At 45.2% G+C, this 57,671-nt stretch carries 56 protein-coding genes (1 of these 56 only partly in view); 24 read left to right on the top strand and 32 right to left on the bottom strand.

From position 1 onward, the window contains the following. The 7 genes from ACN0QW_RS16560 to ACN0QW_RS16530 all read left to right on the top strand — a co-directional run. Positions 1 to 498, top strand: partial view of a 4Fe-4S binding protein gene (locus tag ACN0QW_RS16560; RefSeq protein WP_417432953.1) — the 3' portion only. The gene continues 1,896 nt to the left of window position 1, outside the view; only the last 498 of its 2,394 coding nucleotides appear in the window; the start codon falls outside the window, past its left edge; its stop codon occupies positions 496 to 498. 89 nt (positions 499 to 587) lie between these two features. Next, positions 588 to 2,489 carry a TAT-dependent nitrous-oxide reductase gene (gene nosZ / locus ACN0QW_RS16555; protein ID WP_299375576.1) on the top strand — a complete coding sequence of 634 codons (1,902 nt, stop codon included), beginning with the start codon at positions 588 to 590 and terminating at the stop codon, positions 2,487 to 2,489. Positions 2,490 to 2,507: 18 nt separating this feature from the next. Further along, on the top strand, positions 2,508 to 3,857 hold the full coding sequence (locus ACN0QW_RS16550; RefSeq protein ID WP_417432951.1) for a nitrous oxide reductase family maturation protein NosD: 1,350 nt from the start codon (positions 2,508 to 2,510) through the stop codon (positions 3,855 to 3,857). Continuing rightward, positions 3,854 to 4,777, top strand: a complete 924-nt coding sequence (locus tag ACN0QW_RS16545; RefSeq protein WP_417432949.1) for an ABC transporter ATP-binding protein — start codon at positions 3,854 to 3,856, stop codon at positions 4,775 to 4,777. Before ACN0QW_RS16550 ends, ACN0QW_RS16545 begins: the two co-directional genes overlap by 4 nt. 1 nt (position 4,778) lies before the next feature. Then, positions 4,779 to 5,609 (top strand): ABC transporter permease subunit, encoded by an 831-nt coding sequence (locus ACN0QW_RS16540; RefSeq protein ID WP_417432947.1) that lies wholly within the window; start codon positions 4,779 to 4,781, stop codon positions 5,607 to 5,609. After that, positions 5,606 to 6,139, top strand: a complete 534-nt coding sequence (locus ACN0QW_RS16535) for a nitrous oxide reductase accessory protein NosL (RefSeq protein ID WP_417432945.1) — start codon at positions 5,606 to 5,608, stop codon at positions 6,137 to 6,139. Before ACN0QW_RS16540 ends, ACN0QW_RS16535 begins: the two co-directional genes overlap by 4 nt. Positions 6,140 to 6,163: 24 nt before the next feature. Then, positions 6,164 to 7,144, top strand: a complete 981-nt coding sequence (locus tag ACN0QW_RS16530) for an FAD:protein FMN transferase (protein WP_417432943.1) — start codon at positions 6,164 to 6,166, stop codon at positions 7,142 to 7,144. A gap of 92 nt (positions 7,145 to 7,236) precedes the next feature. Here the strand turns inward: ACN0QW_RS16530 and ACN0QW_RS16525 are convergent, their stop codons facing one another. From ACN0QW_RS16525 to ACN0QW_RS16495, 7 genes are all read right to left on the bottom strand, one after another. Continuing rightward, positions 7,237 to 8,052 (bottom strand): ABC transporter permease, encoded by an 816-nt coding sequence (locus tag ACN0QW_RS16525; protein ID WP_299375587.1) that lies wholly within the window; start codon positions 8,050 to 8,052, stop codon positions 7,237 to 7,239. Next, complete coding sequence (locus tag ACN0QW_RS16520; RefSeq protein WP_417432940.1) at positions 8,049 to 8,951, bottom strand: ABC transporter permease subunit; 903 nt, start codon at positions 8,949 to 8,951, stop codon at positions 8,049 to 8,051. The genes ACN0QW_RS16525 and ACN0QW_RS16520 overlap by 4 nt, the downstream gene beginning before the upstream one ends. An 11-nt stretch (positions 8,952 to 8,962) precedes the next feature. After that, entirely contained in the window at positions 8,963 to 10,108 is a 1,146-nt protein-coding gene (locus ACN0QW_RS16515) for an ABC transporter ATP-binding protein (protein WP_417432938.1), read from the bottom strand. A gap of 69 nt (positions 10,109 to 10,177) precedes the next feature. Continuing rightward, the gene (locus tag ACN0QW_RS16510) at positions 10,178 to 11,275 is read right to left on the bottom strand and encodes a polyamine ABC transporter substrate-binding protein (protein ID WP_299375593.1); all 1,098 of its coding nucleotides are present in this window, start codon (positions 11,273 to 11,275) and stop codon (positions 10,178 to 10,180) included. Between the two features lie 88 nt (positions 11,276 to 11,363). Beyond that, positions 11,364 to 12,737 (bottom strand): aspartate aminotransferase family protein, encoded by a 1,374-nt coding sequence (locus ACN0QW_RS16505; protein ID WP_417432936.1) that lies wholly within the window; start codon positions 12,735 to 12,737, stop codon positions 11,364 to 11,366. 44 nt (positions 12,738 to 12,781) lie between these two features. Then, positions 12,782 to 14,128, bottom strand: a complete 1,347-nt coding sequence (locus ACN0QW_RS16500; RefSeq protein ID WP_417432934.1) for a glutamine synthetase family protein — start codon at positions 14,126 to 14,128, stop codon at positions 12,782 to 12,784. A gap of 78 nt (positions 14,129 to 14,206) precedes the next feature. Continuing rightward, complete coding sequence (locus tag ACN0QW_RS16495) at positions 14,207 to 14,962, bottom strand: gamma-glutamyl-gamma-aminobutyrate hydrolase family protein (protein WP_417432932.1); 756 nt, start codon at positions 14,960 to 14,962, stop codon at positions 14,207 to 14,209. A gap of 287 nt (positions 14,963 to 15,249) precedes the next feature. On the opposite strand from ACN0QW_RS16495, the gene ACN0QW_RS16490 reads away from it, so the two are divergent. From ACN0QW_RS16490 to speB, 4 genes are read left to right on the top strand one after another with little or no spacing between them, the layout of a single operon-like run. Then, positions 15,250 to 16,635 carry a glutamine synthetase family protein gene (locus tag ACN0QW_RS16490; protein WP_417432930.1) on the top strand — a complete coding sequence of 462 codons (1,386 nt, stop codon included), beginning with the start codon at positions 15,250 to 15,252 and terminating at the stop codon, positions 16,633 to 16,635. A gap of 2 nt (positions 16,636 to 16,637) precedes the next feature. Further along, on the top strand, positions 16,638 to 17,915 hold the full coding sequence (locus ACN0QW_RS16485) for an NAD(P)/FAD-dependent oxidoreductase (protein ID WP_417432928.1): 1,278 nt from the start codon (positions 16,638 to 16,640) through the stop codon (positions 17,913 to 17,915). A gap of 50 nt (positions 17,916 to 17,965) precedes the next feature. After that, positions 17,966 to 18,514 (top strand): cupin domain-containing protein, encoded by a 549-nt coding sequence (locus ACN0QW_RS16480; protein ID WP_299372897.1) that lies wholly within the window; start codon positions 17,966 to 17,968, stop codon positions 18,512 to 18,514. A gap of 52 nt (positions 18,515 to 18,566) precedes the next feature. Then, a complete protein-coding gene (gene speB / locus ACN0QW_RS16475; protein ID WP_417432926.1) occupies positions 18,567 to 19,535 on the top strand; it encodes an agmatinase in 969 nt (322 codons plus the stop codon). Between the two features lie 61 nt (positions 19,536 to 19,596). Here the strand turns inward: speB and ACN0QW_RS16470 are convergent, their stop codons facing one another. The 7 genes from ACN0QW_RS16470 to ACN0QW_RS16440 all read right to left on the bottom strand — a co-directional run bounded on the left by ACN0QW_RS16470 (position 19,597) and on the right by ACN0QW_RS16440 (position 24,772). Then, the gene (locus ACN0QW_RS16470; RefSeq protein WP_417432924.1) at positions 19,597 to 20,025 is read right to left on the bottom strand and encodes a GNAT family N-acetyltransferase; all 429 of its coding nucleotides are present in this window, start codon (positions 20,023 to 20,025) and stop codon (positions 19,597 to 19,599) included. A gap of 30 nt (positions 20,026 to 20,055) precedes the next feature. Further along, a complete protein-coding gene (locus tag ACN0QW_RS16465) occupies positions 20,056 to 20,313 on the bottom strand; it encodes a YjhX family toxin (protein WP_299372888.1) in 258 nt (85 codons plus the stop codon). 298 nt (positions 20,314 to 20,611) lie between these two features. Then, entirely contained in the window at positions 20,612 to 21,052 is a 441-nt protein-coding gene (locus ACN0QW_RS16460; RefSeq protein ID WP_417432922.1) for an Rrf2 family transcriptional regulator, read from the bottom strand. A gap of 140 nt (positions 21,053 to 21,192) precedes the next feature. Then, positions 21,193 to 21,981 carry a 2-oxo-tetronate isomerase gene (gene otnI / locus ACN0QW_RS16455; protein ID WP_417432920.1) on the bottom strand — a complete coding sequence of 263 codons (789 nt, stop codon included), beginning with the start codon at positions 21,979 to 21,981 and terminating at the stop codon, positions 21,193 to 21,195. 4 nt (positions 21,982 to 21,985) lie between these two features. Then, positions 21,986 to 22,906, bottom strand: a complete 921-nt coding sequence (locus ACN0QW_RS16450; protein ID WP_417432918.1) for an NAD(P)-dependent oxidoreductase — start codon at positions 22,904 to 22,906, stop codon at positions 21,986 to 21,988. A gap of 82 nt (positions 22,907 to 22,988) precedes the next feature. Next, complete coding sequence (locus ACN0QW_RS16445; RefSeq protein WP_417432916.1) at positions 22,989 to 23,990, bottom strand: GlxA family transcriptional regulator; 1,002 nt, start codon at positions 23,988 to 23,990, stop codon at positions 22,989 to 22,991. A 290-nt stretch (positions 23,991 to 24,280) separates the two neighbouring features. Continuing rightward, positions 24,281 to 24,772 (bottom strand): MEKHLA domain-containing protein, encoded by a 492-nt coding sequence (locus ACN0QW_RS16440; RefSeq protein WP_417432914.1) that lies wholly within the window; start codon positions 24,770 to 24,772, stop codon positions 24,281 to 24,283. Positions 24,773 to 25,184: 412 nt separating this feature from the next. Here ACN0QW_RS16440 and ACN0QW_RS16435 point away from each other — a divergent pair, with 412 nt between their 5' ends. Then, entirely contained in the window at positions 25,185 to 25,394 is a 210-nt protein-coding gene (locus ACN0QW_RS16435; protein ID WP_047765275.1) for a cold-shock protein, read from the top strand. A 302-nt stretch (positions 25,395 to 25,696) separates the two neighbouring features. Here ACN0QW_RS16435 and ACN0QW_RS16430 read toward each other — a convergent pair whose 3' ends face one another. The 3 genes from ACN0QW_RS16430 to ACN0QW_RS16420 all read right to left on the bottom strand — a co-directional run bounded on the left by ACN0QW_RS16430 (position 25,697) and on the right by ACN0QW_RS16420 (position 29,875). After that, positions 25,697 to 27,325, bottom strand: coding sequence for a thiamine pyrophosphate-binding protein (locus tag ACN0QW_RS16430; RefSeq protein ID WP_417432912.1), 1,629 nt, complete (start codon positions 27,323 to 27,325; stop codon positions 25,697 to 25,699). Positions 27,326 to 27,384: 59 nt separating this feature from the next. Continuing rightward, complete coding sequence (locus ACN0QW_RS16425) at positions 27,385 to 28,593, bottom strand: CaiB/BaiF CoA transferase family protein (RefSeq protein ID WP_417432972.1); 1,209 nt, start codon at positions 28,591 to 28,593, stop codon at positions 27,385 to 27,387. Positions 28,594 to 28,687: 94 nt separating this feature from the next. Continuing rightward, positions 28,688 to 29,875: an acyl-CoA dehydrogenase gene (locus tag ACN0QW_RS16420; protein ID WP_417432910.1), complete on the bottom strand. Its 1,188-nt coding sequence runs from the start codon at positions 29,873 to 29,875 to the stop codon at positions 28,688 to 28,690. Between the two features lie 322 nt (positions 29,876 to 30,197). Between ACN0QW_RS16420 and gcvA the strand changes: the two genes are divergently transcribed. Beyond that, the gene (gene gcvA, locus ACN0QW_RS16415) at positions 30,198 to 31,103 is read left to right on the top strand and encodes a transcriptional regulator GcvA (protein ID WP_299380299.1); all 906 of its coding nucleotides are present in this window, start codon (positions 30,198 to 30,200) and stop codon (positions 31,101 to 31,103) included. A gap of 30 nt (positions 31,104 to 31,133) precedes the next feature. Beyond that, on the top strand, positions 31,134 to 32,117 hold the full coding sequence (locus ACN0QW_RS16410; RefSeq protein ID WP_417432908.1) for a DUF2971 domain-containing protein: 984 nt from the start codon (positions 31,134 to 31,136) through the stop codon (positions 32,115 to 32,117). Positions 32,118 to 32,345: 228 nt separating this feature from the next. Here ACN0QW_RS16410 and ACN0QW_RS16405 read toward each other — a convergent pair whose 3' ends face one another. Then, positions 32,346 to 32,567 carry a hypothetical protein gene (locus tag ACN0QW_RS16405; protein WP_417432906.1) on the bottom strand — a complete coding sequence of 74 codons (222 nt, stop codon included), beginning with the start codon at positions 32,565 to 32,567 and terminating at the stop codon, positions 32,346 to 32,348. Between the two features lie 302 nt (positions 32,568 to 32,869). Here ACN0QW_RS16405 and ACN0QW_RS16400 point away from each other — a divergent pair, with 302 nt between their 5' ends. The 3 genes from ACN0QW_RS16400 to ACN0QW_RS16390 all read left to right on the top strand — a co-directional run bounded on the left by ACN0QW_RS16400 (position 32,870) and on the right by ACN0QW_RS16390 (position 36,112). After that, a complete protein-coding gene (locus ACN0QW_RS16400) occupies positions 32,870 to 33,301 on the top strand; it encodes a hypothetical protein (protein WP_417432904.1) in 432 nt (143 codons plus the stop codon). 153 nt (positions 33,302 to 33,454) lie between these two features. Then, entirely contained in the window at positions 33,455 to 34,795 is a 1,341-nt protein-coding gene (locus tag ACN0QW_RS16395) for an NAD(P)/FAD-dependent oxidoreductase (protein ID WP_417432903.1), read from the top strand. A 36-nt stretch (positions 34,796 to 34,831) separates the two neighbouring features. Beyond that, positions 34,832 to 36,112, top strand: a complete 1,281-nt coding sequence (locus ACN0QW_RS16390) for an NAD(P)/FAD-dependent oxidoreductase (protein ID WP_417432901.1) — start codon at positions 34,832 to 34,834, stop codon at positions 36,110 to 36,112. Positions 36,113 to 36,185: 73 nt separating this feature from the next. Here ACN0QW_RS16390 and ACN0QW_RS16385 read toward each other — a convergent pair whose 3' ends face one another. Continuing rightward, positions 36,186 to 36,944 carry a DeoR/GlpR family DNA-binding transcription regulator gene (locus ACN0QW_RS16385; protein ID WP_417432899.1) on the bottom strand — a complete coding sequence of 253 codons (759 nt, stop codon included), beginning with the start codon at positions 36,942 to 36,944 and terminating at the stop codon, positions 36,186 to 36,188. A 138-nt stretch (positions 36,945 to 37,082) separates the two neighbouring features. Then, complete coding sequence (locus ACN0QW_RS16380) at positions 37,083 to 39,542, bottom strand: DUF3772 domain-containing protein (RefSeq protein WP_417432897.1); 2,460 nt, start codon at positions 39,540 to 39,542, stop codon at positions 37,083 to 37,085. Between the two features lie 363 nt (positions 39,543 to 39,905). Here ACN0QW_RS16380 and ACN0QW_RS16375 point away from each other — a divergent pair, with 363 nt between their 5' ends. The 5 genes from ACN0QW_RS16375 (at position 39,906) to ACN0QW_RS16355 (ending at position 44,919) form a co-directional block, all read left to right on the top strand. Further along, complete coding sequence (locus ACN0QW_RS16375; RefSeq protein WP_417432895.1) at positions 39,906 to 41,210, top strand: extracellular solute-binding protein; 1,305 nt, start codon at positions 39,906 to 39,908, stop codon at positions 41,208 to 41,210. 87 nt (positions 41,211 to 41,297) lie between these two features. Beyond that, positions 41,298 to 42,176, top strand: coding sequence for an ABC transporter permease subunit (locus ACN0QW_RS16370; protein WP_417432893.1), 879 nt, complete (start codon positions 41,298 to 41,300; stop codon positions 42,174 to 42,176). Positions 42,177 to 42,187: 11 nt separating this feature from the next. After that, complete coding sequence (ugpE, locus tag ACN0QW_RS16365; RefSeq protein ID WP_417432891.1) at positions 42,188 to 43,042, top strand: sn-glycerol-3-phosphate ABC transporter permease UgpE; 855 nt, start codon at positions 42,188 to 42,190, stop codon at positions 43,040 to 43,042. Continuing rightward, positions 43,042 to 44,118, top strand: a complete 1,077-nt coding sequence (gene ugpC / locus ACN0QW_RS16360; protein ID WP_417432889.1) for a sn-glycerol-3-phosphate ABC transporter ATP-binding protein UgpC — start codon at positions 43,042 to 43,044, stop codon at positions 44,116 to 44,118. Before ugpE ends, ugpC begins: the two co-directional genes overlap by 1 nt. Positions 44,119 to 44,154: 36 nt before the next feature. Continuing rightward, entirely contained in the window at positions 44,155 to 44,919 is a 765-nt protein-coding gene (locus ACN0QW_RS16355) for a DeoR/GlpR family DNA-binding transcription regulator (protein WP_417432887.1), read from the top strand. A 35-nt stretch (positions 44,920 to 44,954) separates the two neighbouring features. Here the strand turns inward: ACN0QW_RS16355 and ACN0QW_RS16350 are convergent, their stop codons facing one another. From ACN0QW_RS16350 to ACN0QW_RS16340, 3 genes are all read right to left on the bottom strand, one after another. Next, positions 44,955 to 45,656, bottom strand: coding sequence for a substrate-binding periplasmic protein (locus ACN0QW_RS16350; protein ID WP_417432886.1), 702 nt, complete (start codon positions 45,654 to 45,656; stop codon positions 44,955 to 44,957). Between the two features lie 204 nt (positions 45,657 to 45,860). Beyond that, on the bottom strand, positions 45,861 to 46,214 hold the full coding sequence (locus ACN0QW_RS16345) for a VOC family protein (protein WP_417432884.1): 354 nt from the start codon (positions 46,212 to 46,214) through the stop codon (positions 45,861 to 45,863). A gap of 157 nt (positions 46,215 to 46,371) precedes the next feature. Then, the gene (locus ACN0QW_RS16340; protein ID WP_417432882.1) at positions 46,372 to 47,742 is read right to left on the bottom strand and encodes a PLP-dependent aminotransferase family protein; all 1,371 of its coding nucleotides are present in this window, start codon (positions 47,740 to 47,742) and stop codon (positions 46,372 to 46,374) included. Between the two features lie 109 nt (positions 47,743 to 47,851). On the opposite strand from ACN0QW_RS16340, the gene ACN0QW_RS16335 reads away from it, so the two are divergent. Continuing rightward, the gene (locus ACN0QW_RS16335; protein WP_417432880.1) at positions 47,852 to 48,592 is read left to right on the top strand and encodes a pyridoxine 5'-phosphate synthase; all 741 of its coding nucleotides are present in this window, start codon (positions 47,852 to 47,854) and stop codon (positions 48,590 to 48,592) included. Between the two features lie 134 nt (positions 48,593 to 48,726). After that, complete coding sequence (locus ACN0QW_RS16330; RefSeq protein WP_417432878.1) at positions 48,727 to 49,140, top strand: DUF1801 domain-containing protein; 414 nt, start codon at positions 48,727 to 48,729, stop codon at positions 49,138 to 49,140. Between the two features lie 4 nt (positions 49,141 to 49,144). Here the strand turns inward: ACN0QW_RS16330 and ACN0QW_RS16325 are convergent, their stop codons facing one another. The 9 genes from ACN0QW_RS16325 to ACN0QW_RS16285 all read right to left on the bottom strand — a co-directional run bounded on the left by ACN0QW_RS16325 (position 49,145) and on the right by ACN0QW_RS16285 (position 57,643). Continuing rightward, complete coding sequence (locus tag ACN0QW_RS16325; protein ID WP_417432876.1) at positions 49,145 to 49,411, bottom strand: metal-sensing transcriptional repressor; 267 nt, start codon at positions 49,409 to 49,411, stop codon at positions 49,145 to 49,147. Between the two features lie 117 nt (positions 49,412 to 49,528). Then, entirely contained in the window at positions 49,529 to 50,299 is a 771-nt protein-coding gene (locus ACN0QW_RS16320) for a hypothetical protein (protein ID WP_417432874.1), read from the bottom strand. 76 nt (positions 50,300 to 50,375) lie between these two features. Then, positions 50,376 to 51,437: an RDD family protein gene (locus tag ACN0QW_RS16315; protein WP_417432872.1), complete on the bottom strand. Its 1,062-nt coding sequence runs from the start codon at positions 51,435 to 51,437 to the stop codon at positions 50,376 to 50,378. Beyond that, positions 51,422 to 52,429 (bottom strand): stage II sporulation protein M, encoded by a 1,008-nt coding sequence (locus tag ACN0QW_RS16310; protein WP_417432870.1) that lies wholly within the window; start codon positions 52,427 to 52,429, stop codon positions 51,422 to 51,424. The genes ACN0QW_RS16315 and ACN0QW_RS16310 overlap by 16 nt, the downstream gene beginning before the upstream one ends. Positions 52,430 to 52,447: 18 nt before the next feature. Further along, entirely contained in the window at positions 52,448 to 53,764 is a 1,317-nt protein-coding gene (locus ACN0QW_RS16305; RefSeq protein ID WP_417432869.1) for a DUF58 domain-containing protein, read from the bottom strand. Further along, positions 53,764 to 54,720 carry an AAA family ATPase gene (locus ACN0QW_RS16300; RefSeq protein ID WP_417432867.1) on the bottom strand — a complete coding sequence of 319 codons (957 nt, stop codon included), beginning with the start codon at positions 54,718 to 54,720 and terminating at the stop codon, positions 53,764 to 53,766. The genes ACN0QW_RS16305 and ACN0QW_RS16300 overlap by 1 nt, the downstream gene beginning before the upstream one ends. Continuing rightward, positions 54,707 to 55,963, bottom strand: coding sequence for a hypothetical protein (locus ACN0QW_RS16295; RefSeq protein WP_417432865.1), 1,257 nt, complete (start codon positions 55,961 to 55,963; stop codon positions 54,707 to 54,709). The genes ACN0QW_RS16300 and ACN0QW_RS16295 overlap by 14 nt, the downstream gene beginning before the upstream one ends. Next, positions 55,960 to 56,742 carry a hypothetical protein gene (locus ACN0QW_RS16290; protein WP_417432864.1) on the bottom strand — a complete coding sequence of 261 codons (783 nt, stop codon included), beginning with the start codon at positions 56,740 to 56,742 and terminating at the stop codon, positions 55,960 to 55,962. The genes ACN0QW_RS16295 and ACN0QW_RS16290 overlap by 4 nt, the downstream gene beginning before the upstream one ends. A gap of 337 nt (positions 56,743 to 57,079) precedes the next feature. After that, positions 57,080 to 57,643 carry a TetR/AcrR family transcriptional regulator gene (locus ACN0QW_RS16285; protein WP_417432862.1) on the bottom strand — a complete coding sequence of 188 codons (564 nt, stop codon included), beginning with the start codon at positions 57,641 to 57,643 and terminating at the stop codon, positions 57,080 to 57,082. Positions 57,644 to 57,671 lie beyond the last annotated feature (28 nt).

Raw genomic sequence — 57,671 nt, 5'->3', positions numbered from 1 at the left:
ATCATCCTGAAATTTGTTCGCGACTGGCCTTGGGTTCTCTATGCGGTTGCCCTGTTGGCTGCGGGCCTGTTTGTTGAGCGTTTTTATTGCCGATACATTTGTCCTTTGGGTGCTGCCTTGGCCATTCCCGGACGTATGCGTATGTTTGAATGGCTCAAACGCCACCCAAAAGACTGTGGCAGTCCCTGCCAGACTTGTGCCAAGGAATGTATGGTTCAAGCAATCCATCCCACGGGCGAGATCAACCCGAACGAATGTCTCTATTGTCTGCATTGTCAGGTTGTTTATCACGATGAACATCGCTGTCCGCCAATGGTACAAAAACGCAAGCGTAGAGAACGCCTACAGGATCTTCAAAGTAAAAGCGCTGCTGTTGTAAAAGCAAGTTGCTCAGCGACTGAAGTTCCGGATTTTATAGGTGATGATAAGAACAACCCCGGACCTTCTGCAAAAGCCAGAGGGAAAGGCGCTAGCCCGGGGAAAGGAACCCCGGGCTAGCAAAACCGTCGCCCCAAGGGCGACAGCACGCCCAGCCTGTTGAATGGTGAGACACGCGACAGGTTGGGCACTTAAAGAGGAGCATATAAATGTCAAAAGATAAAGGTCTGTCCAGACGTGATCTGCTTGGGGGTTCAGCAAAATTAGCGACTATCGCTGGTGTCGGTGCTGCCTCTGGTATTGCTGGATTAGGGGGTGTTTCAACAGCATCTGCGGCTGGCGCTAATAACCCCGCCGCCGTTGAGCCGGGTCAATTGGACGAATACTACGGTTTTTGGTCATCAGGACAAGCGGGTGAACTCCGTATTCTTGGTCTTCCTTCTATGCGTGAGCTTATGCGCGTACCGGTATTCAATAGATGTTCTGCGACAGGTTGGGGACAAACCAACGAAAGTAAGAAAATTCTTACTGAAAACCTGTTGCCACAAACCAAGAAATTTCTTGAAACACGCGGCGGCGACTATATGAACGGTGATTTACACCACCCTCATATGTCCTTTACCGAAGGTGCCTATGACGGCCGTTATCTCTTCATGAATGACAAGGCCAATACACGTGTCGCACGTGTTCGCTGTGATATCATGAAGGTCGATAAAATTATCGAAATTCCGAATGCGTCAGATATTCATGGTCTGCGGCCACAAAGATATCCACGTACTGGCTATATCTTTGCCAATGGTGAGCACCGTGTTCCCTTGCCAAACGATGGTTCTGTTCTAGACGATCCAAGCAAATACTTTGCGGTTTTCTCTGCCATTGATGGCGACACCATGGAAGTTAAGTGGCAGGTTAAAGTCAGCGGCAATCTGGATAACGTCGATGCCGATTATCAGGGTAAATACGCGATATCTTCCTCTTACAACTCTGAAGAAGGCGTTAACTTAGCTGAAATGACATCATCAGAGCAGGATCATGTCGTTGTTTTCAATATTAAACGTATCGAAGAAGCCGTAGCCAAAGGTGAATACGAAGTATTTGACGGCGGTGTTCCAGTTGTTGATGGAACCAAAGGTTCTTCCCTTACCACCTATATTCCAATTTCTAACAGCCCGCACGGTGTCAATGCTGCGCCGGATAAGCGCCACATTGTGGTGAACGGTAAACTGTCACCAACAGCATCTGTTATTGACGTTGACCGTCTTGATGATGTGTTTGACGGCAAGATCAAACCTCGTGATGCGATTGTAGCAGAACCACAGCTTGGCCTTGGTCCGCTCCACACAGCATTTGATGGACGCGGCAACGCCTATACCACCCTATTCCTGGATAGCCAGGTTGTTAAATGGGACATTGAAAAAGCCATTCGCGCCTACAAAGGTGAAGATATCGATCCGATTATTCAGAAGATTGATGTTCATTACCAACCTGGTCACAACCATACGTCTATGGGGGAAACCTCTGAAGCCGATGGTAAATGGCTGATCTCTATGAACAAGTTCTCTAAAGATCGCTACATCAATGTTGGACCTCTTAAACCAGAGAACGAACAGTTGATCGATATTTCTGGCGACGAGATGAAAATTGTTCATGACGGCCCGACCTTTGCCGAACCACATGACTGTATCATTGTCCACAGATCAGTTGTTAATCCGGTTCATGTTTATGATCGTAACGAACCAACCTTTGCCGATACCGTTGCAATGGCAAAAGCAGATGGCATTGATCTGGAAGATTGTCAGGATGTTATCAGAGACGGTAACAAGGTCCGGGTTTACATGAACTCTGTTGCTCCAGAATTCAGTCTGGAAAAGTTCACTGTCAAACAAGGGGACGAAGTCACCGTCGTGATTACCAACCTTGATGATGTTGAAGATCTGACCCACGGGTTTACCTTGGCAAACTATGGCGTTTGCTTCGAAGTAAGTCCTCAACAAACAGCTTCCGTAACCTTCATTGCTGATCGTCCCGGTGTTCACTGGTTCTATTGTCAGTGGTTCTGTCACGCGCTTCACATGGAAATGCGTGGCCGTATGCTGGTTGAGCCAGCTTAGGGAAAGTTGAGTAGATCGATGGCTTGGTTTTTAAAAAAATTGATCATGAAACAATATGTTTTGGCGTTTCTTTTTAGCACCGTCGTCTTGATGACGATGTTTGAGAGCCAAGCCGTCGTTTTACAAGTAACACCAGAAACACTAACAACCTCACTAATCAATGCACAGAACGGCGATGTTCTTGTACTGAACAAAGGCATTTATACAGGTCCGATTGTCTTAAAAAAATCACTGACCCTTAAAGGCCAACAAGGTGCTGTCATTGATGGTAATCGCACAGGTAATACCATTGAAGTTATTGCACCTGACAGTGTTGTTTCCGGTTTAAAGATCATAAATTCCGGACAGGATCTTTCACAACAAAACAGTGGCGTTTTTGTCAATAAGACAGCTCACAATACTGTTGTTGAAAATAATATCTTACAAAACAACCTCATCGGAGTTTATCTCTGGGGACCTAAAAATGCTGTTGTCAGGAATAATCGCATTGAGGGTTTACAGGTTCTGCAAGTCAATGATCGTGGGAATGGTGTCCAGCTTTGGAATACGCCGGGATCAATTGTCGAAGGCAATACAATCCTTTTTGGTCGTGACGGTATTTTCACCACCACGAGTAAAAAGAACATCTTCAGAAACAATACTTTCGAAAAAACGCGCTTTGCCATTCACTACATGTATACAAACAACAGTGAAGTCAGTGGCAATATTTCCCGCGGCAACGATGTTGGTTACGCCCTCATGTTTTCCAAAAAATTGAAGATAACCAACAACCAGTCAATCAATGACAAGGAACATGGTTTTGCGCTCAACTATGCAAACTCATCCCTTTTCAAAGGAAATTTGGTCGAGAACGGTGGCGTAAAATGCGTTTTCATCTACAATTCCAACAAAAATCGTTTTGTGCAAAATCATTTTGAAGGATGCCAAATTGGTATCCACTTCACAGCGGGATCTGAAAAGAACACCGTTAGTGAAAACGCCTTTATCAACAATCAACACCAAGTCAAATATGTTGGTACTCGTCATCTGGATTGGTCAGAGAACAATAGAGGTAATTACTGGAGCGATAACCCTGCGTTCGATCTAAACGGTGATAATATCGCCGATAGCGTCTATCGCCCAAATGATGTTCTGGATCAGGTCATTTGGGCTTATCCCGCTGCGAAGTTGTTGATTAACTCACCAGCCATGGAAATCTTACGTTGGTCGCAGTCGCAGTTTCCTTCACTACAGCCCGGCGGCGTTTTTGACAGTGCACCCTTGATGACACCCCCGAAAATTGATCGTATTTCAATGAACTCTGACACATTAAATTCTGGTCCGTCAAATTTTGGCCCGTCAAATTCTAGCATGGAGACAAATCCATGATTAAAAACAGCATTATTTTAAAGAATGTAAGTAAGCATTATCCTTCCCACAAAGCTGTGACGGACATTAACTTCTCTGTACCTGAAGGCTGTCTTATGGCTTTGGTCGGACATAACGGTGCCGGAAAAACAACACTGATGAAACTAATTCTTGGGCTGGTACAACCGACAGCGGGATCACTTTCGATCCTCGGCCATAACCCCAAAGACAAGACAGCTTTCCATTACCGTAATGCCATTGGATTTTTACCTGAAAATGTCGCGTTTGATGCGAATATGACAGGTAAAGAGCTGATTTCTTTCTATGCAAGCCTGAAAGGGGAGACCAAGTTTCGAAGCTTGGAGTTGATGGATATAGTTGGTCTGTCCGATGCCCTTAATCGTCGTTATAAAACCTACTCTAAAGGCATGAAACAACGTTTGGGACTGGCACAGGCACTTTTAGGTAAACCACGGTTGCTGCTACTTGACGAACCGACATCAGGTCTTGATCCCGCTGCCAGACAACACTTTTACGATATTATCCGTGACCTCAGAAAAGACGGTGTTACGATCTTGCTTTGTTCTCATGTTTTAACCGAACTCGAAGCCCAGACAGATGCCGTAACCGTTATGAACTCTGGCAGGATCGTTGCCTCTGGCTCTTTAGAAGACCTTCGCACACAAGCAGACTTACCACTTAGCCTGCGGATCACTGTGAAAGAAGGTATGACGAAACAAATTGCTCAACCACTTCAAAATCAGAATGCAACGATAACCTTTATGAACGGCAAACATCTGGAAATCGAATGCGCCCCCAGCTCAAAAATGGCAATGCTTCGTCACTTAGGAGAACTAGGCTCACTTATTGAAGACGTCGAACTACAGAATACATCGCTAGACCAGCTGTATGCCGTCTTTAGTGATCAGAGAGGACAATGAGATGAAAACAATCTGGATCATTGCCCTAAAGGAACTAAAAGACGCCCTACGTAACCGCTGGATCATCGCGGCATCCTGTCTGCTTGCTGTGCTTGCCCTCAGCTTGGCATTTGTGGGGACAGCACCTGTAGGCGGCGCAAAGATTAGTACCATGCAAGTCACTGTAGTTAGCCTTTCAAGTTTGTCTGTTTTTCTTGTCCCTTTGATATCCCTGATGCTTTCTTATGACAGTATTGTCGGCGAGGTCGAACGCGGCTCTATGCTATTATTGCTCACCTACCCCATCAATCGGTGGCAAATCATTTTAGGAAAATTTCTTGGGCACACTCTTATTCTGTCCATCGCGACACTTCTCGGTTATGGCGCCGCAGGTTTCCTAATCGGATTTAGTTCCAATGGGGCTGGTTTTCAGGACTGGCTCGTATTTGGGAGCTTAATTGCCTCTACCGTTTTATTAGGTAGTGCTTTCTTGTCGATCGGTTATCTACTAAGCGTTTGCGTGAAAGAACGGGCAACAGCAATGGGTTTGGCTGTCGCAGTTTGGTTGTTGTTTGTACTTCTGTTTGATATGGCCGTTTTAGGGGCTTTGGTCGTCGATCAAGGTGAAAATATAAAATCAGATTTTGTAAATTTCCTGCTGCTATTTAACCCGGCTGATTCCTTCAGATTATTAAATCTTACCGGCTTTGACAGTACAGCAGCTCTTTCTGGAATGTCGTCCATTGCCGGACGAGCAGTACTTCCCGTCCAATATGCCATCGTTGCATTAGTAGGCTGGATCACTCTTCCACTATTGCTTTCCGGATACCTCTTTTCAAGGAGAGAGATATGAACAAGCTCTGCACATTACTGCTTGTATCAGGTAGCTTACTTCTTAATGGTTGTTTTGGTTCAGACGACACACCAAGACCAGATCCGGTAACACTTACATCTGATGACCAAAGTTATTTTTGTGGCATGACTGCTGCGGGTCACCCCGGCCCTAAAGCGCAAATCCACATCTTGGGACAAGCAGTCCCAATCTGGTTCGCAGCAACCAGAGATGCCGTCGGTTATATGAAGCTGCCAGACGAAAGTAATGAAATAACAGCCGTTTATGTTACCGACATGGGAAAAGCGAATTGGAAATCACCAGAGGCAGGTCCCTGGATTGATATAAAAGAAGCGACTTTGGTAATTGAAAGCAACCGTCGCGGGGGTATGGGCGCACCTGCTGTCGTACCGTTTAAAGAAGCCTCAACAGCAGAAAATTTTATATCTCAGTACGGGGGAAGAATGATTTCGTTAGATGAAATCCCGATTGATTATGTACTTGGAATGGTCGAGATCCCCGACAATCCTGCGTTATCAACATTAGAATAAAGCCATTATATTCAGGTAAATAACATGCTTAAAAATAAAACCAGACGGCGTTTTCTACAAATTATCGGAACAGCCTCTCTTCTATCCCCCGCTTTAATCAAGCAATCTCTTGCTCTCGGGACACAAAAAGACGCCGTGTTTTTTAAATGGCAAGGTGTCGCACTTGGCGGGCAAGCTGAAATACTGTTGCCCAAAGAAAAGGGATCAGAAGACCTCGCGCGAAAAATTCAAAACGAAATTAGCCGTTTGGAAAAAATATTTAGCCTTTACCTTCCCTCTTCAGAAATTAATCACTTAAATTCACAGGGCGAGCTAAAAAACCCTTCGCCAGAGCTTTATCAAGTTGTCTCCATGGCACATGAAATCTCATCACTGACCAAGGGGGCTTTCGATATAACGATACAGCCCCTATGGCTCGTCCATAGTGAAATGCCAAACCTAACAGATCATAAGCGCAAGAAGGCCATACAATCAGTCCAAGAATTGATTAATTATAGAAACATAACAGTTTCCCCCGAACATATATCGTTCAAAAAACGCGGGATGGCCATTACCCTTAACGGTATCGCCCAAGGCTTTATTACCGACCGAATTTATCAGCTATTGATAAGCCATGGACTGACCAATAGCTTGGTTAACGTTGGCGAAATTAAAGCGTTGGGAAATCATCCATCAGGACGTGAATGGGTGGTGTCGATTAAGGGCCAAGAAGAAAAAATGCCCGAAAAGGCTGTAAACCTTCATGCTGGTAAAGCAATTGCCACATCATCCCCGACAGGTACGATCCTGAAGGATGGTCATTCGCATTTACTTCAAGTTAAGAACACAGATGCCCTAGCTCTTTACAAAACGATGAGTGTTATCGCTGATAACGCCACAACGGCTGATGCTCTATCAACGGGACTATCTTTCATCCCCCCCCAAGAATTGAAAAACATAATTTCAACCAAGCGCAACATAGAAATTATAGCACATACAGTTACAGGAGAGACAATCAAGATCTAGTCACTAAATGGTCAGGACATAGTTAGGGACAAGGCTAGGACTGAATTTCTTACGTAATTTCGTCTTAAGCCTTAACACCCCTTACCTCTTGCTTAAGATTCAGCCATCCGTTCATCTTCTTTACGCCGCGCCTCTGTTCGTTTCGTAAGTATTGATGCTGTGATGACACCCATTGTGACAATCAAAATTAAAATCGTCGAAAGCGCATTAATCTTTGGCGTCACACCAAGTCTTACCTGACTATATATTTTCATTGGCAGAGTTGTCGCCCCCGGACCCGACGTAAAGGATGCGATCACTAGATCATCCAACGACAAGGTAAAAGATAACAGCCAGGCAGAAATAATCGCCGGTGCCATGATTGGCAACGTCACCTTTATAAATGATTGAAACGGCGTGCAGCCCAAATCAGTCGCGGCTTCTTCTAATGAACTGTCAAAGGTAACCATTCGCGAAGAGACAACAACAGCGGCATAACACATTGAAAAGGTAATATGGGCCATTGTTATGGTCCAAAAACCCCGGTCAATTCCCATAGAAACAAAAAGTAGAAGCAGAGAAAGCCCGGTTATCACCTCTGGCATTACCAACGGCGCATAGATCATACCAGAAAAAAGGGTTCGGCCGCGAAAACGCCCTGCCCGTACCATGACAACTGCGGCCAGAGTCCCCAGAATGGTGGCCATAGTCGCCGATACTAAAGCAACTCGTAACGTAACCAGTGCTGCGTCCAGAAAGGCTTCATCTTTGAAAAGCTCGGCATACCATTTTGTCGAAAATCCACCCCAAACAGTTACAAGTCTGGACTCGTTAAAGCTAAAAAATACCAGAATAAGAATGGGCAAATACAGAAAGACAAATCCCAAGGTCAGGGACGTGGTGTTAAACCATGTAAAACGATTACTCATTGTTCTGCCTCCTGCGCGCGTTCTTGCTGTTTCTGGAACAGAACGATCGGGACAATTAACAATAACAAGAGTAATACAGCAACAGCCGAAGCAACGGGCCAGTCTCTATTACTAAAAAATTCAACCCAAAGGGTTTTCCCAATCATCTTGGTATCAGATCCCCCAAGCAGATCAGGAATAACGAACTCGCCAATCGCCGGGATAAATACAAGGAAAGATCCTGCGATAATCCCCGGAATTGAAAGAGGTAACGTCACCTTCCAAAAAGCAGATATCGCCGTACAGCCGAGGTCTTGAGCTGCCTCAAGTAACGAACCATCCATTTTTTCAAGTGCAGAATAAAGTGGTAGCACCATAAAGGGCAGATATGAATAGACAATACCGATATAAACAGCTGTGTCTGTATTCAGTATGTGTAATGGATCGTCCACAACCCCTACGAACATTAGAAGCTGATTGAGCAGCCCTTCAGTCTTCAAGATACCAATCCACGCATAAACCCGGATCAAAAAGCTCGTCCAAAAAGGCAAAATAATCAGCATTAACAAAGTTGGACGCCATTCAGATGGTGCCTTGGCCATAGAATACGCCAAGGGATAGCCAATCAAAAGAGACAAAACCGTGGACACAAACGCAATTTTCAAGCTGGATAGATAACTCGACCAATAGAGATCATCTTCGGTGAGCCAGATATAATTCTCAAAATCCAGTTCCCCAAATAATGATTTTAAGCTTTCCCACCCATTCTCAAGATCAAAAGTTGGTGTGTAAGGTGGAATCGCAACCGCGACATCTGAAAGCGAGATTTTGAACACAATCCCGAAAGGAACAAGAAAAAGCAGGAACAACCAGAAATAGGGTATTCCAATAAGTAAAAAGCGTCCGAGTTTTCTATCCATGATCCCCGCCCTTAATCCAATAGGACGCCGGCGGTGCTACGCCAAGACAACCAGACATGATCTTCCCAGGTAAACTCCCGATTTGCTAAACGACGTATGTTTGATTCCTGCGCCTTAAAAATCATCCCATTACTTAACCTGACGTGATAGGTGGAAAGATTGCCAACATAAGCAATGTCATCAATCTGCCCTTTTATTTTGTTATCTACGCCTTGAGGTTCATCACGGGTGACATGCACCTTTTCGGGACGAATGGCGAAACAAGCATTTTCATTTTCTGATCGGCTAGCATTGTTCGCAATTTTTATTTCCGATTCTCCTTCGGCCCAGGCCAATTGAATTCCTTCTTCGGTCTTATGATCAAGCCGACCTTCGATTATGTTCACATCCCCGATAAAATCAGCCACATAACGACTGTTGGGATATTCATAAATGACTTCAGGTGTTGCCACCTGCATGATTTTACCGTCATCCATCACCGCGATACGGCTGGCAACAGTCATGGCTTCTTCCTGATCATGGGTCACAATAACAAAGGTCATGCCCAGTTTTTCTTGAATATCCATCAGCTCAAACTGGGTCTGTTCCCGTAACTTTTTATCAAGCGCTCCAAGAGGTTCATCAAGTAAAAGAAGTTTAGGCTTTTTGGCAAGCGAACGGGCAAGTGCAACTCTCTGTCGCTGCCCCCCCGAAAGCTGGTGAGGCTTCCGTTTGGCAAACTTTCGTAACTGAACCAGTGACAGCATTTCCTCTACGCGTTCTGCGATAAGATTTTTTGGCCATTTATCCTGTTTCAGACCAAAAGCGATATTCGCCTCAACCGTCATATGCGGGAAAAGTGCGTAAGATTGAAACATCATATTCACAGGGCGCTTATAGGGTGGCACCGCCCCAATATCATCATCACCAAGGGAAATAATACCTTCGCTGGGTGTTTCAAACCCCGCAAGCATGCGCATCATCGTTGTCTTGCCACAACCGGATGGGCCGAGCAGGGCAAAAAATTCACGCTCATAGATATCGAGACTGATATCATCGATCGCGGTAAATGACCCGAAACGCTTGGTAACATTCTTAAATCGTACCAACGGCTTTTCATCGGGATTATCCCAAGGCGCAAAGCGAGCCGATGGTTTCTTGGCTGATGAAGTATTCATAGCACCCTCAAACAATACTCTACATAAAAAAGCATCGTCTCTAAATTGAGACGATGCTTTTATCTGGATTTAGCTGCCGCTTTTGACCTTGGTCCACAAGCGAGTTATCACACGCTGTGTTTTGGGATCATAAGGCATAATTGTGTAGAGCCGCTCCATCGTTCCTGAATCAGGATAGATCGCCGGATCGCCAATGACATCCTCTGCCAATAGCTTTTGGGATGCAAGATTACCATTTGCATAATAGACGTAGTTAGAAGCTTTAGCCATCACGTCATCACGCATGATATAATTAATAAACTTGTGTGCATTATCAGCGTTTGATGCATCGGCAGGTACGGCCATCTGGTCGAACCACATCAAAGCGCCTTCTTTCGGAATAGCGTAGTCAACGGTAACACCGTTATCTGCCTCAGCAGCACGATCACGGGCCTGTAGAATATCACCTGACCAACCAACTGTCAGACAGATATCACCATTGGCAAGGGTTGAAATATATTCAGAAGAATGGAATTTCCGCACAAAGGGACGAATTGACATCAATAGATCTTCCGCGGCCTTCAAGTCACCCTTGTCACGGCTATCCGGATTTTTTCCCAGATAATTCAAAGCCGCGGGTATCAATTCTGTTGGAGCATCCAGTAAATACACGCCACAGTCTTTTAGCTTAGCCAATTTTTCTGGGTCAAAAACAACATCCCAACTATCAATACGCTCAACGCCAAGGCGTTCTTTGATCATATCGACATTATAGCCGATACCTGTGGTGCCCCACATGTAGTTCACAGAATAAGCATTACCCGGATCATATTTGTCAACGCGCTCGCTCACGACATTCCAAAGGTTGCCATTATTCGTCAATTTCGACTGATCAAGTTTCTGGAAAACACCAGCTTGAATTTGACGCGCCAAAAAAGTCCCCGTCGGAACAACCACATCGTAACCGGAACTACCGGCAAGAAGTTTTGTTTCAAGCACTTCATTAGAATCGAAAACATCATAAACCACTTTGATGCCCGTTTCGGCCTCAAATTCCGCAAGGATTTCTTCGTCGATATAGTCGGACCAGTTAAAGACATTAACCACTTCTTCCGCACTGGCTTGGGTACTTACTGCTAGACCTAATGCCAGAACACTGGTCAGCAAACTATTTCCAATTTTTTTCACGATGTAGCCTCCGTTGAGTAAATGTACCCGGTAAAGTTATGTGGATATCGGCCTCTTTTATGAGTGAGTTATCAATATCCACTCCCAGTTATAACTTTCCAAGATCTTTAGCTGTTAAATCAAGACAATATTTTACTTTTTCCAACAACTCGTCAATTTCCGCCTTTGTCATGACCAATGGCGGCGAAAGAACCATCCGGTCCCCACAGGCCCGCATTATCAGGCCGTTGTTAAAACAGTGATCACGGCAAATGTTACCGACTTCTGATCCATTTTCAAAAAGCTCACGAGTCTCTTTGTTTTCAACCATCAACATGCCAGCGACCATACCATAACCAACAACCTCACCAATCAGTGGGTGGTCTTCGAGTTCACGCAGGCGTTTTTGAAAATAGGGTCCGGTTTCATCCCGTACCCTGTCAACAATACCTTCCTCGCGCAGCAACCGAATATTTTCAAGCGCCACAGCACAGGCCGCAGGATGACCGGAATATGTATAGCCGTGATAAAACTCACCACTTTTTTCAATAAGACTATTAGCAACCCGATCCCCAACCATCACCGCAGAAATAGGTAGATAACCAGATGACATGCCCTTTGCCATAGACATAAGGTCGGGCTTGATGTCAAAGGTCTCACTGCCAAACCAGTTTCCGGTACGACCAAATCCACAGATCACTTCATCAGCAACCAAAAGGATGCCGTACTTTTCACAGATACGTTGAATTTCAGGCCAATAGGTCTCTGGCGGAACAATCACCCCACCAGCACCCTGGATTGGTTCGCCGATAAAAGCAGCAACTTTTTCTGGGCCAACGTCCAGAATACGTTCTTCCAATGCTTGCGCTGCTTTCAACCCAAATTCATCTGGAGTCAGATCGCCGCCATCCTTGTACCAGTATGGTTGCATTATATGCTCAATCCCCGGCATCATAAGACCGCTTTGCTCGTGCATAGGATCCATACCACCAAGGGATGCACCAGCAACAGTACTTCCATGATAAGCATTATTTCGGCTAATGATCACATTTCTTTCAGGTTGCCCTTCGACCTGCCAATAGCGACGAACAAGTCGTATAACAGTATCAACTGCTTCTGACCCGGAATTGGCAAAAAAGACCCGGTTAAGTCCTTCGGGCGTAATTTCAGCCAGAACCTGTGACAGTTCTGTCGCAGGGGCATTGGTCGTTTGAAAGAAGGTATTGTAATAGGGAAGTTCCATCATCTGACGTTGCGCGGCATCGACCAGTTCTTTTCGGCCATAACCAATATTTACACACCAAAGCCCAGCCATCCCGTCAAGAACACGATTACCGTCGGAATCCCAAAGGTAAATACCGTCAGCTTTCGTAATAACACGGGTGCCTTTTTCGTTCAGGCTCTTGGTATCAGTAAAGGGGTGCAAATGGTGCGCCCGATCCAATTCCTGCCAATATTCAGTACTTTTATTTATATGGTTCATAACACCCTCTTAACTGCAGACCTTAAAAGTAAGATCACGAGCTTCTAAACATTAAGCAACAGATGTTCGCGTTCCCACGAACTAATTACTTGATGATAATTATTATATTCGACTTCTTTGGTTGCACAGTGAGCTTCGACGAAGCGATTACCCAGTACATCCTTGATCGGCTTGCAATCCATCAATTCAGTAATTGCATCGGATAGATACAGCGGTAACCCGCGCGGTAGAACATAAGCATTATCTTCGATTTTTGCGTCAGGCTTAAGTCCTTGTGTCATCCCTAAGTACCCGCAAAGTAAACTTCCTGCGATTGCCAGATAAGGGTTAACATCAGATCCACACAAACGGTTCTCGACGCGCCTGCTCTGTGGGCTGGAATTTGGAACTCGGAACCCACAACTTCTATTATCAATTCCCCAATGAATATTAATCGGAGATTCATCGTACCCAAACCGACGATAAGAATTCACATTTGGCGCAAAGAATGGCATTGCCGCACTAGAATAGCGCTGTAGGCCAGCAATAAAGTTGCCAAACACTTCAGTTGCATTGCCATCAGCATCACTAAAGATATTCTCGCCCGTTTTGGCATCGACCACAGAATGGTGAATGTGCATTGAACTACCAGGTTCATCCTTCATCGGCTTAGCCATGAAAGTTGCATAGATATCATGAGACAAAGCAGTTTGACGAACTGTGCGCTTAAACAGAAAAACCTGATCAGCAAGAGACAAAGGATCACCATGCAAAAAGTTAATCTCGATCTGTGCGGCACCGGCTTCATGGTTCAGGGTATCAATGTCCAACCCCATCGCTTCGCAATAATCGTAAACATCTTCGAACACAGGGTCGAATTCATTCACAGCATCAATACCGTAGCACTGGCGAGCAGTTTCAGGTCGGCCATTTTTACCAATGGGTGGTACCAAGGGCATATCTGGATCGGTATTTTTTTGGACCAGATAAAATTCCAGCTCAGGCGCGATTATAGGCTCCCAACCTTTTTTCTCATAAAGTTCCAGCACAGTACGAAGGATTTGACGTGCATAGAGGTCTACTGGTTTTCCATCTGGATAAATACAATCACAAATGACCTGGGCTGTTGGTTCTTTATACCAAGGAACAGGACGTATGGTGCTTGTATCAACTTCGAGAATCACATCGTGATCAGCAATATCAACCCAAGTATCTTCTTCGGGCCATTCCCCTGTTATTGTTTGTGTAAAAATACTTTCAGGAAGACGATGCCCGTTACTTCCAATTCCACGTAAGAATTTTTCAGTAGGCAGGATCTTACCGCGTGGCACGCCTGAAATATCAGGTATCATGCACTCAACCTCAGTAATTTTTCGTTCTTTGCACCACTGTTCTAATTCTTCAAACGTCATAAATCACCTGTTCTATTGGATATCAACTTCCGATACCGCCCTTGTTCTACTCACCGTCGGTTGGTTACCGTCTTCTGGCTAGCGTCTTCTGGCGCGCTCGCGGCAAGCATCTCCAAAAGCCTTGAAAATCTTATTGGAAAATTCATTATCACTGGCGTTCCACTCCGGGTGCCACTGCACAGCCAGCGCAAATGCAGAAGCCCCGGAAACACTGACGGCCTCGACCAGCCCATCTGGTGCGTAAGCTTCTATTGTCAGCCCCTCTCCCAAACGATCAATGCCTTGTGCGTGAACAGAATTAACTTTAACAACGGGATCATTATTTAACCCCAATAAAATTCCACCAAAAACCAATTCAATGTCATGAGCAAGAGCAAAGCGGTCTTCTATTGCACCCGTCATGTCAGCTCGATGATCCATTTTTTCTGGTTGGTCCTGAACTTTCTGAAAAAGCGTGCCGCCAAAAACCACATTAAGTTCCTGATACCCGCGGCAGATAGCCAGCATTGGAATTCCTTTTTCCAAGACCTTCTTGATTAGTGGTAATGTCGTTGCATCCCGTGCCGGATCATGAAGTGTTCCTTCGTCACTTTGCTCACCAGCATAATGCTTGGGATCAACGTTAGAGGGACTTCCCGTAAAAAGAACACCATCCAGATGATCCAATAACGCATCGCTGTCCAACTTTCCCCCTAAGGCAGGAATCCCCAATGGAATTGCCTCAGAGACGTTTGCGACAGCCTCTGAATAATATCGGCTCACACTATCGTATTCATTTCCATTCTTCGGCATACGACAGGTGGAAACACCCACAAAGGCCTTACCAATACTCATTTTTGAACTACCTTAACGCAAATGATGATCGTTATTCTGAACAGAATGATAGATATCATTTTCTAAAATGCATACAAAAAAATTTATATTTTCAAAATATTTTTACTTAAACATCATTATTTATTATTAATTACAGATAATTATAGCATGATCAATATAACGAACACACTTTAACGTGAATCCTAAGCCAACAAGAAAAGAGTTCTTTTTATTGGACATCTCTTGACAAATATAAGCTTCCGATGCGCATAATTGCCTAAAATGTGTTAGAACAGGCGACAAATAAAATGAACAGCACACCCGATCATTATTCTGAACAGGCGGACTTTCTAAAAGCCCACCCTGAAATTGGTTTGATTGAACTTCTTATCGCTGATGGCAATGGTATTTTACGTGGCAAGCGCATTACCAGGGATAAATTGGCATCCGTTTACAAAGAAGGAATTCTTTTACCGGGCTCCATTTTTTGCCTTGACACATCAGGGGCAAATGTAGAAGGCGCAGGGTTGGTCTGGGCGAATGGCGATGCTGATCGGGTTTGCCATGTTGTTCCTGGAACGCTTAAACCAGCCCCATGGCACAGAAAGGGTTTGGCGCAAATTCTTCTGACAATGCACGAAGAAGATGGCTCCCCCTTCTTTGCTGATCCCCGTCATGTTTTAAAAGGCATCATTGATCGCTTTACAAAAATGGGGCTAAAGCCCGTGACAGCTGTCGAATTGGAATTCTACCTTATTGACAAAGACAGAACCATGGCGGGCTACCCGCAACCTCCGGTATCACCAATATCGGGGCTACGCCACGCACGACCAGCCGTTTACGGCATTGATGAGCTTTATGATTTTGATGATTTTTTAGACGAAGTTGCAGCCACCGCGAAGGCGCAAGGCATCCCCGCCGATACAATGGTCGCGGAATATGCCCCAGGACAGTACGAAGTCAACCTACATCATGTTGATGACCCGCTTCTGGCATGCGACCAAGCTGTTCTCCTTAAGCGCCTGATCAAACATGTTGCCCAACGTCATGGGATGGAAGCCACCTTTATGGCAAAGCCTTATACACAAGAATCTGGAAACGGTACCCACATCCATGTCAGTTTACTTGATGATGATGGAAAGAATATTTTTCAAGGTAAAGGCACGCAAGATGAAGAACGCCTGAGCGACGAAATAAAATGGGCAATGGGTGGCCTTTGCGCTTCCATGGCTGAATCAATGGCGCTTGTTGCCCCGAACGCAAATTCTTATCGGCGCTTTCAACTAGGATCTTATGCACCACACACACCGTGCTGGGGTATTAATAATAGAACGGTTGCCCTGCGCATTCCTGCGGGACATCCGGCTGCGACACGCATTGAACACAGGCTAGCAGGCGCAGACGCCAGCCCGCACCTTGTGATGTCTGCCGTTTTATCTGGCATCCTTCATGGACTGGAAAATAAAATTGACCCCGGCCCACGGATAACAGGTAACGCTTATGAAGAAAAAGAAGCGACCCTGCCAAACATCTGGCCCGATGCTATTGACGCCTTTGAGAAAGCCGAAATTTTGCCGAAATACATGGGCGAAGAATTCTGCAACGTCTTTTCTACTTGCCGAAAAACCGAACGAGAACGTTTTAACAGCCATATTTCCACAGTCGAATTTGATTGGTACCTAAGGAGCGTTTAGAAATGAACGATCAGGATTACACAAATTCATATTATACGGCGAGCATAAACCCAAGCCGTGATCACCCCCCGATTAACGGGGAACACAGCTGTGATGTATGCGTCATCGGCGGTGGTATGACCGGCACATCAGCCGCGCTTCACCTCGCTGAACGCGGTTATAAGGTTATCTTACTCGAGGCCAGTAAAATTTCCTGGGGTGCTTCTGGGCGCAGCGGCGGCCAGATGATTATAGGATACAACCAGTCCTATCAAGATATCAAAAAAATGGTTGGTAAGGACGACGCCCACAAGCTTTGGAAAATGGGCGAAGAGGCAATGTCGCTCGCCAGAAACCAGATAAAGAAACACAACATAAATTGCGACCTGGCTGCTGGCCACTACCACGTCAGCACCAAACAACGTCACATGGGTGAATTGGAAGAATACCTGGAAGATTTGGAATTAGCTGGATACAAAGGCTGTCAGCTTTTAGATCAAAACGAAATTCGCCAAAAGATTGGCAGCGACAAGTACCTGTCTGGCATGTATGACCCCAATGGCGGTCACCTACATCCGCTCAATTACACACTGGGTCTGGCAGATGCCGCGGAAAAAGCAGGCGTAAAGCTTTATGAGCATAGTCGTGTTACAAACATTGACCACGGTAAGTCGCCCAAAGTCCATACTGACCAAGCCACAATCAACTGTAAGCATGTCGCGCTTTGTACCAATGCCTATCTCGACGGTCTCGACAAAAAGCTAGATAAAAAAATTATGCCCGTCGGCACTTATATTCTAGCAACAGAACCACTATCAGATGATGAAGCAAGTAAACTCATCGCTGACAATGCGGCTGTGGCCGATATTCTTTTTGTCCTCAACTACTATCGATTATCTGGCGACAAACGCATGCTTTTTGGTGGCGAGGTTAATTATTCGGGTAAAGATCCGTCCGATATCAGTAAAATCATGCAAAAAACCATGCTTGAATACTTCCCCCAACTTGCATCAAAAAAAATAGACTATGCATGGGGCGGAAATGTTGCCATTACCGTCAACCGCCTTCCACATTTCGGTAAATTCGCAGAAAACACCTATTTTGCCCATGGCTTTTCCGGACACGGGGTTGTCCTTACGGGATTGGCCGGAAAATTAATCGCCGAAGCCATTGCAGGTTCCGCAGAACGTTTTGATGTATTCAGCCGTATCCCGCACCAATCATTCCCGGGGGGCAGCCTGTTGCGCACCCCTGCCCTGGTTTTGGCTATGGCTTATTATCGCCTTAGAGACTTACTATAGAGAAAAATCCATTGAACGAGATCATTATTGAACGAGGCGAAACAAAACAGATGTCAGCCAGTGTTGGTAAACGCTTAAAAGCACTACGCGCCATGCATGGTCTTTCACAACGGGAACTTGCCCGACGCGCTGGCGTTACCAACAGCGCAATCTCTATGATTGAACAGGATCGCGTTAGTCCTTCTATTGACTCACTAACCAAAGTTCTGGCTGGCTTTCCGGTTACAATGATCGAATTTTTCTCTATGGAACCCGAACAGGAAGAGAAAATCTTCTATGCCAAGGACGAACTAGTCGAAATGTCTGACGGCACCATGTCTGTCCGCTTGGTAGGTGCCGCCAAGAAAGATCGTAAAATGCGGGTTTTGCATGAAAAATACCCGCCCCATGGCGATACTGGCGACAAGATGATTGTGCAAGAAGGCGAAGAAGCCGGGGTTATTATTCGTGGGCAACTTGAAATCACCGTCGGCAATGAAATAAAAGTGCTGAATGCAGGAGAAGCCTATTACTTTAATACAGAAATCCCGCACCGCTTTCGCAACCCCGGCGACGAAGAGTGTGAAGTGGTAAGTTCGGCAACACCACCATCTTTCTAACAATAAACTTATAAGCTTAACAACAAGACCAAGATCGTTCTGGAGATACAGCATGACCGATATATCCGGTATTAATTCCGAAGGCGACAACGCCTTTATGGCAAAAAGCCTTCTAGGGACAGATGTTGAACCTATGTATTCCGGTGCAAATTCTTTTATGCGCCGTAAATACACACGAGATCTTCACGACGCAGATGTGGCCATATCCGGCATTCCTTATGATTGCGCAACCACGGGCAGATCGGGCACTCGATTGGGGCCACAGGCTATCAGGAAAGCCTCTGCCAATCTTGCTTGGGCACCACACTTCCCTTCTGGTCTTGACGTTTTTGAAGTTTTGGCCGTGGCAGATTACGGCGACCTTGTTTTTGATCCCGGCGAACCAATGTCCATTCCCGGTGCCATCGAAGCCCGTGCAAAAGCAATTCTGGACACAGACACTGCAATGCTGACACTCGGCGGTGACCATTTTGTCACCTACCCCATTCTTAAGGCACACGCAGAAAAGCATGGCCAACTCGCCTTAATCCAGATAGATGCCCATTCCGACACTTGGGAAGAAGACCAACAACGCATAGACCATGGCACTATGTTTTATCATGCTGCTAAACAGGGGATTATTGACCCCACATCTTCCGCACAGGTCGGCATCCGCACACACAACGACAAAACTCACGGCTTTAACATTATTCATGCCCCCTGGGTTCACGACAAAGGCCCTGAAGCAGTGGTAGCAGAGATCAAGCGCATTGTTGGCGATCGAAAAGCTTACCTCACTTTCGATATTGATAGCTTGGACCCTGCCTTTGCCCCGGGCACAGGAACACCTGTAAGTGGGGGCTTAACCCCGCATCAGGCCCTGACAATACTTAGAGGCCTAGAGGGTATTAACATTGTCGGTGCCGATGTCGTCGAAGTATCCCCCGCCTACGATGTTAGCGACATTACCGCCCTTGCTGGCGCGACGATGGCCTTTGAAATGCTCTATCTTATGGCCGTACAAAAAAAGAAAAAGGGATAACAACGCCACAAAGAAAGCCAACTGAACAAGGGCACTCCATGCGAAGTGCCCTTGTTTTTGATCAATCTTTCGCCAATGTCAGTTTCAGCGAAATCTCATTTGTCGACTCATGACAATAACGGCCAACTTCGACAAAGCCATAGAGATCGTAGAACCGTCGACCCACTTTGTTTTTCTCAAAGACCTCTACACTCAGAGAGCCTTTCAAGTTCACCACATGATCAACCAAAGCCCGACCAAACCCCTTGCCATGAAATACCGGATCAAGGAACAACGCCCCGATTTTATCATTGATGAGGGAAATGAAACCAACAGGATTTTGATCAAAAACCAAAACCCAAGTTTCAGCATTGGGAAGGTAAATATTCGGCATATCATTGGCGACCTGGGCGACAAATTCATCGCTCAGGAATGGATGACCAACCTTGTTTGCTTCGAACCAAATTTTAATTAGTGCTGCCGTATCGGCAATTTCGTACTTTCTAATCATAACAACTAACTTCTTTCTAGCTTTACTGATTTATCTGTTATCCAGTTGAGATCTAACGGACCGTATACCCAATCGTGTAATTCGATAGGGTTGTCCCTGTTGAGACTTCACAAAGGACCGCTTCCTCAGACGCTGAAAAACGCGATAGTTACAATCAGCAAGCACATGACCATCACGGGTATAACAAGTTACCTTCGTAACCTTGCCATTCTCACCCCGCTCATAGTGAATAGAACCACCCTGAGCGAGAACGTGTAAAACACGCTGTTCATACTTTGAAATATTCAATGGATTTTCGTTTTATGTGAGCACAGAAAAGGTATCGCTCAGCACACAGCTTGAACGTTACAACAGTTTCAAATGTTCCCGAGGTTCAGGAACTAGCGGATTACCGCAATCTCTAACATAAAATCTCCGTAGAACCTGTGCGGACAATAGAATTGCACAGGCAAATATAGATCTAACAAAATCTGTATTTACGAACAAGGCAGAAAATTTCACACATGCTCATCCCAGAAAAACAAAAATAGGCGATTATGAAACAAATCATATCCGCCCTATAATAGTGCACGTCTACAAATAGATATTACATAAACGAGATGTTTAATGCCTTTTGAAGGCCTTGCCTATTAGACATTAAGTCTTCAAGCGTATACCGGGATAGAACATCAAAAAAGGCAATGACAGCCTCGCCCAGAATTCCCTGTAACCGACAATAACCATCGATTTGGCAGCAACCTTTTTTCTTGTCGAAACATTCGACAATATCCAGATTGTCTTCCATATCCCTAACCACATCCCCCAGATTTATTTCTGCCGGAGAACGAGCAAGGAGCATACCGCCCTTTTTACCGCGAATAGTTTTGAGATATCCATCCTGAGACAGCTGATTAACAACTTTCATCAAATGGTTACGTGAAATATTATAACGCTCTGAAATCTCAGTGATCGTCGTTAATTCATCACCTTTTAGTCCGACAAAAATCAGGACACGTAATGAATAGTCAGTATAGGTCGTAAGTCTCATTTCAGGCCAAACATCTCAAACAACAAATATCACAATAAGCATTTATTCAATGTAAAATAGGATCACACCACACGAAAAACAATAGGACAGGTTGACGCTATAAAAATTCAGTCGATCTCCTGCTCTCCAGGCCCAAGTAATCAGGTAAAGATTTTTCGAGCCGTATCGAGCCAACCAAGACCCGATTTCGTATCAGCTTTAGGCGTATACTCACAACCGACCCACCCTTCATATTCAGCCTTTAACAATTCAGAGAATATCCAACCATAGTTAATTTCTCCTTCAGATGGTTCATGTCGATCCGGCACCCCAGCAATCTGAATATGCCCAACATAATCCATTTGATGACGGATCAGCACCGAAAGGTCGCCCTCCATGATTTGGGCGTGATACAGATCCATCTGTAATTTCAGGTTTGGTGCGGCAATATGATCAATAATTTTACGTGCTTGAGCTTGATGAGACAGCAAATACCCTGGAGAAGCCCGCGTATTCAATGGCTCAATCAGCACCATAACATCTGCGGCCTTCGCCTGCTCGCAAACATAAGCCAGATTGGCGAGATAAACTTCAAAACAGGATTCCAGTGTTTCATCTTCCGGACAAATACCAGCCATCACATGTAACTTGCGACAATTTAAATGCTCGGCATATTCCAACGCTAACTCAACACTATGCTGAAATTCACCTTCTCTCCCTGGTAAAGCTGCAATCCCACGTTCTCCCTTTTCCCAGTTTCCCGCAGGAAGGTTGAACAGCACTTGCTCTAGCCCTGTATCATCCAACCTTGCTTTAAGGTCCTGCTTTGACCATTCATAAGGAAAAAGAAACTCCACCCCTTCAAAACCTGCATCCTGCGCAGCCTTAAAACGATCAAGAAAAGGAACTTCGGTAAAAAGCATGCTTAAATTGGCAGCGAAACGGTACATTATATCAACCTTTAGTTTGATTTTTTTCCTCAACAGCACGAATAAAACCAGCTTGGTCCAGCTCCCCAAGCCCGTCATCAACCATACCTTGCCAGAGATCCATCGCGGTTTCCAAGCCGGATAAACGAAGACTATAATGTTCAGCCAATTCCATGGCTTGCTTCACATCCTTTAACTGAACGGTCGCCCTAGCCCCCGGTTCAAAATTGCGATCGACCATACGCTGACCATGTAGTTCAAGGATACGACTATCTGCAAAACCGCCCAACAAAGCATTTCGAACCTTCGCGGGGTCAGCACCAGCTTTTGATGCCAAAGTCAGAGCTTCAGCAACGGCATCTATAGTCATTGCGACAATCATCTGATTTGCGGTCTTTGCAATCTGTCCTGCACCAAGGGGACCAACATGGTTAATATTTTCACCCAGAACTTTAAAAAGCGGCATCGCACGATGAAAATCGCTTTCATCACCCCCAACCATAATAGAGAGCGACCCCTGCTCTGCGCCGATAGCCCCGCCACTTACCGGTGCATCAAGGTAGCCAGCCCCCACATGATCGACCCTTCCGGCAAGGACTCGTGTATTCATAACCTGTGTCGTTCCCATATCAATGACCAGTGTATCAGTGTGCATTGCCAGTAACAGCCCCTGATCACCGCAAATCACCTGCTCAATGGCTGGGGTATCGGTTACACAGATAACAATAAATCCACTATTGATGTTTCGCGCAAGATCCTGTGGTGTTTTACAGTATGTAAGGCCGATCGCTTCTAGATCAGAGGCCTTATCACGGGTTCGGGAATGGATGAACACCTCTGCCCCGGCATTGTGCAAACGCATCGCGAAATGCCAACCCATTTTGCCTAGGCCGACAACACCCACTTTCGTTCCCGGAACAAATGAAAATTCAGAAGACCCACTCATAGGATAAGACAATCTAACAGCTGTTAATTTCGAAACATTCTGAAAGAGTTACCGAATAAGGTCAAAGTAAATAAGCTAATTTCTAGCTGACACGTGCCAGACGATCTTCCCGCGGCGTTGACCCAAAATACCCTCTGTAAGCACGTGAGAAATAAGAAAAGGATGTAAAGCCACAAGCAATGGCTACTTCACTGACAGGCAAAGCCGTTTGCCGTAGAAGTGCACGAGCTCGTTTCAATCTCAAACGCTTATAATAGCGCTTTGGGCTGCACCCGAGATGGCGGGCGAATAGACGTTCTATCTGTCGCTTTGAGCTACCGATTTCTTTCGCAATTTCCTCTGCAGTCAACAAAACTTCAAGGTTTTCTTCCATAATGCGAACGGCCTCGGCAAGTTTGCCTGAAAGCTTTTGCAAGGTAAGATTACGTTGGCGCAAAGGGATAGATGCCCCGCCCCTGACTTCATAGTTGAAAGCCTCTGCAACCTGTCCGGCAACATCCGTACCGCATTGATGTTCAATAATATTCAGAATTAAATCCAGACATGCCGCTTTACCTGTACAGGTAATACGCTTTCTATCCCAGGAAAATAGCGCGTCCTGTATTTCAACAGAGGGATATAGCTCTTTAAAGCTATCATGATATGCCCACGGCACAGCACACCTATAACCACTCAGTAACCCCGCGCTAGCAAGTTCATTGCAGGCACCGCCAACAGCACCAACATAAACACTCTGTCGATCCAGTCGCTTTAGCCAGTTTATAAAGTGATCAGACTTTCCTGTCCGAACACCCCATTCGCCAAACACAAGTGCGAGGTCGATAGCTTCGTCATCCCCCACAGCCATATCAGGCTTGAGAATAAAACCATCTTCAAGATCAATGTCCTGACCGTCCATCGTTGCAATGCGCCAATGGAAAGCCGCATAACCAGCAACCGCATTCGCGGTCTTTAACGCCTGAATAGTTAAACTGGTATCTAAAGAAGCTGTACCGGGAAGAACGACAATAACAACACGCTGCAGGTCTCTGCGTGGTGCTTTTCTTTTTATATGTGGTTCTGCACTATACACTTTTAAATGCATAAATGCCTTCCTTTCCAGACTGACAATCCGTTTCAAGATTGGGCTCCAGCCATCTACCCGTAGTTATTTCAAAAATTATGCAGCATTCTTTGTTATTCGCAAAATGAACATATAAAGAATTCTTTATTTAGTCAACAAGATAAAGAATTCCTTATGTCGACAGTTGTTTTGTTATTATTTATTATAATTCAACACCTTAAGAAATTTAATCAACATATCTAGTTAAATGAATATGATTTTTTTTCTTTGTTTGCGACTTTTTATTACGTAAATGCGCCACACCTTCAGGCTTATAAATATTTCCAATAGCTAAAGGTTGCCGCCTGTCCGGGTTTTTGTAAACGAGGATCATCGCTACCTTCGACAGAAGGAACAGTCCATATAATAGCCTTTTCAATCAAGAACCTCTTACCTGAACTTGAAATTCTGATACCCGTATAGTTATCAAAATATCCCTTATCCTTGGCCTGCTGTAACATGGCGGCACGATCATTCCGAAATTCAGGCTCTGCTGTTTTACGCGAAGGTGTTTGCGTAAAATCATCCCACGACATTTCCCAAAGGTTTAAAGCTATCGAATTCCCATAATTTAGCACTGGGTCATCCGCACCGTTATGAGATACCACAACAAATGGAGCTTCGAATAGCTGTTGCCCGATACCTTTTTCCTTATTCAACTCAATTAAATCTGTACCAGTTACAGCCTTAAAGCTGTCAACCAGTCGCTTGGCATGCTGTTCTTGAAATTCACTTATCTCTGAGAATTCATTTATCTTAGGCACTGAATATCTTCCCCTTTTAAATACTTTCCTGAAATTTAAATTTTAAAGAACAATTCCTCGGGCTTTTCTCCCTGACAGGTTGTCAAAACATATAGAAACCAAATTAACCCTTGCTTTAAATCATAATATTTCAAATAATATATGCATACGATTATTATCTTATTTGTGAAATGGGCCACCAGCTCTCAAGAGAATGCCGTATCTAGGCATTACTCAAAACTTTAATGTGCCTAAATCTCAATAACACTTGACTTTTCCTAAAATTCGTAGATAAAGCTATTATGGTTTTAAAAGTCCCGGCTCCTCTGCCTGCCCTACACTGGTCACTAAAGAAGATTCCCGGCCTTGCCGAACCCTTTACCAACGGCTGATTTTGGCTGTCACACAAGTTAAGTAATTAGGAGTCTCTTTAATGGCGACTGGCGTAGTAAAATGGTTTAACTCCACTAAAGGTTTTGGCTTTATCGAGCCTGATGCTGGTGGGGATGATGCTTTCGTTCACATTTCTGCTGTAGAACGTGCAGGCCTACAAGGTTTGAACGAAGGCCAACGTGTTGAGTTCGAACTAGAACGCGGCCGTAACGGCAAAATGGCTGTCTCATCAATCGCGGTTGCTGAGTAAGTCATTTAACGATCATTAATTTGATTGTTATGCAAAAGATTGAAGGGTACCGACTAGGTACCCTTTTTTCTTGCCTGATTTTTGACTTTTATGATTTTCCGTAAAAACGAGATCTCTACAGATCCAGTCACAAAATCTAAAGAATCCAATAAAAGCGGGTAATAAAAATCACAGCCCCAAATTATTAGGGATTCGCCATTTTTAGAAATTCTCTACTTAAGAGATTCGAGACTTTTATAGAATCTCCGCCTTTATAGATTCTCTATTTTAAAAATCTTGTTTAGAGCTTCTGGATCAACGCCCTACTCCCACACATTTGGCACCTTCATATGAATAAGCGCTGGCTTGCCACTATTCCTTGCCTGTTCAAATGCTTCGGGAAACTGATCTGCATTATCGACAGTAATTCCGAATCCCCCATAAGCCCGCGCAAGAGCGGCAAAATCAGGGTTATTCAAGCGGGTTGAAATAACGCGGTCAGGATATTCTCGCTCTTGATGCATACGGATTGTGCCAAAACATCCATTATCCACCACGATAATGATCACATTCGCCTTGTACTGAACCGCAGTCGCAATTTCTTGCCCGTTCATCATAAAGCAGCCGTCCCCGGCCAATGTCACAACAACTCTCTCGGGTTCGGTAATTTTAGCGCTAATACCTGCCGGAACGCCATACCCCATAGCACCAGAGGTCGGGGCCAACTGGCTTGGATAAGATGAAAACTGATAAAACCGCTGTCCCCAAATCGTATAGTTCCCCGCACCATTGGTAATGATGGCATCCTCGGGTAAATTTCCCCTCAGATAGCTACTGATTTTGTGCATCGGGAAGTCTTTGATGCCAGCTTCTTCAGCAATAAATGCCTCATACTCAGCGCGTGCCTCAGCAACCGTTGCCTTCCAAACTGGTGCGTCGATTGATTCCAGCCCTAAAGCGGCTTTGGTAAAGGCTGTCAAATCGCTGAGGATCGCCAGCTCCGCATTAAACACGCGATTGAGCTCTTCAGCACCGGGCAAAACATGCACAAGCTTTTGCTTGGTATTTGGACTATCCAGCAAGCTATATCCGCTGGTTGTCATTTCCCCCAGACGCGGCCCAACAACGATAAGAAGATCACTTTCCTTTACCCGCGCAGCAAGGTTGGGGTTCGGCGCAATACCAACCTCGCCAATATATTGAGCGTGGTGGTTGTCAAAAGCATCCTGCCTGCGGAAAGCACAGGCAACGGGCAGATGATTTTTTTCGGCAAAGGCCGTTATATTCTGGCTGGCTTCTTTTGACCAACCGCCACCGCCAATAAGCAACAAAGGTTTCTGCGCCTCACTCAACAGCGCCCTGAAATCAGACATATCCTCGGGACGGGGGGCCGATGCGACCTTTTTGTAGGGCGGGGTATCAGCAACAGTTGCCAGTTCTGTCAACATATCTTCAGGCAAGGCCAATACCACAGGCCCCGGTCGACCAGATGTTGCGGTATGGAAAGCACGATTAAGATATTCAGGAATACGATCAGCGGTTTCAATCTGGGCGACCCATTTCGCCATTTCGCCGAACATGCGGCGATAATCAATTTCCTGAAAAGCTTCGCGATCTTCCTGATCTCGCGCCACCTGACCAATAAATAAGATCATCGGCGTGGAATCTTGATAGGCGGTATGAACACCGATAGAGGCATTGGTTGCTCCCGGCCCTCGCGTCACAAAACAGATACCCGGCGTTCCTTTCAGCTTGCCATAGGCTTCGGCCATATAGGCCGCGCCACCTTCTTGCCGACAGGTCACAACGTTGATGTCTTTTGTTAAATCATAAAGACCGTCCAGAACAGCCAGATAGCTTTCGCCCGGCACACAGAACACCGTATCGACACCATGTGCTTGCAGGCCCTGAGCCAGAATTTCCCCGCCTGAACGCTCTTTTAGATTTACCATCAATTTTTCCTGTTCAACTTTTTGATTTTATTTTGTTAATTCGTTTTTAGACCACTTGGTTATGCAATCGCCCCAATGCTTCGCAGCTTTTCAATATCATCCTTTTCCGTACCAAGAATATCACTGAGCACTTCGTCTGTGTGTTGACCGAGCATCGGCGGCGGAAGTTCCGCACCAGACTTTGCCTGTCCATATTTGATCGGCGTTGAAACCAACTGCTGCTGTGCACCGTCCGGATGCCTATATTCCTTGATAATGCCGCGCTGCTGAATGTGGGGATCGGCAAAAACCTGAGAAAGGTCATTAATCGGTCCACAGGGCACCTTCACGGTTTCAAGCGCTGAAATCCAATGTTCTGTTGATTTTCCCCTCAAAATCTCCTGAACAAAAGGAACTAGTTCCTCTCTGTTTTCAACTCTTGCTGTGTTTGTCTGGTACTTAGGGCTTTCTGCAAGCTCTGCACACCCGGCCACACCACAGAAAGCTTCGAACTGGCGGTCATTCCCAACGGCCAAAATCATATAACCGTCCGACGTTTCAAAAACTTCGTAGGGGGAAATATTTGGGTGCGCGTTCCCTCTGCGATGCGGCACCTTGCCCGAAACCAGATAGTTCGTAGCCTGATTGGCAAGCATCGCGGCCTGACAATCCATCAAAGCAATATCGATATGATCGCCACGCCCAGTTCGTTCTCGTTTAAACAACGCCGCAAGAATACCCGTAACCCCGTACATCCCACTGAACAAATCAACGACAGCAACGCCAACCTTCATAGGCTGTCGCTCGGCCTCCCCCGTAATGCTCATCAAGCCGCCCATGCCCTGTATCATCAGATCATAGCCAGCCTTGTCGGCATAGGGACCTTCCTGACCAAAGCCTGTGATCGAACAGTAAATGAGCTTGGGATTTATCTTTGACAGGCTTTGATAATCAAGGCCGAACTTTTTAAGTCCACCGACCTTAAAGTTTTCAATAACGATATCGCAGTGAAGAGCAAGATCCTGAAGAATTTTTTGCCCTTCTGGCTTTGTCATATCCACAGCCAGAGATCGCTTTCCCCGATTGGCGGACATGTAATAGGCAGATTCTTGCGTATTCTCGCCCGTAGGGGTTTTCACGAAAGGAGGCCCCCAGGCGCGGGTATCATCCCCGCGACCCGGGCGCTCTACCTTGATCACATCACATCCCAAATCAGCCAAAGTCTGACCAACCCAGGGACCGGCTAGTACACGTGACAGATCAAGAACCCTATTCCCCTCCAAGGGCATGTCATCATGAGGCATATCTTCATGAGATACGTCATTTTGGGGCATAACATCTTTCTGATTATCAGAAGGCTTTGTCACCGTTATGAATCCGATCTTACATAAATGCCTGTAAACCCGTTTGTGCCCGTCCAAGAATGAGCGCGTGTACGTCATGGGTGCCTTCGTAAGTATTCACGGCCTCTAAATTCATCACATGCCGGATGACATGAAATTCATCTGAGACGCCGTTACCGCCATGCATATCACGGGCTGTTCGGGCAATTTCCAGTGACTTGCCACAGGAATTGCGCTTGATCATGGAAATAAGTTCCGGGGCAATCTTTCCTTCGTCAAACAACTGACCAGCACGCACACACCCCTGTAACCCCAAAGAGATTTCGGTCTGCATATCCGCAAGCTTTTTCTGTACCAATTGGGTCTGCGCCAGAGGCCGACCAAATTGCTTACGATCCAGCGTATATTGACGCGCCGCATGCCAACAGAATTCAGCGGCCCCCAAAGCCCCCCATGCAATGCCGTAACGCGCACGGTTAAGACATCCAAAAGGCCCTTTAAGGCCCGTAACTTCCGGGAACATATTTTCTTCTGGCACAAACACATTATCCATAACGATTTCACCCGTTACAGAAGCCCGCAGACTAAACTTGCCTTCGATCTTTGGTGTGGAAAGCCCTTCCATGCCCCGCTCAAGAACAAAACCGCGAATAATACCTTCGTCGTTTTTCGCCCAGACCACCATAACATCAGCGATGGGTGAGTTCGTGATCCACATCTTCGCGCCAGACAGCTCGTACCCGCCGTCAACTTTGCGCGCACGGGTTTTCATGCCGCCGGGATCGGACCCGGCATCTGGTTCCGTCAAACCGAAACAACCGACATATTCACCCGTCGCCAATTTCGGCAGATACTTTTGCTTTTGCTCTTCAGAACCGTAAGCATAGATCGGGTGCATCACCAAAGAAGACTGAACCGACATGGCCGAGCGATAGCCACTGTCGACACGTTCGATCTCGCGCGCAATCAGGCCATAGCTGGTATAGCTAACCCCTGCACAACCATAGCCGTCAATCGTCGCGCCCAAAAAGCCAAGCTCGCCCATTTCACGCATAATATCGCGGTCAAAGTTTTCGTGGCGGTTTGCCTCTAGAATACGCGGCATCAGCTTGTCTTGCGCATAATCGCGCGCACTGTCCCTGACCATGCGCTCTTCTTCATTCAACTGAACGTCTAACAGGAACGGGTCTTCCCAATCGAATTTTCCAAGTTTAGCAGATGCAGACATGTTCTTCTTTCCGAGCTATGCGTGGCACAGAAGTGCCTCAAGATTTTTAGGCGTCTTAATAATATTATAGTTGCTTAACTTAATTCTGGCTCAAGGCGTAAAGAGAGAAATGTAGGTTTTACGACATGAACGATGAAATGCCCCATGAAACAACGACAGAGAAAGAGTTGAGTTAAACAACTAGAGTTTATTGTCCTCTTATCTGACTTTAAAGGCCAACGATTATTTTTCCAAACATCATTCATTAAACTCATGACTTACGTATAAAACAACTGTACTGTCGCATGAATAATTCTTTGTTAGATATCTGAGCTTTAATACCGTGATATACCGATACGTTCCCTCCCTCACCGCGCTACGTACTTTTGAATCTTCCGCTAGGCACATGAGCTTTACGAAAGCCGCCGAAGAATTAAATGTAACGCAAAGTGCCGTCAGCCGACAGATCAGACAATTGGAAGACGAACTGGGTATCCGGCTTTTTGAACGGGTCCGACAAAGATTAGTCCTCACCGAAGCGGGCGCCAGTTACGTTCAGGAAGTCAGGAAGGGCCTTGATCAACTTAAATCTGCCACCCTTAACCTGCTGGCTTATCAGGGTGTTGGCGGTGAGTTATTACTGGCGTGCCTGCCCACCTTTGGCAGTCGATGGTTGATCCCGCGTTTGGGGCGTTTTACGTCGCAACACCCGGAAATCAACGTGAACCTTGTCACGCGCATCGAAGCGTTTAATTTTGAGAGCGAAGATATTGATGCTGCCATCTATTTTGGGGACAGCAACTGGCCCGGCACAATATCAGACAAACTTATGGGCGAAGAGATGATCCCGGTCTGTAGTCCGTCCCTGTTAGAAGATGTCGGCCAAATAAAAACACCCGCGGATCTCAGCCACCATACCCTATTGCAACTTCGCTCCAGACCCTACGCCTGGCAAGAATGGCTTAGGGGTAAGGAAACACAGGATATCAACCCCGCTGCTGGCCCCAAGTTCGAACAATTTCATATGATTATCAATGCCGCGCTCACGGGCCTTGGGGTTGCTCTGTTACCCGCGTTCTTGATTAAAGAAGAACTAAGCAAAGGCCTTCTGACCCAGCTTTTTGATGACAGTATCCGTGGTAAGAATGCCTACTACCTCGTCTATCCCGAAAACAAACGCGGCCTGCCCCGCTTGCAAACCTTCCGCCGATGGCTGTTGCGCGAAGCAGCGCGACAGGAACAGAAATAAGCTGATCAAGACAACTATAAGGTATAAATAATGGATGCTGACAATATCTACGAATTATTTAATCCTATTGATGAATTTATCTTGGATACAGAAGAGTCATACCCATCAATCAGGCCTCTACTAGCTCATTACACCAACCTAACTACAGCTGAAGAAATATTAAAACGAGACGAAATTTGGTTATCTAACCCGTTATTCATGAATGATCATGAAGAGGTTCGATTTGGGGTAAACAATGGAGTTAATCTGGCGTTACAAAGCCACGAGTTAAGGCATACACTTTCTACTGAAAAAAACTTTGATATTTTCTCTGAGAGCTTAAACAAACGCTATGATGACTATGACCATAGCCGAGATGAAACAGGTGTTTTAAATACTTATATTTTTTGCTTATCCGAACACAAAGATAATAATTCAGATGGGTTGTTATCAATGTGGCGAGGTTATGGAGATACAGGCAAAGGTGTTGCTTTAGTTTTTGATACTTCTAAAATCGTTCCAGATAATAATAGCCCCTTAATACTCGGAAAAGTCTCATACGGATCTCAAGAAGATCGTATAAATAAATTGGCTGAATTAGTTTCTATCTTTGCAAGTATAATAAAAGATCACAACCTGTTAGAACCTGATGATTTGTATTATTCAGCCTGGGCTCTTTTTGAACGAATAAAGACATTTGCACTATTTACAAAACATCATGGTTTCCATGAAGAGCAAGAATGGAGATTGGTTTATCGCCCAGAGTTGGACCAAGGTAACAAATTCAAAGAAATGAAAAGTTACTTTAATGGCCCTGGTGGCATAGAGCCAAAACTGAAACTAAACTTCAATCTTTTAAGCCAAGTTTTGCCTTATGAGCTTAAGCTCGAAAACCTAATTCATAGCATAATTATTGGCCCCAGTTCAGCCTCAATGTTATCAGAACGCACAACTAAGCTAATGTTAGAAATGATTCATAAACAGAAATTAATAACAAAAGTCACTTCATCTTCTACACCTTTCAGGCCGAGATAAATGATATTTCGTATAGTAAAATCTAGATAAGAAAATCAAGGAAAAGCCAGATATACAAAGGCATCGGAACAAGCACCCAGATCAGGCTGATGGTCAGGGCTTTGATAAGTAATTTATCGACTTCTAAAGGCATCTTCTCTCTCCTTTTTTTAGTGTTTTCATCAGTGGATTACCTGCGGATCACCAGCGTTTAAAGAGGTCGTTACCGACCACAAGCAATTGATACTGTTATGTTGCTAGTCCGTACACGTACACAACGGTTCCCGCATACACAGTCGTCAACCCCACAACGATGGCCCACTTGGCATTGGCAATAAAAAATCGGACCAGCGGATCTTTTCTGGGAAAAGCCGCCTTTTCCCCTTCTTTGACAAAACCGGAAATCAACAGAATGTAATTCACAAACCAAAATGCCGTAAAAAGCTCGGCTGCGAGAACAACATAGGCCATAAGCTTCTCCTTTAATGTGTCTCTATTCTCTAAACATGTATTTTATATACATGTTATAATATTAAACTCAACTGCAGATATCGATACTGGTCAAAATGCCGCAGTCTCTACTTCAATTTATTGGATATATCAAAAGATCTTAATTAGGACTGAGTACGCTTGATCTAAGAATAAAATTTGTAACACACTCAAGCAAAACCAATTCATACAATGAAATTTTTCTAAAAATATTAAAAAAACTCTAGTCGCTCAATAATAATTATTTCAATATTCCTAATACACCTTCTTAAGTGGAAACAAACATGAATATTGATAAGTTAATTTCTCGCGCCACTCATACAACAGGACGATCCCTTTGTGCATTATCATCTATAATAATATTATTTTCTTACTATAACTACCCACTAAATCAGCTCCCAGTTATTGGTGGAAATGATATGATGCCAGACAAAATGATCGAAAGCGCGGGTTTTGGAATGCTTGCATTCCTTAGTGTTACTCATATCTTGAATTGGTATACAGACTATATTGCCTATCAAGCCTCTTTCCCACTAAACGTAATTAAATCCCAACAAGATCCAACTGTAAGAGTGACTGAGAAAAGCACTGGAGAAAAGTGGGAGGAACAACAAACACCAATTATAAAATCAAATTGGGCTCAAAAAATTTCTCTTTTTGGACAGCACTTATTAATCCCATTAACCCTAGCCCTTATAACGCTAATAATATTATAAAAATTCACCATCCTTCAACTAACTATTTTAAACTGCCCTCACCTACGAATACGCGGCAATCATTTTATCTTGACCAAGTCATCTTCCTGACATGGAATACAGAAAAACAAAACACGCTCCCCTCGCCTCCTTTTAAAAAGTTCGTTGCACGCCATGAAATACCTTTATGATACGCACGCTTTCTCTGCTCAAAATCATGCACCGAGTTATTGGCGGGATACGGCGCCGGAGTTAGAGGACTTCCCACGCCTGACAGAAGACACCAAGTGCGAAGTGGCTGTTATCGGCAGTGGTTACACGGGCATGATGGCGGCCTATCGCTTGGCGACGAAATACCAGATTGATGTGAAGGTCTTTGAGGCGGCCCAGCCCGGTTGGGGAGCGTCGGGGCGTAATGGTGGCTTTTGTTGTATGGGGTCGACGAAGCTCAGTTATCAACAGATGATCCGTCGTTACGGGCTAGAGGCGACACAAGGTTTCTTTGAGGCGCAAAAACAATCTGTGGCCTTTGTGAAGTCTTTTCTGGAAACCCACAACATAGATGCGGATGCCACGGGCAATGGGGAAATCGAACTGGCCCATAAAGCCAACCGCATGGATGATCTGCGGCAGGAACAGGAATTCCTCAGCAAAACCTTTGGTCACGAAACGCACATTTTATCCCCGGATCAATTAGGGGAAATAGGTCTGTCAGGTGATTTTCATGGCGGTCTGCATAACCCAACAGGCTTTGGTCTGCATCCGCTCAAATATGCCAGAGGGCTTGCGAAGCTCCTGCGCGATACGGGCATTCAAATCTTTGGCAACAGTCCTGTCACCAAGTGGGAAAAGCATGTTGATGGTCATCATCTTCACACGCCACAGGGCATCGTAAAGGCCAACCACGTTATCATGGCCACAAATGGCTATACCGCAGAAAACCTGTCTTCGAATGCTGCCGGAAAATTACTCCCTGCCCTTTCATCCATTTTGGTGACGCGCCCCTTGAGTAAACAGGAACAACAGGATCAGGGCTGGACCAATACAACAACGGTCTATGACAGCCGTATTTTGCTGCATTATTTTCGCATGCTGCCTGATGGACGCTTTCTCTTTGGCGGACGTGGTGGCACAGATAGTTCTGCCAAGGGAGAAAAGCTGGCAGAAAAAAGGGTGAGAGCAGATTTTGAAGCGCTTTTTCCTGCATGGTCCCATATAGAGCACACACACTTTTGGCAGGGGTTTATTTGCCTCGCCAATGACCTCGTTCCCTATATCGGGCCAATAAACAAAGACAAAACGGCTTGGGCTTCACTGGCATATCACGGCAATGGTGTCGCCATGTCGGGTTGGGCGGGAAGTGCGCTGGCAGACGAGATCGCCGGAGACAGAACCCAGAGCAAGCTCCCCGCTGTCTTTACAAAGCGGTTTAATAAATTCCCCTTGCCAGCACTGCGCTTGCAATATCTAAAAGCAGCCTATGCCTTCTATCAAATCAAAGACGAGTGGCTTTAGCCGTCACCCCTTAAAACCAAGAAAATAAGCAACACCATGACCTATCCTGATACCTACTACAGCCGGACAGCGGTTGAACATGTAACCTATCCCCCTCTGACACATAATCTGGAAACAGATGTCTGTATCGTCGGTGGTGGTTTGGCTGGCCTAAGCTGTGCACTGGAACTTCTGGGCAGAGGAAAGTCCGTCACGATCCTAGAGGCCAACCGTGTTGCGTGGGGTGCTTCGGGGCGTAATGGCGGGTTTGTATCACCAGGTTTTGCGGGTGGTAAAACCATTGTCGAAAAACGGCTGGGGATTGATAAGGCGCGCGACGTTTTTGCCTTGTCATTGGAAGGTGTGAATATGGTTCGAAATAACACCGCCGACCTAAAGCTGGACGGGGTTAATCCAAGCCCCGGCATGCTGTCTGTTATACGCTACAACGATCCCGATGGCATGAAAAAGCACTGTGATTATATGGCAGCGCAATACGACTATCCATTAGACTATTTATCCCGCGATGACCTACAGGAAAAATTCAAGACCACACGGTACTATCAAGGCAACTTTGACAAGGGGGCGTTTCATTTTCATCCGCTGAACTATTGTCTGGGTATCGCGCAAGAGATCACCCGAAAAGGCGGGCAAATATTCGAAAAGACTGAAGCTGTTGAAATGAACCTCGACACGCCTGTTAAAGAAATAAAAACGGCACGCGGCACCATCAAAGCAAAAGACGTTGTTCTTTGTGGGGGCGGCTATTCCGGTAGTGTGTTTGATCGCGTCAGACGTGCTTTGTTGCCCATTGCGACCTATGTTGTTGTCACAGAAAAGCTGGGGGCGCGTGTTCATGATCTGGTCAAGACCAGTGCCGCCATTTTGGATGATCGTCAGGCATCAGACTATTACCGCATTATCGACGAGGATCGTTTGCTTTGGGGTGGCAGAATTACCACAAGAACCAGCCAACCCAAACGTTTGGCGCACCTGTTGAAACAGGATATCACAAACGTTTATCCCGAACTGGCAGATGTAAAGATCGATATGGCTTGGACTGGTTTAATGGCCTACGCCCGCCACAAAATGCCCTATATCGGTGAACTAAAACCCGGTGTTTGGTCCTGCACCGCATTTGGCGGTCATGGCATGAACTCGGCCCCTATTGGTGGACGCCTTGTTGCTGAGGGCATAGCCAAAGTGTCTGACCGCCATAAGATATTCAAAGCGTTTGATTTGGAATGGAACGGCGGTATTTTTGGCCCCATGGCAGCGCAGAGTGTTTATTGGGGCATGAGAATGTCTGACAGATGGCGCGAGGCAACATCACGTTAGTCACTATATTCCCGGTCAGTTAAACCACCTCATAATTCAGGTCAGTTTAATCACTTCATTCTGGCACTTTGGCCTAAGTCGCGATTAAAGTTTTCACCCCGGCTTCCTCAAGCGCATCCCGCAACTCTTGGGGCGGCTCTCTGTCGGTCACCAAAAGATCCATGTCACCCAGATCGGAAATATGGACAATGCCTTTGCGTTCGAACTTGGTGTGGTCAACGGCAACGATTACACGTTCAGATCGTTCCATAACGGCATTGCAAAATTCTTTTTCACTCAGACGAAAATCCATCAATCCAGTGGGGCTAACCGCCCCAATCGCAAACACAGCTGTCTTGACATGAAAGGTCTTGATAAATTCAATTGCCGTTGGGCCGACAGAGGCAGCGTCATCGGTACGTAACAGGCCCCCCGCCATATATACTTCGTTGCCTTCGCCACTCACTAATGTACGGGAAATTTCGGCAGAGTTCGTCAAAATGACCAAATCGCTGTGATCACATAATGCTCTGGCAACATAGTTCGTGGTTGATCCCGGATGCAGGAATACCGTTTCGCCATCTTCGATCATGCGGGAAACCGCCGTCGCAATTTTGACCTTCGCATCCATATTTTCCTGCATACGCATATGGAACGGTGGCTCTTTGACATCGTCCGGCATGGTTACCTTGCCGTGGGTTTTTATCACAAGCCCCTTGGCAACCATTGGCTTGATATCACGCCTGATTGTTTCTTCCGAAACCGAAAGAGACGTCGCGATTTCAGATATGGCACAGGTGCCCTTTAACCGAATTGCCCGTAAAATTTCTTGCTGTCGAGACGAAGCAGACATAATAACCCCAAAAAATAAATTGATTATCTTTATGCCGTTCTAACAACTTAATTTCAAGAAATAACCGTCAATAACCACAAAAATCCCAACTTTTTGTGTATTCACCTAAAGGTCGTTCATATTATTTTCGATATCAATTTAATCCGACGGCAACTTCTTCGATCTAGAACCTTTTCCCACATCTTCAAAACCTTGATCGGAAACGTCTATAGATTTTGAAACACCAGAAACTTGCTTGATATAAACATCCTGTTGTGGAAATGGGATTTTAATACCTTCATTTTGAAAGGCTTTACGGATAGAAAACCTGAGATCACTGGCGATGCTCATTTTATTTTCAATGTCTTTCAGGAAACACCGAAGCTCGAAATCCAACGAACTTGCACCAAAATCCATGAACAGTACATAAGGCTCGGGACGGGAAAGCACCCCCGAATGCTCACTGGCGATCTGGGTTAGGATATCTCTGACCTTCTCTTCATCCGCATCATACGAAACCCCGACCCGCACTTCCAACCGCCCAAGCTTACTTTTATGGGTCCAATTCTTCATTGTCCCGGAAATAAGATCAGAGTTCGGAATAATAACGGAAGCACGATCAAAGGTTTCAATCTCTGTTGCCCGAACTTTGATCTTTTTCACATGCCCTTCTTCATTGCCGACAACAACCCAGTCTCCCTGTTTAATGGGACGTTCAAAAATCAAGATCAGACCAGAGACAAAGTTATTTACAATCGACTGCAAGCCAAAACCAATACCCACCGAAAGAGCACCGGCAACAATTGCTATATTAGAAAGGTCAAGCCCCGCAGCAGAAACCCCGATTAAAACGGCAAGGCCCAAACCAGCATAACCAACAGATGCTTTAATGGCGTTTCGCACCCCGGCATCAAGCTTTGTCTTTGGCAAAAGCCGTTCATCAAGAACATTGGCGAACACTTTGGTCAGGGCCAACATGCCGATAAAGAGAAGCCCTGCGACCGCGATATCAATAAATGATATTCTGACCTCACCGATTTTAAAGCCCGTCAGCCCTGTCTGTATAATCCCGAACAGTCTCTGCCCACTCATGCCCCAAATCAGCAGGGTTCCAATTATCCCCAGCACAACCAACCCACAGCCAACACACAGTACAATCCAAAAACCAAGACGATCCGCACCATCATCATCCAGAGCCAATACACTACGAAGACTACGACCGATGTCAGCCTCTCCGGAAAGTTCGTAATGAGCAACTTCGTGAACGATTACATGCGCTAATAACAACAATAAAAAGAGCTCTAGCGTGGCAACCAGATTGAATATCGCGAAATGTGCCATAGGGATAAAGCCGATAAAGGCAGCGGCAATCATCACAGACATAAAAGCAACGATTGTTATCCGAAATCGGGACCAGAGCCTTGAAACACGACTGATCTCTTCGGGCACCGCCCCCACAAGATTCCAGAGGCTTTTCCTGTGCAAAAGAATAACAAGAACAGCCATGGTCGTTGCGGTGAAAAATTTCCCCAAAAGATGCTGACTGGCAGATGCATGAACGACATCATTCAGAACGCGGATCAGAAGATCAACAGAAAAGGTAAAGGCAATGATAATTGCAATAATTCGAACCTTTTGTGCAGCAGGAACGGCCATATCAAGCACGCGCCAGGATGAACGTTCAGGAAACAACGTTGCCTTGGTAATTGCCTCGGCAATTGTAACAAACAGCAAGCCTAAAATGATAGCTTCTGCCATCTGCTCTATTTCAGGATCAAGAACATTGGTCCACACAAACGTACCCACCACCAAGGTCAGGAACGTAACCGGGATCAAAGCACGTTTAAGCGCATTCAAGGATGCCGCAAGGACTCTTTTATGATAATCTGGATTAACAATATCCGACTGAACGCCATAACGTCTTCGCATGACCCGAAGCAAAAGGGACAACACAAAAGCTGCGGCAAGAACAATCACCCACAGAGGAATAACCTCTTCCCACTCTATTTGTTCTCCAACCGTACTCTGGGCCAGTTCTAGCTGAATAAAAAATGCTTTCCAGTCCGTACCACTTAGCTCAAAAACCTCTCTCCATAATGACCGAGAGACAGGAACCGGGCCTCGACTAAAAACCTCATCAACAAAACGTTGTCTTTCAATCCTGTTGAACCGTCCAACAAGTTCATCGACACGTGGTGAAATCAGCTCGGCCTGTTTGATCTGACTGTTAACAATCGAAAGTTCGGATTCAAGATTTTGCCTGATGATAACAATTTGCTCGGCTTCATGCGTTTGATTTTTCTCTGGAACAGGCCCCAAACCCTTCAACTGTTTGGTTAGTTGATTCTGGATCGGCTGTAACCGGGAAATAAATTCCCGAGATTGCATCCTCACACGATCGAGATCGTCTCGAATAGTCTCAAAATCGCCCTGTGAAAGGTCTTTGCGCTCTAAATCCTGTGTTCTTTCATAGAGCTCTAGCTCCCACGTTGTCAAAGCCGCATCAAATTTACTACGCAAATCCTCGTTTGCAGAAACAGGCAATGCCAAAGATATAGACAAAAAACAGACATAAAAAATAAACAATGCCTTTTGGGACATTGCATTCAATATTTTCATAAATTTTAATTCTCAAGTTCTGGCAAATTAATCCATGCGAACTATAACACAACTTTACGTAGGAAAGATATCTTAAGAATAGATTATAATACTGAAAGAATACATGATAATAAGGCCACTTTAAGAACCCACAAGATACCAATTAAATCGAAGAATATAAGCAAATAACCATAGAATACCTGTAAGTAACAATGGATTCATCAGATTGAATTCCTAGAAAACCCTACGATGACGATTTTGTCTTTTATTTGACCAATTTTTGTAGTTATAGTTTCATATGAAGGCTATAAATGGTTCAAATGAACCCGGAACAACGGGTCTGAATTTATTCTTTCGATACTTTACCCACAGGGAGTTATCTCTATGTTAAAACGTACTCTTACGGCCATTGGCGCTTTTTCCTGCCTGGCAACAATCAGCGTCGCAAATGCTGCGACTGAAGTTCAATGGTGGCATGCTATGGGCGGTCGTCTGGGCGAAGTTGTTGATGAAATTGCCGTCAAATACAACGAAAGCCAGAGTGAATATAAGCTCGTACCAACTTATAAAGGTGGTTACGAAGACACGATGACGGCTGGTATTGCGGCATTCCGTGCCAAGCAACAGCCACATATCTTACAGATTTTTGATGCTGGTGCCGCAACGATCATCAACGCCAAAGGCGCGACCATTGCTGTTGCCGATTTAATGGCTGAACACGGTGCAGGCTTCAACAAAGAAGATTATCTGCCGGGTGTGCGTAACTTCTATGCTGATTCCGACGGCAAAATGATCGGCATGCCTTTCAACTCTTCCACACCTTTGCTTTATTATAACAAAGAAGCTTTCAAAAAAGCTGGTATCACAAACCCACCAAAAACGTGGGAAGAGTTTGAAGCAATTGCGCCTAAGCTGAAAGAAGCTGGTTATATTGCCCTCGCCCAAAGTCACAGCCCGTGGATCTTTACTGAAAACTTCCACAGCCGTCACAACCTTCAGATGGCAACAGCTAACAACGGCTATGACAGTACAGATGTAAAAATCATGTACAACAACCCGGAACTGAAAATGCACTGGGGTAAAGTCAAAGAGTGGCTGGATAAAGGCTGGTACGGTTACTATGGCCGTGCATGGGGTGACAACCAGGATGCATTCGTCCAACAAAAAACAGCTATGTGGCTTGGTTCTTCAGGATCGTTTGGTGGCCTGACAAAAAGTGCTGAATTTGAATTTGGTGGCGCTTTCCTTCCGCATTGGAAATCAATTATCGATGAGCCTAAAGGTACATTCATCGGTGGCGCTGCTCTTTTCGCCATGTCTGGTCATGACGACGAAGAATACAAAGGCGTTGCTGATTTCATGAAGTTCCTGACCAGCCCGGAAATGCAGTATTTCTGGCACAAAGAAACTGGTTATGTTCCGATCACCAATGCAGCTTATGACCTTGCCAAGAATGATGGTTACTACGAAACAACACCAGACGCTGAAATCGGTATTCTTCAGCTAAACCAGCCTGGTGGTGACTGGACAAAAGGTTATCGCCTTGGTTACTACGTTCAGATCCGTGAAGTTCTCTACAAACATTTTGATGATATTTTCGCAGGAAAATCATCTGTTGACGATGCTTTCGCTAAAATCGAAGAAGAAAGCAACGATCTGCTAGAGCGCTTTAACGCGACCTATAACTAAGACCTGATTATGAGCGGCGATCGAAATGATCGTCGCTCATAGTTTTACGATGTTCACTATCGACGTATATGGAGCGCGCTTTCTGCTATGAAACGAGTTCAATTTAGCCACAGCCCGATACCCTATCTGTTTATCGCTCCACAAATTATTATCATTTGTATATTTTTTCTGTGGCCCGCTGCACAGGCCATCTATCAGTCATTTTTGCTAGAAGATGCCTGGGGCTTGTCCTCGCAGTTTGTCTGGTTTCAAAATTACGAAGATACCATTTTAAAAGACTCGTGGCTGCAATCAGCTAGCTTTACGCTGATTTTCTCTTTTTTGGTTACTTTCCTCTCTCTCGCTCTTGCCATGTTATTGGCAGTAAAAGCGAATGAGGCCATCCAAGGGGCTCGCACCTATAAAACACTGCTCATGTGGGCCTATGCCATCGCGCCACCAGTAGCTGGATTAATGGGAAACCTGATGTTTAATCCCCTGATTGGTGATCTCTACTATTTCCTAAATGCCATGGGATGGGACTTTAACCATAAGCTGGATTCATTTGATGCAGGCTTTATTGTTGTATTGATCGCGGTCTGGAAACAGGTCAGCGTGAACTTCATTTTCTTCCTGTCCGGTCTTCAGGGTATTCCAAAATCAGTGATTGAAGCCGCGACAATTGATTGCAAAAGCAGTCTCCGCCGTTTCTGGACCATGACCTTCCCGCTTTTGGCCCCGACAACCTTCTTCCTTATTGTGATCAACATCACGTACGCTTTCTTTGAGACCTTTGGTATCATTGATACCACAACTGCGGGTGCTCCTGGTGGATCAACCAGCACCCTTGTTTACAAAGTTTATCTTGATGGCTTTAGAGGTACCGATCTTGGGGGGTCATCCGCTCAATCTGTTGTTCTGATGCTTCTGGTACTGGCGCTAACTGTTATCCAGTTCCGTTTCATTGAACGCAAAATTCATTACTAGGAGGGATCAGAATGTTGAAACTTAATTGGCATGCGATCTCGGGACATCTGATCCTTATCCTCGGTGCAATATTCATGACTGCTCCCGTTTGGGTTGCTTTTATGTCATCGACACATTCTGCAGAAACTCTTTTCAGAGAAGGCCTGCAAGCTTGGCCGGGCGGACACTTCTTTGAGAACTACAACGAAGTTCTCTTTGTAGAAGGCGGCGTAATGAAACGTGTCACCGCTAGTATGATGCTTTGGAACAGCTTTATCCTTGGCATCGGTTTTGCGGTTGGGAAAGTCGTGATTTCAATGCTCGCGGCCTACGCCATTGTGTATTTCAGGTTTAGACTAGCAACACCATTATTCTGGATCATATTCATGACCCTTCTCTTACCGCTAGAGGTCAGAATTATTCCATCCTATGAAGTTGTTGCCAGTATGAGATTACTGGATACCCACACGGGATTGATCCTGCCGCTCATTGCCTCTGCAACCGGAACATTTTATTTCCGTCAATTCTACAAGTCAGTTCCCGAAGAGCTTTTAGAAGCAGCGCGTCTAGACGGAGCAAATGCCTGGCAGTTCTTTATCGATATTTTGGTGCCCATTTCCAAGACAATGATCGCCGCGATCCTGATCATCATGTTTGTGGTTGGATGGAACCAATATCTATGGCCACTGATTATGACAACAAATGAAGACAATTACACCTTGGTCATCGGCATTAAGCAGATTTATCAGGTATTGTCAGAGGGTGGCGAACTCCCTCAATTCCAAAAAGCATATGCCCTGACCATTCTGGCCACCCTGCCCCCGGTAATCGTGGTGCTGGTATTCCAGAGCTGGTTTGTTAAAGGTTTGGTAGAAAGTGAAAAATAATGGCCGAAGTTAAGCTCACCAATGTTAATAAAGTGTACCCAAACGGTGCCCACGCTGTCAGAGGCGTTAACATGGAAATTGCCGACGGTGAATTTATCGTATTCGTTGGCCCAAGTGGTTGTGGTAAATCAACTCTGTTACGCATGGTCGCAGGACTTGAGACAGTTACCGAGGGTGATCTTCACATTGATGAAAATCGGATCAATGATGTTTCCCCCGCGGAACGTAACGTGGCGATGGTTTTCCAGAACTATGCCCTTTATCCGCACATGACCGTGCGCGGAAACATGTCTTACGGTTTGAAGAACCGTGGTGATTCCAAAGAAGAAATCGAACAGAAAGTCATCGAGGCAGCAAAGACACTGCATATCGAAGACTTCTTGGACAGGCAACCAAACCAGCTTTCGGGTGGTCAGCGACAACGTGTAGCCATGGGCCGCGCGATTGTCAGAAACCCAAAGGTGTTCCTGTTTGACGAACCCTTAAGTAACCTTGACGCCAAACTTCGTGTGCAGATGCGCATCGAGATTAAAAAGCTTCAACGTAAAATGGGTGTCACCAGTATCTACGTTACTCACGACCAAACCGAAGCTATGACACTGGCTGACCGTCTTGCCGTTATCAATAATGGCCAGATAGAACAGATGGGGAAACCTATCGAGCTTTACAAAGATCCAAAAACTTTGTTTGTCGCCAGTTTTATTGGGTCACCACAGATAAACCTGATGTCAGCACAATATGACGGTAAAATTCTTAAATCCGGCACATTGGAAATCGATGGATTTGAGAACCTACCCGTAGCCGAAGAGCTTGTATTGGGACTACGTCCCGAACACCTTCGAATTGATCCCAAGGGCAAATTAACAATGAATATCGACCTCGTAGAACAACACGGGGCAGATAACCTTGTTTACGGTACTCTTGAGGGAGCCAAAAACGAAGATGGCGAAGATCTGGAACTTTGCCTACGTCTTAATCAGGATCAAGAACCATCAATTGGTGAAACAATAACGCTTAGTTATGATCATACAAATGCACTTGTTTTCAGTAAAGAAACAGGTAAGCGATTGATCTAATAGCTATCACCTGAAAATAGCGGACACGATCAGGATATGCATCTAAGCGAGAGACAAAACAAAATACTGGAATGGACCAGCCGGGAAGATGCTTTGAGCATCGAAGATCTGGCTACCCATTTTCAGTTAAGTACTCAAACCATTCGCAAAGATATAAATGCCCTTTGCGAGACTGGGTTGCTTAGACGCGTTCATGGTGGTGTCTGCTTACCTTCGGCCATTGAAAACCTGTCCTTCAGTACAAGACAGGTTATGAATGCAAAAAACAAAGACAAGATAGCCCAGGCCGTCGCGGACCAGATACCAGATGGTTCAACAATTTTTTTGGGTATAGGAACAACAGTTGGTTCGGTCGCCAATGCCCTGTTGAAATACCAGAATTTACGTGTGCTAACGAATAACCTCAAAGCAGCAGCTATTCTTTGCAACAACGAGAATATTGATACGCATGTTTCTGGGGGGCGCCTAAGACAAAGTGATCACGATCTAGTCGGGGTAGAAACCATTCGTTTCTTTTCTTCGTTCAAAGCAGACTATGCCATTGTCGGCACAGGTGGACTGGATCCAGACTTCGGTATGTTGGATTTCAAGCCTGACGAAGCACATGTTACACAGTCCATTCTGGAAAACAGCCGCAAGAAAATCCTTGTTGCTGATAATACAAAATGGAACAGGCCTGCAAATGTGAAGGTCGCCCCCTTTAAAGATCTTGATCTTATGGTCACAGACCAATTACCTGACGATAACACCCGCGTTCAGCTGGAACTTTCAAAGCTAAAAACAAAAGAATGTTGTGTGTAACCGAATATCGTTTATACCGTGCCGATCAAGGAGTTCTACATCAATGGGTACGCATCTTTTCCCAAGTGTCTGGTCCAAATCCCCTCGACAACACCCTTTGCTTTCAACCGAAGAAATGTTGCATTAAATTCTGTAATCAATCCCTGCCCATTCGGATGTTTTTTCGATATTATAAGGTGCTCCGTCGATGTTTTTAACGGCACCTTTGCTTCAGATATGATATCTTTTGCTTTATCTTTCCATAGCTTATTCGCAGCAGCCCAGGCAACCGACGGACTAAGAACAACAAAGTCTGCACGCCCCGATGCCACCCCTTGCAGGCAGTCTTCTACACTTTCAGCGCGAAAACGATTAATTTTTTTTGCCTCAATCAAACCGACAAGCTCAACTTCGGTCTTGTACCCCAATGGTTCACAGCCTGTCAGGCCGATCAAATCATCAGGCTTGGAATAGTTATTTTCGCTTCCCGATTTTTGGAAAACACTTAACTTTATGTGGTGAATCGGATCGGAATATAAAAATTTTGCGGCACGATCTACAGTATAAGCAAAAGGAAATGTCGCATCACTGTTAAGGCGGTCAACCCTTTTGAGCGCTCTATTCCAAGGATAATAGCCCAGATTGACGCGGTACCCCATTTCAGAGAATACGGTCGTAACTATTTCAGTGATTACCCCGCCGCTGGGGGAATTAGGGCTTGCATAAGGAGCATAATCAAACCCTGTGACTAACTTCACCTCTTTTGCCAAAGCTGTTATCGCACTGAAACAACTATGAAATAGCACAAACAAGAAGAGTAAAAATCTCATCCAAAGTCCAATGACCTGTTTCTCTAAAACATTAGAATATTGGAAATAGGTAAAATTATATTAAAGATCCTAAAGCCCAATAAAACTCTGACATTCCAGCCAGAGCTTTATTGATTATATTCTCGAAGGCTCTCAGGCCTCAACAAGACCAACACGCCGTCCATCGGGATCATTGAACAAGCCAATCGTAGGTCCACCGGGAACATCCAGAGCTTCAAGTACAACGGTCCCACCCTTTTCTACAGCCAGCTTCAAGGTTTCTTCGACCGAGGTCACTTCAACATAAAAGGTAAGATGACCACCTGTATCGGTCATATCCTCACCAATACCGCCATTTATTCCCTTATCATCGCTTTCTGTATCAACCATGCCATAATTCATTGGATTATCAGCATCAATATCCCACCCAAACAGATCACCATAAAAAGCCTGTGCCTTTTCCGCATCGTCGGAAATAATCTCAAAATGTACGACGGGACATCCCATTGCCTACTCCTTCTTTTCTTTATCTATATATCTTTATTGGGGTTACTTATCTTTTACAGATTTACGCGCAGTAAAACCGACGTTGAGTTCCTAAATTGATTAAGTAATCAATCATTAAATTCACATCCAACTTATTTCGGACAGGCCTCGGTCCTCATCACATATGAAATTTTGTCGCTTGAGGGGTACTGTTTAGTAGCTCCACGACAGCAGTAAGAGACTGTTTCAACAGTGCATCATCAATGTTTGTCAGATTGATTCGAACACCCGATGGTGCAGAAACAGGATCAACGGCAAAAATACTCGAAGGAGAAACCCTGACACCCCGCAAACCAAGTGTCTCTGCAAATTCTTCGGCTTTCCATGTATCCCTCAGTGGTATCCAAAGATGAGAAGTTGCCTCGTTATAGCGATATACTGTTCCAGCAAGACTGTCCGCAGCCTGTTTGAGCAAATTAGCCGTTATCGTATTCCGCTGTATTTCAAGCTCACTTGCCGTGCCATCCTTAATCCAATGGCATGCAACCTCGGCCATCAGCGGCGGGGCCATCCAACTGGTGGTCTGGCTCGCTGCCAGGAATTGAGATAATAGCCCTTGCGGCGGCATTAAGGTACCAACGCGCAATCCCGGAGAAATGGTCTTTGATAGACTGCTGATATATACGGTACGTTCAGGGTTGTAAGCAGCGATGGGTTTAAAGTCAGATTTTGGGCTACGTGGATTAACATCATCCTCGATAACAAAAAAGCCATATTGATCTGCCATTTTTGCAATTTCGGCAATCCGCGCTTCAGACATAGTTGCCGTCGTTGGATTATGAGCAAAAGGCATACAATACAGTGCCTTAACTGAATTTCTGAGGCATGCCTGTTCGACGGATTGGGGAACCAACCCGCCTTCATCCAAAGCAACGGGCACAAGATTAATTCCAAAAAACCGGGCATAGTTCTTAATACCGGGATAAGAGAGCTCTTCGACAAGCACAGTATCCCCTGGGGATGTTAGTGCCCCCAAGGCAGCGGTTAGCGCCTGTTGCGCTCCACCAGTTATAATCAATCGTTCTGGGTCAGCCTTGAACCCACGTCCACCAAGCCATTCACACAAAACGTCGCGATGACGCAACAACCCCTGACTTTGCCCATACTCCAGCATGCCATCAAGATTACTGTCCTTGCCAATTTCAATCAGCGACCGCCGCAACTGTGCCTCTAGGTTAATAAAAGGTGGCGTATTCCGACTTAGGTCAACAGCACCGGTTTCATCCAATGCATCCTGTTTATTTTGTTCGTGATCCCGATGGGCACGAACGAAACTACCCCGCCCTGTCTGTTTGATAAGTAACCCCCGTTGTTCCGCAAGGTCATAGGCACGTAAAACAGTCCCCACGGTAACACCCAACTCATCAGCAAGGTTACGCATAGGCGGAAGTTTCTCACCCTCGGCAAGACGTCCCTGTTCAATATCAATCGCCAGACAATCAGTTATGGCGCGATAGACGGATAGTTTAGGATCAAGGTTATGTGGCACCCACATTGTTACCCCAACAATATTTTTATTGACTAGAACAATAATAAGAACATTATTCTATATAAAATCACAACATTTTATATTGTTACCGTAACAATATGAGGAAATCATGACTGTACTTAGCATAAACCTGAACAAAGTTGCCCTGTTACGTAATCAGAGGGATATCGACTACCCAAGCGTGACCGGAATGGCCAAAATAGCCTTGGCAGCAGGTGCAGGCGGCATAACAGTCCACCCGAGACCCGATCAGCGACACACGCGAAAATCAGATGTGTATGATCTGTCCAGAATGCTCCGTGAAGAATATAGCGCCCCGATAGAATTCAACATCGAAGGCAATCCAACCGAAGAATTTATGGAACTTGTCGCAGAAACTAAACCGGAACAGGTGACATTAGTACCAGACGATCCCGACCAAAATACATCCGATCATGGCTGGGATATCCGCAGCAACAAAGACAGACTCAAAGAGATCGTTGATCGGCTTCACGCCCAAAATGCACGCGTCTCGGTGTTCATTGATCACGAGCCAGACGTTGCCCTTGCCGCAGCAGAAATCGGTGCTGATCGTGTCGAGCTTTATACTGGTCCCTACTATGAATGTTTCTTTCGGGACGATCGGGAACAGGTACTTTCACAATATACAAACACAGCCATTGCCGCACGCGAAGCTGGCTTAGGCGTCAATGCAGGGCACGATCTAAATTTGGATAATCTCGCCCATTTTCTACAAGCTATTCCCTGGACAGATGAAGTGTCTATTGGTCATGCCCTCACGGCTGACGCTCTCGTCTATGGAATGGATGGTGCGATCAAGGCTTATCTTGCGGAAATAGCAAAGAAATAAACACGACATGGCATTCCCCGACTGTATCGGTTAGGCTGTGTCTATACAGTCATCTATTCTGTCGGGGATTTTTCAATATGAAATTTCTGGATGACATAACACATTATAAACACGTCCCCTAAGGCTTGGACCGTATGACCGCCAGATCACTACCTGATAACATCGCTTCGACCTATGACAAGTACCCTGCAGGCATTCGTAAAAAGCTCCTCGACCTTAGGGAAATGATACTGGATACAGCAGCTAGTATTCCAAATGTTGGTCACATTGAAGAAACCTTGAAATGGGGACAGCCGAGCTTTCTAACGACAAAATCTAAAAGTGGAACCACAATTCGTATCGATCAAGCTGGTAAGGATCAGGGGCAATACGCCCTTTATGTCCATTGCCAGACCAGCCTACTTGATCAATTTCGCGAACTCTATCCAACCGAGTTTACATATAGCGGTAACAGAGCAATCCTGTTCAATGAAAAAGATGACGTTCAAGCTCCGGCGCTTCAGCACTGTATTTCCCTAGCCCTAACCTATCATCTGAACAAAAAATAATACCCTAGAGATATTTCGTAATTTCTTTTAATTCATCCAGCGTTTGGCCTGATCGACTATCTTGGTCCCCCTGCCCCAAACAATGATCAATATGATCATGGATTAACAGCCTCTTGGCTTTGACCACGGCTTTTTCAACCGCATACAACTGCTGGGCCACATCAACACAAGATCGTTCATCTTCCAGCATCTCCATAATTTTATGCATATGACCATGCGCCCGTTTGAGACGGTTAATAACCTGCTTATGGGATGTATGCTGTGTTGACATTTATTCTGTCGTTTCATCTGAATGGTCATTGTGCATAACAATAATTTATCACGACATAAAAAAAAAGCCGGAAACGAAACTGTTCCGGCTTTTTTCTTTATTCATATCTAACCGTTTTTAGTCAAATACAGAAGCAATCTCACCAGTAGAAATGCCTTCTTTGCTATTGCGCAGATTGCTATAAGTCACAGCGCCTACAATCAGGAAGAAGGTTGTCGTAATAACCTGAACCACGGTTGAGATAACAATGGCGATGATATTCAAGCCGGTACCAACAAAGAAGATCGTGATGAAGTTACTCACAAACCCGAGGACAATCGCAACGATCATGATGATCAGAAAAAGTCCTAGAATAGACCAACGGTTACCTTTTGTAAGGTCAGCGCTTCGTCCAAGGCTGGCAAAGACACCTGGACGTTCAACAACGACCACGGGGATCACGACAAAAAAGCATATAGCTGCAAAAATTCCGGGAACAACAAGCAGAACACTACCAATAAGAATAATAATGTAAGCCAAAACGCCCGACAAAATAACGGGGACCAAAACACTTAAGCTTTTGGACAAACACTCGCCAATATTGATATCACGCCCCGTAATATCCAGAAAAACCCCATAAACAACGGCCGCAGCAGATGCAAACGACAAGATTGTTGAAACAATCATGATCCAAACAAATTGATCACCAAAACTGTTAAGAACTGCCTCTGGGTTCTCAACACTGGCGGTGAATAAACCAGATGATATAGACCAGATCAACATTGGTAATTGAAAAATAAATACCAATAGATTCAGTGGAATAAACCGTTTAAGTAAAACATTAAAAGTCGTGGCTAATGTATCGCCAATATTAAATTGACCTACAACATTTTCATTCAAATTACTCATATTACCCCCTCAGATAATAAATCAATTTTTAAAAGATGATCTTACTGCAAGAAAAAAATGAGAGCAAAATCTCTTATCACTTATCATGTTTATTTTCCCGACGGACACCAAAAAGCATCTTGGCTTCAAGCCTTTTTCGCAGTGCTGCGTAATAAGCCTTAAGGAACTCCTTATCCTTTTGCGTGCTCCCCTTATGATTTTTCCAATAGAACGAAGCCCCCTTGTCGATGGATGGCTCAACCCATTTAATTTTTGCTTTGATGCGTTCAGTGACTTCTTTAATTGTCTTTGTGGCTACCTCTGGTTTTCGCAACAGCTCTTCCAAAGTTTGCAGCTCATAAATGCCATAGGCATCGACCTGCTCATCTGAAAAGCTGTAGGCATCTGCTTGGCTTGTCATCGGATCAGATAGTTTTCCTGCCCGAGGAGAGCCAATGTTTTGATCTTGGACGATATCCCCCAACAAGTTTGTTTTTGGGATTTTAACAACCCAGGTGCCAGCAATCATATCCCCGGCTCTTAGGCGATCTTTATTGAAGAAGGGCAAGAAAATAAAGACCCCAAGCCAGACCCAAATCAACAGATTGATTAATCCCTCGTAACCATAACCCACGGGTGAAAACAGCATCGTCATCGGTAAAAACAGTTCAAGTTCGCGCATCAAATTCCGCGCGAATACAGCATCAGGCTTTAACTGGCCGCCATGACGGTCCACAACCCTAATCCCCAAAACTCTTTTTCCCGGCGTCCGTCCCTGCCATTTGATTTCAAAGTAACTGAAATAAAAGTTGTACCAGAGAAATAAAACAACCGTGATCACGGAAATCAGGACATATATTGCCTCTTTTTTATCCAGAAAGTGTTCCCAAGCACCCGATAAAAGAAAACCGACAAGAATCAATATCGGCAAGCCGTAGACAATCATCAAATCCAATAATATCGCAGCAACACGGTCGCCACGAGACGCCAATTGGAAACTGACGGGGACTCCCTCTGGAGTAATGACCCGCCGCCAGTGGCTCTTGTCTTTTTGGGCAATGTTGATTTTGTTTGATCGATTATTTTTTTTAAGTCTATTGCTTTGTTTTTTATCCAGTCCCGATGCTTTTGAGGAAGAAGGCATTATCGTCTTTTGCATATTTTACGCCCCCAATAGCCAAAATAGCCCCCCCAGAAAACAAGCATAGAGCCGCCTATTAAAAACCGTGTTGACGTATCAGTGATCCATTGGCGCCCAAAACCTTCGAGTATTGCCGCAATCAAAAGCATAAGGACGGCTCCAATAACTACCTTTGCAGCCTGCCGTCCCTCGTGCGCAAGATTGGACAATCTTGATTTATGACCGGGTATAATTATTCCCTTGGCAAGACCAAGTCCACCTGCACCACATAGAATAATCGCCAGTAACTCTGTCGTGCCATGGATGGATAACCAACCGGCAACATCGACACCCAAGCCACGCTCGCTATAGAGGGCAACAAAAGACCCCAGCGTCAAACCGTTATAAAAAATAAGTAAAACACTCGGCACCCCGAGGGCAAACCCGAGTGCAAAAGAAAACATACCGACAGATGAGTTGTGCGAAAATAAGGATGATGCAAAAACATTTAGTTCATGGGATTCAATATCAGCGCCATCATACAAGCCTTTGCGTAAAACTTCAGTTGCACTAGCAGGCGTGCGTCCACTAGACATGCCATCACTGACAAAAGTGTAATACCATTCTTCATTTGTGATCGTCAGGTAATAGGCGATTACCCCACCCACGAGCATGATAATTGTGGTCAGCAAAATACGCCAACGGGCATTCCAGACAGCTTGCGGCAGATCTTCAAAAAGAAACTTGAATACAGTTCCCCCAAAGCTGGCGTGCACTCCGTAAATACAGAAATAGGCCCTTGTCGAGAGAAGTTCGAGGTATTCAAGCAGGTTTCTATCCAGAGAGACACCACGCGCAACCGACAACGATGACAAGGTAAAGCGATAAAGGTTTGGCAAGCGCATCAGTTGATCTGCATCCAGTGATTTTACGCCCTTTTTTTCAATTTTCTCAACCAGATCCTGAAGCTCTTTCCAGGACGCTTCGCGTTCTTTACGAAACTGGGAACTTTTCAACGTTGCATCTGACATTACGCCTGCCCTTCCATATCAGATAAGCTCCTGATTTTTAATCGCCAGATAGCGCTCGACAAGGTCCGCGCTCAAGGAAGCTGCCGGGGCCTGAATACAATGTACGCCGAGGCGACGTAAGCGTTCAAAAACGACTTGACGATCCCGAAGAAAATCATCTGCGACAACTGACTTGGCAATATCATTAACGGAATGGGGTTTTCTTTCCGCAACCTTTGCAAGTTCACGATCTTCCAAAGTCACAAAAATAATCAGGTGGCGTTTGGCCATACGGGTTACATTTTCAATCATCAATTCGGCCGTAACTGTATCGACAAAATCGGTATAAAGAACGATCAGCGATCTACGTTGCAGTTGCCCGGCAAGATGTGAAAGACCTAACGTAAAGTTGGTTTCATTATGCTGATAGTCCAATTCTGCACAATTGGCCTGAAGATGGTGAAAAGCTTGATGGCCGCCCAACGGCTTTGCGAGTCTTCGAACCTTGGCATCAAACCCATAAAGACCAACTTTATCCCCACCGCGCAGGGCCATAAACCCCAATAGTAACCCGGCATTGATCATATGGTCTAGCTGCGGCAGACCATCAATCGGCCTTGTCATCAAATGTCCGGTATCAAAGGCCAAAATAACATTGTGGTTTCGCTCAACCTGAAATTCCTTACAGACCAGCTTTCTATGACGGGCAGAATGCTTCCAGTCTATTGAACGCAGGTCATACCCCGGTTGATATTCACGTAACGCATCAAATTCTGTCCCATCACCACGTTGTTTCTGTATCTTTGCGCCATGAAAAGCATCACGACTGTTTATTTGTAACGCCGCAGTCCTTACGGCGTGAACATTCGGTACAACCGATACTTCATGGGCCAGATCCCACTTGGTTTGGCGAACAATCAAACCCCAAGGACTATACCACTTGAGCCACAAGTTCGTGACCTTGGCTTTTCCCCGACGTTTTACGATCAAAGGAAAGGCCAGCTCACCAACAGAATTCTGGTCCAGACGATCAATAATGACGGGTGCCGGTTTATTAAGATACTCGCTCTCTACATCTAACAAGGCTGTCACACCAAAAGCACGCAGTCGGCTGGAAACAGTCAGAGAGAAATACGCATAGTCTTCATGTCCCGCATAAAGTATCAGCGGGATATTTTGAGACAATATAATCCGGCGCGGCGCCAATGAATTCAGAGCATCAACCCCAATAAGGAAAAGAGCCAATAACAAATAGACCACACCAAACAGCCACAGCCCCTCATCCCAGACAATCAGGACAAGACTGAGCGGAACTCCCAGCGATAAAAGAAGGGCACTACGAAGCGTTGGTCTCATTATCTCGGGGCAGCAGTCTGTTCCAGAATTTCACGAATGACATTATTTGTCCGTGTTCCTTCGATTTCTGCGCTTGGGGCAAGAACAACACGATGGTGTAATCCGGGGATAGCAACAAACTTTACATCATCAGGAATAACATAATCCCTGCCTTGCAAGGCCGCATAAGCTCTGGAAGCTGCAGCCAGCATCGTTGCTGATCGTGGGGACCCGCCGAATTGAAGCGCCGGGTGCTCTCGCGTTGCCCGTACAACAGACACGATATAATTGGTTATGTCCGGACTGAGCCTTATTTTACGGACAATCGATCTCATCTCTTCCAGTTTTTCAAGATCAGCTACGCCCTTCATGCCAAATTCGTCTAGTTTGGGCATAGAAGTTTGGTGGCCGTGCATCGCGACGATTGATCGTTCTTCTGCTTCACTGGGGTATTCCAGAACATGTTTGAACATGAATCGGTCCAACTGTGCTTCGGGCAAAGGATAAGTTCCCTGTTGTTCAATCGGGTTCTGTGTCGCTATAACCAAAAACCCCTCACCCAGCTGATGACTGGTGCCGTCAATAGTCACCGAGCGTTCGCTCATAGCTTCCAGTAACGCCGACTGTGTCTTTGGCGGCGTTCTGTTGATTTCATCGGCCAAAAGCAAATCCGTAAAGATCGGTCCTTTGGTGAGCGAAAACTCGTTTGTCTGAAAATTGAACAGGTTTGTCCCCAGTACATCACCTGGCATAAGATCCGGTGTAAACTGAATTCGGCCAAACTTTAGGTTCAATGCCTTTGAAAATGAGCGAACCAACAGAGTTTTCCCTGTCCCCGGCACACCTTCTAATAACAAATGTCCTTTGCACAACAGACTGACCAACATCAGATCCAATGCACCGTCTTGTCCAACAATTGTACGACGTACTTCTGCTTTTAAACCATCACTAATGGTCCGGATATCATCCAGTTCCATACAGCATCTCCTGTTTCCATCGATGGATATTCTGTGCTGCGCGAATAGCAGCTAAAACGTTAAATGTATTTGCGTTGCATAGATCTTCTGCTGCCCTGATGACATCGTGGCCTCTTAAATCAGTGCCACGGGCAAACCCGACACGATCTAACCATTCCAAAAGTTCATATGTTTCCATATTCTTTGGGGCATGTAATTTGGCTGCAACCGATTGTAGTGTTCTATCCGTATATTGCTTTAGCATCAGCGCGCCATGCCCGCCAAAGGCCAAAAGCTCTGCGGTGTTGCCAATAAGGAATTCCTTGCCAGCCTGATACTTTTTTTCATCTTTGTCTGGCGCGCCAAAACGACTAAAGCTGCTCCATGCCAAAAAAAACACCGATACAGCGGCCAGTAGAGTGACAACAGCAAAAGGAAACTCAAACATCTTTTGCCACAAACTCGGTTCTGCTGCATATCCATGAGATGTTTCGTCAATGATAACGCCCCCTGCGCGTCCATGGGTCAGCGCATCAATAACGCGGATCATAAAGGCAGCATTCCCCCCATTATCCAGACCGTGATTTGACAAAATATCCGGGTCACTCAAAACCCAGGTGCGATCAATGTCATAAAAGAAATCAGATCGGATGACTTCGGCTAACAAAACCCCTTGGTCATTATATACCAAAGGGCGCAAAACACCGGGATTATCCGCGATTAACTGGGGTGCAAGAACAGATAACTGTTGATCCAGGGGAAAGAGCTCGGAATCCCATGTGAAATTTTCAGCCGTTAGCGTGGTGTCATTTCGAACAAGGTTCAAGCCGTTTCCAACATAATTCAGAATACTTTGAACCTGATCCGAGTTGCGCAATTCCATTTCCCCGACCCAGCGACTATTCTTGGGGTCGGGACGCACATCCCACTTGGGCAACACAATTAACGATCCCACACCACTAAATCCGTTCAGAGTGCCGGACAATCCAGAGACAGACTGTGGTTCTATCACCAGCTTCGCATCAGAAAAATTAAACCCGCCGCGAATTTCCCGACTGACCCGAGTTCTAAAGTTCATCTTTTGCAACAGCTTGACAAAAGCTTTGTGTCCAACAGCAGATTCAGAATAAGAATTAGCGCCAAAAGAAGTCAGCTGAACAATCTTATCCTGATAGATCGAAGCAACAAAAGCACCCACAAAGGAAAGCACGCCAATTACCAGCAACCACATCAAAGTGCGTCTTGAAAAGACCCGATCGTTCATTTGACGCCTCCGTGTTGTGAACTGGCATGCCTGTCGCTCTCTGTCTTGCGGTGCGCTACACTAGGTTGCGTCGTATTCGCCGGGGTCATAAAAACCTGAAAGGCGTCACGACACGCCGTAAACTCTTCAATTCCTGCAGAACGTCCGCCAAATTCGGTCAACTCTTCAGCATTCACGATAATCGACATTTTCGTCTGGATATCAGATGGCAACCAGTCTGCCTGCAAAATCTCTCTATTCGTCAAAGCATCGGGCAGAGTCGCGTGATAACTCTCTTTAACGTGCTTCAAGCAACACAAAAGGATAGCCCTGATCGCGGCTTCAAAGTGCCCTTGTTCTGCCAACTGATCCGCATGCTCCAGAGTTTCTTTACTCAATTCTTCAGAGATAGAACTTACCCTAGCAAAGGACTCTGTTTTTTCATTAACAGTTATTTTATTCTGAGGTCTTCGTTTGAAATCTTTATATTGCTGATAGCCGAATTTAATCAACAAGAACAGCCCAACAGCCAATAAACCATAGAAGATAATTTTGGCTAAAAACTCTAAAGCCGAAAGGTCGGGTAGAGGTTCTGAAGAAGCCTCTTCTTTTTTCTCAGGTACTTTCTTTTCAACTTTTTCGGCTTTGATATCAAAAGGCGGTTCACTCTGGTATCGACTATCAGAATAAATGTCTTCTACCGCGTCATCCACAGACTGATCTATCGACGGTTCAGCCGATTGGGCAATAGCGCTGGATGGTACAGAAAAAATAACCGCCAAACTAAGTAGCAGGGCCAAAGAACCTATACATATATATTTTTGAAAATTCGGATATCGGCAATACCGCACCCAACTTTTACCTAAACAAAACAAAAGACAAAGGCCCCCCAAAAAGCCTTATCAAGTCGATGATATTTTGGCGGGCATATATTTATTAAAAGCCGAAAACATATTAGAAAAAACAACCACAACACACCAAAACCTTGACGAGAATTCAACGCAGAATGGCACAGCCACAAGAAGAATGTCTATAGTTTTTTAGGACCTGCCAGACAATTAAACAGATTGTTTTTATAGATCAATTGTGAGTAGCAAAGATATTGATATCAGAGTTTATCGTTATTCAGGCTTGTCGTTATTGGGGATTATAGTCAATGATCTGATCAAAGGTCTTAAGACCATCCAATGTTCGAGCAACAATAAGCCCTCCTTCCAGCAGCGCCAAAAGTTTCAGGGCCTCGCTTTGCGCGCTGTCTTCAGAATATTCGCAGGCCTTATCAGATAAAAACACACGGGTAAGCCAGGACATATTTTGATCAAAGAAAGCTTTGGATTTCATCATCACGTTATCTGGAAGAGATGAAATCTCTGCGCCCAGCATACCACAGAGGCACATTTGCTCACCCGCGGCATAAGAAGACCGAAAGGCTTCTTTATAGCGACGGACCTGCTCTATGACAGGGTAAGCATTTGGTTCGCCCAAGCTTTCAATAAAGCGTTCTGTATATCGCTGTGTGACTGCGACGCCCAAATCAGCTTTGGAGGGAAAATGATAGTGAATACTGGCCGTCTTGATGCCAATTTCGGCAGAGATATCGCGAAAGCTGAAAGCGTTATAGCCACGTGTACGAATGTAGTCTTCTGCAATGTCCATAATGGACGACGCTGTCTTCGATCTTTCTGTTGATCTATCGGGCATTTGTCTCTCTTACTTTTAGCTAACAGAT

Origin of the sequence: Kiloniella sp. (genome assembly GCF_048259265.1) — a bacterium.
Classification (GTDB): domain Bacteria; phylum Pseudomonadota; class Alphaproteobacteria; order Kiloniellales; family Kiloniellaceae; genus Kiloniella.
The sequence above is the reverse complement of the archived record's forward strand: the minus strand, read 5'-3'. Positions and strand labels throughout refer to the sequence as shown.

Coding starts and splice junctions, on each gene's coding strand:
- ACN0QW_RS16530 (WP_417432943.1), top strand. CDS start 6,164: ATGCTTAAAAATAAAACCAGACGGCGTTTTCTACAAATTATCGGAACA.
- ACN0QW_RS16345 (WP_417432884.1), bottom strand. CDS start 46,214: ATGGGATGTCCCGTCGTACATTTTGAGATTATTTCCGACGATGCGGAA.
- ACN0QW_RS16320 (WP_417432874.1), bottom strand. CDS start 50,299: ATGAGTAATTTGAATGAAAATGTTGTAGGTCAATTTAATATTGGCGAT.
- ACN0QW_RS16545 (WP_417432949.1), top strand. CDS start 3,854: ATGATTAAAAACAGCATTATTTTAAAGAATGTAAGTAAGCATTATCCT.
- ACN0QW_RS16425 (WP_417432972.1), bottom strand. CDS start 28,593: ATGCCCTTGGAGGGGAATAGGGTTCTTGATCTGTCACGTGTACTAGCC.
- ACN0QW_RS16310 (WP_417432870.1), bottom strand. CDS start 52,429: ATGTCAGATGCAACGTTGAAAAGTTCCCAGTTTCGTAAAGAACGCGAA.
- ACN0QW_RS16420 (WP_417432910.1), bottom strand. CDS start 29,875: ATGTCTGCATCTGCTAAACTTGGAAAATTCGATTGGGAAGACCCGTTC.
- ACN0QW_RS16355 (WP_417432887.1), top strand. CDS start 44,155: ATGCATCTAAGCGAGAGACAAAACAAAATACTGGAATGGACCAGCCGG.
- ACN0QW_RS16395 (WP_417432903.1), top strand. CDS start 33,455: ATGAAATACCTTTATGATACGCACGCTTTCTCTGCTCAAAATCATGCA.
- ACN0QW_RS16330 (WP_417432878.1), top strand. CDS start 48,727: ATGACCGCCAGATCACTACCTGATAACATCGCTTCGACCTATGACAAG.
- ugpC (WP_417432889.1), top strand. CDS start 43,042: ATGGCCGAAGTTAAGCTCACCAATGTTAATAAAGTGTACCCAAACGGT.
- ACN0QW_RS16385 (WP_417432899.1), bottom strand. CDS start 36,944: ATGTCTGCTTCGTCTCGACAGCAAGAAATTTTACGGGCAATTCGGTTA.
- ACN0QW_RS16315 (WP_417432872.1), bottom strand. CDS start 51,437: ATGCAAAAGACGATAATGCCTTCTTCCTCAAAAGCATCGGGACTGGAT.
- ugpE (WP_417432891.1), top strand. CDS start 42,188: ATGTTGAAACTTAATTGGCATGCGATCTCGGGACATCTGATCCTTATC.
- ACN0QW_RS16430 (WP_417432912.1), bottom strand. CDS start 27,325: ATGGTAAATCTAAAAGAGCGTTCAGGCGGGGAAATTCTGGCTCAGGGC.
- ACN0QW_RS16390 (WP_417432901.1), top strand. CDS start 34,832: ATGACCTATCCTGATACCTACTACAGCCGGACAGCGGTTGAACATGTA.
- ACN0QW_RS16285 (WP_417432862.1), bottom strand. CDS start 57,643: ATGCCCGATAGATCAACAGAAAGATCGAAGACAGCGTCGTCCATTATG.
- ACN0QW_RS16460 (WP_417432922.1), bottom strand. CDS start 21,052: ATGAGACTTACGACCTATACTGACTATTCATTACGTGTCCTGATTTTT.
- ACN0QW_RS16550 (WP_417432951.1), top strand. CDS start 2,508: ATGGCTTGGTTTTTAAAAAAATTGATCATGAAACAATATGTTTTGGCG.
- ACN0QW_RS16445 (WP_417432916.1), bottom strand. CDS start 23,990: ATGCATTTAAAAGTGTATAGTGCAGAACCACATATAAAAAGAAAAGCA.
- ACN0QW_RS16470 (WP_417432924.1), bottom strand. CDS start 20,025: ATGATTAGAAAGTACGAAATTGCCGATACGGCAGCACTAATTAAAATT.
- ACN0QW_RS16300 (WP_417432867.1), bottom strand. CDS start 54,720: ATGGAACTGGATGATATCCGGACCATTAGTGATGGTTTAAAAGCAGAA.
- nosZ (WP_299375576.1), top strand. CDS start 588: ATGTCAAAAGATAAAGGTCTGTCCAGACGTGATCTGCTTGGGGGTTCA.
- ACN0QW_RS16450 (WP_417432918.1), bottom strand. CDS start 22,906: ATGAGTGGGTCTTCTGAATTTTCATTTGTTCCGGGAACGAAAGTGGGT.
- ACN0QW_RS16525 (WP_299375587.1), bottom strand. CDS start 8,052: ATGAGTAATCGTTTTACATGGTTTAACACCACGTCCCTGACCTTGGGA.
- ACN0QW_RS16515 (WP_417432938.1), bottom strand. CDS start 10,108: ATGAATACTTCATCAGCCAAGAAACCATCGGCTCGCTTTGCGCCTTGG.
- ACN0QW_RS16490 (WP_417432930.1), top strand. CDS start 15,250: ATGAACAGCACACCCGATCATTATTCTGAACAGGCGGACTTTCTAAAA.
- ACN0QW_RS16535 (WP_417432945.1), top strand. CDS start 5,606: ATGAACAAGCTCTGCACATTACTGCTTGTATCAGGTAGCTTACTTCTT.
- ACN0QW_RS16435 (WP_047765275.1), top strand. CDS start 25,185: ATGGCGACTGGCGTAGTAAAATGGTTTAACTCCACTAAAGGTTTTGGC.
- ACN0QW_RS16485 (WP_417432928.1), top strand. CDS start 16,638: ATGAACGATCAGGATTACACAAATTCATATTATACGGCGAGCATAAAC.
- ACN0QW_RS16410 (WP_417432908.1), top strand. CDS start 31,134: ATGGATGCTGACAATATCTACGAATTATTTAATCCTATTGATGAATTT.
- ACN0QW_RS16305 (WP_417432869.1), bottom strand. CDS start 53,764: ATGAGACCAACGCTTCGTAGTGCCCTTCTTTTATCGCTGGGAGTTCCG.
- ACN0QW_RS16505 (WP_417432936.1), bottom strand. CDS start 12,737: ATGAACCATATAAATAAAAGTACTGAATATTGGCAGGAATTGGATCGG.
- ACN0QW_RS16520 (WP_417432940.1), bottom strand. CDS start 8,951: ATGGATAGAAAACTCGGACGCTTTTTACTTATTGGAATACCCTATTTC.
- ACN0QW_RS16405 (WP_417432906.1), bottom strand. CDS start 32,567: ATGGCCTATGTTGTTCTCGCAGCCGAGCTTTTTACGGCATTTTGGTTT.
- ACN0QW_RS16500 (WP_417432934.1), bottom strand. CDS start 14,128: ATGACGTTTGAAGAATTAGAACAGTGGTGCAAAGAACGAAAAATTACT.
- ACN0QW_RS16495 (WP_417432932.1), bottom strand. CDS start 14,962: ATGAGTATTGGTAAGGCCTTTGTGGGTGTTTCCACCTGTCGTATGCCG.
- ACN0QW_RS16325 (WP_417432876.1), bottom strand. CDS start 49,411: ATGTCAACACAGCATACATCCCATAAGCAGGTTATTAACCGTCTCAAA.
- ACN0QW_RS16480 (WP_299372897.1), top strand. CDS start 17,966: ATGTCAGCCAGTGTTGGTAAACGCTTAAAAGCACTACGCGCCATGCAT.
- ACN0QW_RS16295 (WP_417432865.1), bottom strand. CDS start 55,963: ATGAACGATCGGGTCTTTTCAAGACGCACTTTGATGTGGTTGCTGGTA.
- ACN0QW_RS16540 (WP_417432947.1), top strand. CDS start 4,779: ATGAAAACAATCTGGATCATTGCCCTAAAGGAACTAAAAGACGCCCTA.
- ACN0QW_RS16380 (WP_417432897.1), bottom strand. CDS start 39,542: ATGAAAATATTGAATGCAATGTCCCAAAAGGCATTGTTTATTTTTTAT.
- ACN0QW_RS16335 (WP_417432880.1), top strand. CDS start 47,852: ATGACTGTACTTAGCATAAACCTGAACAAAGTTGCCCTGTTACGTAAT.
- ACN0QW_RS16370 (WP_417432893.1), top strand. CDS start 41,298: ATGAAACGAGTTCAATTTAGCCACAGCCCGATACCCTATCTGTTTATC.
- ACN0QW_RS16375 (WP_417432895.1), top strand. CDS start 39,906: ATGTTAAAACGTACTCTTACGGCCATTGGCGCTTTTTCCTGCCTGGCA.
- otnI (WP_417432920.1), bottom strand. CDS start 21,981: ATGTACCGTTTCGCTGCCAATTTAAGCATGCTTTTTACCGAAGTTCCT.
- speB (WP_417432926.1), top strand. CDS start 18,567: ATGACCGATATATCCGGTATTAATTCCGAAGGCGACAACGCCTTTATG.
- ACN0QW_RS16400 (WP_417432904.1), top strand. CDS start 32,870: ATGAATATTGATAAGTTAATTTCTCGCGCCACTCATACAACAGGACGA.